Origin of the sequence: uncultured Brachyspira sp. (assembly GCF_944390845.1) — a bacterium.
GTDB lineage: Bacteria > Spirochaetota > Brachyspiria > Brachyspirales > Brachyspiraceae > Brachyspira > Brachyspira pulli.
In genome coordinates, this window is sequence record NZ_CALXRM010000017.1 from 1 (window position 1) to 50,952 (window position 50,952).

At 27.6% G+C, this 50,952-nt stretch carries 39 protein-coding genes and 1 pseudogene; 16 read left to right on the forward strand and 24 right to left on the reverse strand.

The genetic code is table 11. The annotated features are described in order from the left end of the window. Window positions 1–190: 190 nt before the first annotated feature. The 10 genes and pseudogenes from Q0K52_RS05145 to Q0K52_RS05190 all read right to left on the reverse strand — a co-directional run bounded on the left by Q0K52_RS05145 (window position 191) and on the right by Q0K52_RS05190 (window position 14,950). Window positions 191–1,402: an OmpA family protein gene (locus Q0K52_RS05145; RefSeq protein ID WP_297297163.1), complete on the reverse strand. Its 1,212-nt coding sequence runs from the start codon at window positions 1,400–1,402 to the stop codon at window positions 191–193. A 15-nt stretch (window positions 1,403–1,417) separates the two neighbouring features. Beyond that, a complete protein-coding gene (locus tag Q0K52_RS05150; RefSeq protein WP_297297165.1) occupies window positions 1,418–4,267 on the reverse strand; it encodes a methyl-accepting chemotaxis protein in 2,850 nt (949 codons plus the stop codon). A gap of 222 nt (window positions 4,268–4,489) precedes the next feature. Then, entirely contained in the window at window positions 4,490–7,327 is a 2,838-nt protein-coding gene (locus Q0K52_RS05155) for a methyl-accepting chemotaxis protein (RefSeq protein ID WP_297297167.1), read from the reverse strand. Between the two features lie 73 nt (window positions 7,328–7,400). Then, window positions 7,401–8,813, reverse strand: a complete 1,413-nt coding sequence (gene atpD, locus Q0K52_RS05160; RefSeq protein WP_297297169.1) for a F0F1 ATP synthase subunit beta — start codon at window positions 8,811–8,813, stop codon at window positions 7,401–7,403. Between the two features lie 60 nt (window positions 8,814–8,873). Then, window positions 8,874–9,794: an inositol monophosphatase family protein gene (locus Q0K52_RS05165; RefSeq protein WP_297297171.1), complete on the reverse strand. Its 921-nt coding sequence runs from the start codon at window positions 9,792–9,794 to the stop codon at window positions 8,874–8,876. Between the two features lie 29 nt (window positions 9,795–9,823). After that, window positions 9,824–10,600 (reverse strand): MlaD family protein, encoded by a 777-nt coding sequence (locus Q0K52_RS05170; protein WP_297297173.1) that lies wholly within the window; start codon window positions 10,598–10,600, stop codon window positions 9,824–9,826. A gap of 38 nt (window positions 10,601–10,638) precedes the next feature. Continuing rightward, on the reverse strand, window positions 10,639–11,418 hold the full coding sequence (locus Q0K52_RS05175) for an ABC transporter ATP-binding protein (protein ID WP_297297175.1): 780 nt from the start codon (window positions 11,416–11,418) through the stop codon (window positions 10,639–10,641). Window positions 11,419–11,421: 3 nt separating this feature from the next. Further along, window positions 11,422–12,393, reverse strand: a complete 972-nt coding sequence (locus Q0K52_RS05180) for a type I phosphomannose isomerase catalytic subunit (protein ID WP_297297177.1) — start codon at window positions 12,391–12,393, stop codon at window positions 11,422–11,424. Between the two features lie 38 nt (window positions 12,394–12,431). Continuing rightward, window positions 12,432–12,794, reverse strand: a pseudogene (locus tag Q0K52_RS05185) (DUF523 domain-containing protein). A 173-nt stretch (window positions 12,795–12,967) separates the two neighbouring features. Beyond that, entirely contained in the window at window positions 12,968–14,950 is a 1,983-nt protein-coding gene (locus Q0K52_RS05190; protein WP_297297179.1) for a tetratricopeptide repeat protein, read from the reverse strand. Window positions 14,951–15,142: 192 nt separating this feature from the next. On the opposite strand from Q0K52_RS05190, the gene frr reads away from it, so the two are divergent. The 10 genes from frr (at window position 15,143) to Q0K52_RS05240 (ending at window position 25,053) form a co-directional block, all read left to right on the forward strand. Beyond that, complete coding sequence (gene frr, locus Q0K52_RS05195; RefSeq protein WP_297297181.1) at window positions 15,143–15,691, forward strand: ribosome recycling factor; 549 nt, start codon at window positions 15,143–15,145, stop codon at window positions 15,689–15,691. Beyond that, window positions 15,688–16,410 carry an isoprenyl transferase gene (locus Q0K52_RS05200; RefSeq protein WP_297297183.1) on the forward strand — a complete coding sequence of 241 codons (723 nt, stop codon included), beginning with the start codon at window positions 15,688–15,690 and terminating at the stop codon, window positions 16,408–16,410. The genes frr and Q0K52_RS05200 overlap by 4 nt, the downstream gene beginning before the upstream one ends. Window positions 16,411–16,417: 7 nt before the next feature. Next, entirely contained in the window at window positions 16,418–17,323 is a 906-nt protein-coding gene (locus tag Q0K52_RS05205; protein WP_297297185.1) for a phosphatidate cytidylyltransferase, read from the forward strand. A 292-nt stretch (window positions 17,324–17,615) separates the two neighbouring features. Then, window positions 17,616–17,816: a hypothetical protein gene (locus Q0K52_RS05210; RefSeq protein WP_297297239.1), complete on the forward strand. Its 201-nt coding sequence runs from the start codon at window positions 17,616–17,618 to the stop codon at window positions 17,814–17,816. Window positions 17,817–17,856: 40 nt separating this feature from the next. Continuing rightward, the gene (locus tag Q0K52_RS05215) at window positions 17,857–18,729 is read left to right on the forward strand and encodes an extracellular solute-binding protein (protein WP_297297241.1); all 873 of its coding nucleotides are present in this window, start codon (window positions 17,857–17,859) and stop codon (window positions 18,727–18,729) included. Window positions 18,730–18,898: 169 nt separating this feature from the next. Beyond that, window positions 18,899–20,218 carry an ABC transporter substrate-binding protein gene (locus Q0K52_RS05220; protein WP_297297187.1) on the forward strand — a complete coding sequence of 440 codons (1,320 nt, stop codon included), beginning with the start codon at window positions 18,899–18,901 and terminating at the stop codon, window positions 20,216–20,218. Window positions 20,219–20,388: 170 nt separating this feature from the next. Further along, window positions 20,389–21,711: a sugar ABC transporter substrate-binding protein gene (locus Q0K52_RS05225; protein WP_297297189.1), complete on the forward strand. Its 1,323-nt coding sequence runs from the start codon at window positions 20,389–20,391 to the stop codon at window positions 21,709–21,711. A gap of 210 nt (window positions 21,712–21,921) precedes the next feature. After that, on the forward strand, window positions 21,922–23,256 hold the full coding sequence (locus Q0K52_RS05230; protein ID WP_297297190.1) for an ABC transporter substrate-binding protein: 1,335 nt from the start codon (window positions 21,922–21,924) through the stop codon (window positions 23,254–23,256). A 109-nt stretch (window positions 23,257–23,365) separates the two neighbouring features. Continuing rightward, on the forward strand, window positions 23,366–24,223 hold the full coding sequence (locus tag Q0K52_RS05235) for a carbohydrate ABC transporter permease (RefSeq protein WP_297297192.1): 858 nt from the start codon (window positions 23,366–23,368) through the stop codon (window positions 24,221–24,223). Further along, on the forward strand, window positions 24,220–25,053 hold the full coding sequence (locus tag Q0K52_RS05240; RefSeq protein WP_297297195.1) for a carbohydrate ABC transporter permease: 834 nt from the start codon (window positions 24,220–24,222) through the stop codon (window positions 25,051–25,053). The genes Q0K52_RS05235 and Q0K52_RS05240 overlap by 4 nt, the downstream gene beginning before the upstream one ends. Before the next feature lie 106 nt (window positions 25,054–25,159). Here the strand turns inward: Q0K52_RS05240 and Q0K52_RS05245 are convergent, their stop codons facing one another. The 4 genes from Q0K52_RS05245 to Q0K52_RS05260 all read right to left on the reverse strand — a co-directional run bounded on the left by Q0K52_RS05245 (window position 25,160) and on the right by Q0K52_RS05260 (window position 31,716). Continuing rightward, complete coding sequence (locus Q0K52_RS05245; RefSeq protein ID WP_297297197.1) at window positions 25,160–26,740, reverse strand: amidohydrolase; 1,581 nt, start codon at window positions 26,738–26,740, stop codon at window positions 25,160–25,162. 16 nt (window positions 26,741–26,756) lie between these two features. Beyond that, a complete protein-coding gene (locus tag Q0K52_RS05250; RefSeq protein WP_297297199.1) occupies window positions 26,757–28,574 on the reverse strand; it encodes an ABC-F family ATP-binding cassette domain-containing protein in 1,818 nt (605 codons plus the stop codon). A 97-nt stretch (window positions 28,575–28,671) separates the two neighbouring features. Beyond that, a complete protein-coding gene (gene murD, locus Q0K52_RS05255) occupies window positions 28,672–30,087 on the reverse strand; it encodes a UDP-N-acetylmuramoyl-L-alanine--D-glutamate ligase (protein ID WP_297297201.1) in 1,416 nt (471 codons plus the stop codon). A gap of 750 nt (window positions 30,088–30,837) precedes the next feature. Further along, complete coding sequence (locus Q0K52_RS05260) at window positions 30,838–31,716, reverse strand: cation diffusion facilitator family transporter (RefSeq protein WP_297297203.1); 879 nt, start codon at window positions 31,714–31,716, stop codon at window positions 30,838–30,840. A 241-nt stretch (window positions 31,717–31,957) separates the two neighbouring features. Here Q0K52_RS05260 and fabD point away from each other — a divergent pair, with 241 nt between their 5' ends. Continuing rightward, window positions 31,958–32,869, forward strand: a complete 912-nt coding sequence (gene fabD, locus Q0K52_RS05265) for an ACP S-malonyltransferase (RefSeq protein ID WP_297297205.1) — start codon at window positions 31,958–31,960, stop codon at window positions 32,867–32,869. Window positions 32,870–33,294: 425 nt separating this feature from the next. After that, window positions 33,295–33,936, forward strand: coding sequence for an ankyrin repeat domain-containing protein (locus Q0K52_RS05270; protein WP_297297207.1), 642 nt, complete (start codon window positions 33,295–33,297; stop codon window positions 33,934–33,936). A 71-nt stretch (window positions 33,937–34,007) separates the two neighbouring features. Here Q0K52_RS05270 and ahpC read toward each other — a convergent pair whose 3' ends face one another. Further along, window positions 34,008–34,571 (reverse strand): alkyl hydroperoxide reductase subunit C, encoded by a 564-nt coding sequence (gene ahpC / locus Q0K52_RS05275; RefSeq protein ID WP_297297210.1) that lies wholly within the window; start codon window positions 34,569–34,571, stop codon window positions 34,008–34,010. Window positions 34,572–34,788: 217 nt separating this feature from the next. Here ahpC and yqeK point away from each other — a divergent pair, with 217 nt between their 5' ends. Then, entirely contained in the window at window positions 34,789–35,358 is a 570-nt protein-coding gene (yqeK, locus tag Q0K52_RS05280) for a bis(5'-nucleosyl)-tetraphosphatase (symmetrical) YqeK (protein WP_297297212.1), read from the forward strand. Window positions 35,359–35,367: 9 nt separating this feature from the next. Further along, window positions 35,368–36,483 (forward strand): GTPase HflX, encoded by a 1,116-nt coding sequence (gene hflX / locus Q0K52_RS05285; RefSeq protein WP_297297214.1) that lies wholly within the window; start codon window positions 35,368–35,370, stop codon window positions 36,481–36,483. Window positions 36,484–36,489: 6 nt separating this feature from the next. Here the strand turns inward: hflX and Q0K52_RS05290 are convergent, their stop codons facing one another. Then, a complete protein-coding gene (locus Q0K52_RS05290) occupies window positions 36,490–36,948 on the reverse strand; it encodes a CAP domain-containing protein (RefSeq protein ID WP_297297216.1) in 459 nt (152 codons plus the stop codon). Between the two features lie 70 nt (window positions 36,949–37,018). Beyond that, the gene (locus Q0K52_RS05295; RefSeq protein ID WP_297297218.1) at window positions 37,019–38,740 is read right to left on the reverse strand and encodes a DNA adenine methylase; all 1,722 of its coding nucleotides are present in this window, start codon (window positions 38,738–38,740) and stop codon (window positions 37,019–37,021) included. 178 nt (window positions 38,741–38,918) lie between these two features. On the opposite strand from Q0K52_RS05295, the gene Q0K52_RS05300 reads away from it, so the two are divergent. Beyond that, entirely contained in the window at window positions 38,919–40,751 is a 1,833-nt protein-coding gene (locus Q0K52_RS05300; protein ID WP_297297221.1) for a methyl-accepting chemotaxis protein, read from the forward strand. A 133-nt stretch (window positions 40,752–40,884) separates the two neighbouring features. Here the strand turns inward: Q0K52_RS05300 and Q0K52_RS05305 are convergent, their stop codons facing one another. The 7 genes from Q0K52_RS05305 to Q0K52_RS05335 form a co-directional block, all read right to left on the reverse strand. Then, window positions 40,885–42,258, reverse strand: coding sequence for an MATE family efflux transporter (locus Q0K52_RS05305; RefSeq protein ID WP_297297223.1), 1,374 nt, complete (start codon window positions 42,256–42,258; stop codon window positions 40,885–40,887). A 36-nt stretch (window positions 42,259–42,294) separates the two neighbouring features. Further along, entirely contained in the window at window positions 42,295–42,834 is a 540-nt protein-coding gene (locus tag Q0K52_RS05310; protein ID WP_297297225.1) for a flavodoxin family protein, read from the reverse strand. 931 nt (window positions 42,835–43,765) lie between these two features. Next, window positions 43,766–44,224 carry a cyclic pyranopterin monophosphate synthase MoaC gene (gene moaC / locus Q0K52_RS05315; RefSeq protein ID WP_297297227.1) on the reverse strand — a complete coding sequence of 153 codons (459 nt, stop codon included), beginning with the start codon at window positions 44,222–44,224 and terminating at the stop codon, window positions 43,766–43,768. Between the two features lie 32 nt (window positions 44,225–44,256). Further along, a complete protein-coding gene (locus Q0K52_RS05320) occupies window positions 44,257–45,054 on the reverse strand; it encodes a GTP 3',8-cyclase MoaA (protein WP_297297229.1) in 798 nt (265 codons plus the stop codon). Next, entirely contained in the window at window positions 45,038–46,249 is a 1,212-nt protein-coding gene (locus tag Q0K52_RS05325) for a molybdopterin molybdotransferase MoeA (RefSeq protein ID WP_297297231.1), read from the reverse strand. The genes Q0K52_RS05320 and Q0K52_RS05325 overlap by 17 nt, the downstream gene beginning before the upstream one ends. A 2,158-nt stretch (window positions 46,250–48,407) precedes the next feature. Further along, window positions 48,408–48,581 (reverse strand): hypothetical protein, encoded by a 174-nt coding sequence (locus Q0K52_RS05330; protein WP_297297233.1) that lies wholly within the window; start codon window positions 48,579–48,581, stop codon window positions 48,408–48,410. Between the two features lie 189 nt (window positions 48,582–48,770). Then, window positions 48,771–49,925 carry a site-specific integrase gene (locus Q0K52_RS05335; RefSeq protein WP_297297235.1) on the reverse strand — a complete coding sequence of 385 codons (1,155 nt, stop codon included), beginning with the start codon at window positions 49,923–49,925 and terminating at the stop codon, window positions 48,771–48,773. Window positions 49,926–50,338: 413 nt separating this feature from the next. On the opposite strand from Q0K52_RS05335, the gene Q0K52_RS05340 reads away from it, so the two are divergent. After that, entirely contained in the window at window positions 50,339–50,524 is a 186-nt protein-coding gene (locus tag Q0K52_RS05340) for a ligand-binding protein SH3 (RefSeq protein ID WP_297297237.1), read from the forward strand. Window positions 50,525–50,952 lie beyond the last annotated feature (428 nt).

A 50,952-nucleotide genomic window follows, 5' to 3' on the forward strand; every position in this document is an offset into this window, starting at 1 on the left:
GAGTGCCTTTTAGGTATGGCGTGCGGCGGGAAAAAGAACAACAAAAAATTGACAAACTTAAAAATTTTCAGTATATACTGAAATAATTTTAGTTTATAAAAAATGATTTTTTTAATATTGTAAGACTATTACAAACAATCTATATCACAAAACTGTTTATACATATATTTGATTAAAAAATATAAATGCATTATCTTAATTTTATTATAATATCAACTCTTCTGTTTTTGCTTCTGCCATCTGAAGTTTCATTTGAAGCTATAGGTTCTTCGTCAGCTAATCCTTTATAAGATAATTTGTCATGCTCTAAATTAGGAAGCATATAATCAGCAACTGATTTTGCTCTTTTTTCAGATAATTCCTGATTGTATTCTTTTCTTCCTGTATTATCAGTATGACCTTCTACTATAATTTCTCTATCTGGATAAGTTTCTTTTATCGCTTTAACTATATTATCTATTGTATTTTTAGCCTCTGGTTTTAAAGTATATGAATCAGTATCAAAAAGTATTTCACCAAGTCTTACAACCAAACCTTCCGGAACTGTGTCTACGGTAACACTATCATCATTATAAAGATTATCTTCTAATTTTTTTCTATTATACTCTTCTTCTTCTCTTGTAATAGTATCATATATTTTATATGTACTTATAATGTTCATCTTATACTGTAAACTGGCATAAGACAATTCTCTGCCGTAACCAAATAATATTTGATATCTTTCCTGCTGAGATACTGGAATATTTTTCTCCATATCCCATAAAAAAGTACCATAATTAAAACCATAAATTCTTTCCGGATATCCTTTCCTTGAAAGTCCAGCTTGAAGTAAATCTTTATCTGTCATAATATGATATTGTATAACAGCATTTCTGCTTCCATCATCATTAGTTTCAACATTTGCAAATAAATAATCTGAAGACAAAGCCATTGTTAAATTAGGAGCATTATTTACTTTAACAATTTCTATAGACTCTCTATTCCAAGATTCAGTAAGTTTTACTTCATTATCTGGGAATGTAGGTACATGTCTGACATTAGGCATAAAATAATTATAAGGAACTTCAAATTTACCATTAGTATGAATAATAAAGTCGCTTGTATATTCTTCATCAAGATGAAAAACTTTTTCACCTTTCATCATTCTAAAGATTTTGAATACTCCGCTTACTCTATATCCGCCTTTAGGGGCAATAGCAATAACAGTTAAATCAACAATATTTCTCTCTTTATATGTGCTTGTTAATATACCATTTTCATAATATTCAACATCTGCAGTTTTTACAGATTCTATTCTTTTTCCCTGCTCTAAATTCCAATAGAATTTATGAGATATCTCTGAATGTACTATACTAAATAGTAATAGCTGAAATAATAAAATAAAAATACTAACTCTTTTCATAATAAAATCAAAATATTATTTTTTTTCTCTATTACTCTCTCTTCTTAACTCTTTTAATCTCTTCTTCTCATCTTTCATTCTTTGTTTTTCGGCTTTTCTCTCTAATTTCAATTTAGCTTTATCTATAACAGTAATTTTAGCTTTTTCTCTAGCAATATCCTCTTCTGTTTTTTCTGTTTTGAAAGAAATAACCAATTTATATAATTGCAAGAATATATATTGCAGCTCTTTTATTCTTTTATCCATTGTCTGCATATTGTTACTGCTTGTTGTGGATAAATTAGAAACATTTTGTATAGAAGTAACGAGGTCTTTCATCTCACTTTCTGTAGCATTAACTACATTAACTACATCTTCTGCCAATTTATCAACACTTGCAATATTCTGACTAACTGCTGAACTCATCTGCATTTGTTTAAGAGAAAGTTCCTGAACATCTTCTGTAATATTATTTAAGTTAGTAATATTCATTAATATTTCTCTTCTTCCTACATCAAGTTCATCATTAGCACCGGATATTGTAGCTATTAAATCTGCAAGAGTGCTAGAACCTTCCAAAATCTTTTCCATAGATTCTGAACTTCTAAATGCTAAAGATACTGTATGATCTATTGCCTGAGTTGTTTCATTAATAATTTCATTAATGATTTTTGAGTTCTCTCCAGTATCTTCTGCCAATTTTCTAATCTTATCAGCAACTACTGTAAATCCGCGTCCATGTTCTCCAGCATGGGCAGCTTCTATAGCAGCGTTCATTGCTAAAAGGTTAGTTTGTTCAGCAATATTATGTATAACTTGAGTAATATTTGTTATCTGTTTAGAATACTCTTTAATATTTTGTATAGAACTTACCACAGATGCACCAAGTGTACTTCCATCTTGAGATTCTGTATAAAGTATTTTAGCATAATCATTAGCTTTAGTAGCACCATGGCTTACTGTAACAATATTAGCCATCATCTGCTGAACTGAACTGCTTGTTTTAGAAACAGACTCTGACTGCAATTTCATTTTATTATTAATATCATTAATATTTTCTAATAATAATTGAACTGTTTCATTCACTGCTGTAAATCTAGTTCTTTGCATAAAACTTACCCTAGCAGCATTTGATGAAGATTCAGCAATTTTACTAGAATTTTCAAGTTCTGTTTCAAATTCTTTATATATAGTACTAAAATCGCTTATACTTATACTAATAGAAGCCCTCATGTTTTGAATGTTTCCTGTCAAAGTATAAGCATTGTTTTTTACACTAACAATAATATTCTTTATCTTATCTAAGAATTTATTGAATGAATGAACCAATTCTCCAGATTCATTATTACTAATAACCGGAAGCCTTATAGTTAAATCTCCTGCACCTTCACTCAAAGACTCTGAAACGTTTTTAGCAAATACTAAAGTCTTTCTCAAAGAAAATATTAAAAGAAGAATTACAAATAAGAATGCTGTCAACCCTAAGTATATTGTTATAGAAGATTTAATAATAGTTTCTCTGAATAATTTATTATCATAAGCATTAACATGTTCCCATACATTAATCATATATAAATTAAATATGGAATACTTTATAACAAATCTATTTAAGTCTTTCAAGTAAATAACCTTCACATCACTAATATTATTCCTGTAGCTATTATTTCTCACATCTTTTATTTCTTTAGCAAAATCAGCCTCATCCAAGTTTTTTTGCGTAGCTGCCAACAATGCAGGATTATTTGAAGCTTTTATAGAATATAAATCATCTACTAAGAAAATGTCTAAAACATTTTTGAAAACTGCATCATTTATTATATCCTGATATACTGAACTTCTAACTTCTAAAGTAACAAATCCAACATTTTTGCTGTTTATAATAATAGGATTATATATATAAAATGTTTCAGCATTTTGAGGTATCTCTATCAAAAAATTAGTATCTTGAGATAATCTTGTAAGGTTATTTCCAGAAATATTAGGTCTGAAATTAGTATTTATTGTAACTAAATTGTTAATATCATATCTCCAATTTAGAAGCAAATTATTCATATCTGTTTTATCAAGAGCTATATTAACAGTATCTAAATCATTAATAAATATTGATAAGGTAGAAATGTTGTGGTTATTGGCATATCTTGTACTCAAATATAATGATATATTTTCAATATAATCATTTAATGTATAAGTACTTCCATTTAATATATTCATATAAGTAGATACATTTTCAGTAATATTTGCGTATCTTCCAACACCATTATAAAAGTTATTTATAAAATCATTAGCATAACCTTTTCTGGATATAACACTATATTCTCTGTCATAAATTATTTCAGCTCTATAATGCATACCATTAATCAATGTAACAATGAATATCATAGTAGCCATAGAAACAGGCAAAAAACTGTACACCATAGGCAAATAATATTCTTTTCTTCCGCTACTTTTATATAAAGGCTTTACTAAAACATTGAAAAATATAGATGCAACCGTCATGGCAATAGTAATCAAAAATATTACCATTATAAGACGTATATTGATTATTTCAAATAAAGTAACACTGCCGTCTAATATATAGATTGTATATGATAAAATAGCAACTAAAACTACAGCAATACCAGATTTAATTACATATATTCTTCCTAATGGTATTGATTTTCCTTTTTCTACCTTTAATCCATCAAAAAACATACTCAATGCAGTAAATAAAGCTAAAAAAAGTATAAATATATATACATAACCTCTTAATGAACTTGCCTGTCTATAAATTGTTTTAAGCAAAAGTGAATAAGAACCAACAGAAACAGAAGCTACAATAAGAAAACCTATTGGTATATAAAATTTTAACTTTCTTTTTAATTTATCTTCATTTACTTGAAAAATCATATAATACAACCTATTAAATATTTTGGTTATTAATTTAATTTTCGGTATAATAATCTCAATATTTAGAAAAATAGAATATTAATATAAATATGCTATTTTTCATATAATCATTAAATACCATTAATATTCAGCTATATAGCTTATAAATTACAATAAAAAATTATGAATTATTTCAAAAATATAATAATTCAAATATATTACTAAATATTTTTATTTCTTTTTTTATTGCTTTCTTTTTTTAATTCTTTTAATCTTCTTTTTTTCTTCTTTCAATCTTCTTTTTTCTTCTTTTCTTTCCAATCTCAATTTAGCTTTATCTGCAGCTCTAGTTCTGCTTCTTTCTATATCAATATCTTCTTCTGTTTTTTCTGTTTTGAAAGAAATAACCAATTTATATAATTGCAAGAATATATATTGCAGCTCTTTTATTCTTTTATCCATTGTCTGCATATTGTTACTGCTTGTTGTGGATAAATTAGAAACATTTTGTATAGAAGTAACGAGGTCTTTCATCTCACTTTCTGTAGCATTAACTACATTAACTACATCTTCTGCCAATTTATCAACACTTGCAATATTCTGACTAACTGCTGAACTCATCTGCATTTGTTTAAGAGAAAGTTCCTGAACATCTTCTGTAATATTATTTAAGTTAGTAATATTCATTAATATTTCTCTTCTTCCTACATCAAGTTCATCATTAGCACCGGATATTGTAGCTATTAAATCTGCAAGAGTGCTAGAACCTTCCAAAATCTTTTCCATAGATTCTGAACTTCTAAATGCTAAAGATACTGTATGATCTATTGCCTGAGTTGTTTCATTAATAATTTCATTAATGATTTTTGAGTTCTCTCCAGTATCTTCTGCCAATTTTCTAATCTTATCAGCAACTACTGTAAATCCGCGTCCATGTTCTCCAGCATGGGCAGCTTCTATAGCAGCGTTCATTGCTAAAAGGTTAGTTTGTTCAGCAATATTATGTATAACTTGAGTAATATTTGTTATCTGTTTAGAATACTCTTTAATATTTTGTATAGAACTTACCACAGATGCACCAAGTGTACTTCCATCTTGAGATTCTGTATAAAGTATTTTAGCATAATCATTAGCTTTAGTAGCACCATGGCTTACTGTAACAATATTAGCCATCATCTGCTGAACTGAACTGCTTGTTTTAGAAACAGACTCTGACTGCAATTTCATTTTATTATTAATATCATTAATATTTTCTAATAATAATTGAACTGTTTCATTCACTGCTGTAAATCTAGTTCTTTGCATAAAACTTACCCTAGCAGCATTTGATGAAGATTCAGCAATTTTATTAGAATTTTCAAGTTCTGTTTCAAATTCTTTATATATAGTACTAAAATCACTTATACTTATACTAATAGAAGCCCTCATGTTTTGAATGTTTCCTGTCAAAGTATAAGCATTATTTTTTACACTAACAATAATATTTCTTACCTTATCTAAGAATTTATTGAATGAATGAACCAATTCTCCAGATTCATTATTACTAATAACTGGAAGCCTTATAGTTAAATCTCCCTCTCCTTCACTCAAAGACTCTGAAACAGCTTTAGCAAACACTAAAGTTTTTCTTAAAGAAAGAATCAAAATAAATGTTACTATCAAAAATGATAATAATCCCAAATATATTGTTATAGATGAATTTATGATTGTATTTCTAAATAATTGATTTCTATAAACATCATTATGACTCCAAGTATTTATAACATATAAATTATTAAATAAGAAATATTTAATAAGATACCTATTGGAATCTTTAATCTTAATAACTTTCAAATCAGTTATTTTATTCAAATAGTTATTATTTAATGGATCTTTTATTTCTGATCCTGTAACAAGATTATTCAAATCTTTTTGCATACCAGCTATTAAATCAGGATTATTTGAAGCTTTTATAGCATATAAACTATCTGCTATAAAAACATTTAAATTAGTTTTAATAACAGAATTATTTAATGCTTCAAGATAAACAGAATTTTTAACATCTATACTGACAAAACCTATATTTCTATTGTTTAACAAAATAGGAGTATAAATTGAAAATGCATCAGAATTAATATCCATGTTTATTATACTATTTGTTTCTGTTGCAAGTTTATAAATATTATCTCCGGAAACACTAGGATTGGCATTAGTATTAACAGTTATATCATTATTAATATCATATCTCCAATTTAATAATAATTTATTAATGCCATTAGTATTAATATTAAAATTTTCTACATCATTAAAAAATAACTGCAATGATACCACATTATAATCATTATCAGCATACATTATATTTAAGTATTTTGATAAAGTATTTAAATAATCATTAAAGTTATAATTACGAGATGAAATAAAAGTAACATACTCTGATACATTTTGAGATAATTTAACATATTTTGAAATAGAATCTGATATATTATTAACTAAGTCATTAGCATAACCTTTTTTTACGTTTATATCATATTCTCTGTCATATACTATCTCAGATCTATAATGCAAACCATTAACAAGAGTAACAACAAATATTACAGTAGCCATAGAAATAGGCAGGAAATTATATGCTATAGGAAGATAATATTCCACTTTTCCTGTTTTTTTATACAATGGTCCAACCAATAAGTTAAAAAATATAGAGGAAATAGACATAGCTATACTTATCAAAAATATAACCATTATAAGACGTATATTAAGCATTTCAAATACAGATATTCGGCCAAGATATATGTGAACACTATATGAGAAAATAGCTACTAAAACTACAGCTATTCCAGCTTTTACTACGAATACCTTACCTATAGCAAAAGATTTTCCTTTCTCTAATTTAACACAATCAAAATAAATACTTACACAAAAAACAACTACCAAAACAAAGATAAATAAATATAAATAACTTACCAATGAACTTGATAATTGATAAACTGTTCTCAATAAAATAGAAAAAGTAGCTACCGAAAGAATTCCTGTCACAAGAAAAAGTGCAGGCATATAAAATTTTAATCTTCTTTTTAGTGTTTCCTCGTTCACCTTAAAATTCATATCATACAACCTATAAAAATTATATACTCTTTAAATCGTCGGTAAATACTCTTAATTATTTAGCAGTAATATATCAATTAGTCATAGTTTTAGCTTTAGAAACAGCTTCTTCTATAGAACCAACAAATCTGAAAGCCTGGTCTGGCAAATCATCATAATCGCCGTTACAAATACCTTTGAAACTTCTTATAGTATCTTCTAGTTTTACATATCTTCCTTGAAGTCCTGTAAATTGCTCGCCTACAAAGAAAGGCTGACTCAAGAATTGTTCTATTTTTCTAGCACGTGATGCTACTAATTTATCATCTTCAGAAAGCTCATCAGCACCTAATATAGCAATAATATCCTGTAAATCTTTATATCTTTGTAATATATGCTGTACTTTTCTTGCAACCTCATAATGCTCTTCGCCTAAAATATTAGGGTCTAATATTCTACTTGTTGAAGCAAGAGGATCTACTGCAGGATATATACCTTTTTCACTAACATCTCTTGATAATACTGTAGTAGCATCAAGGTGAGTAAATGCTGTAGCAGGAGCTGGGTCTGTAAGGTCGTCTGCAGGTACATAAACGGCCTGTATTGAAGTAATAGAACCGTTTTTAGTAGATGTAATTCTTTCCTGTAAAGCACCCATTTCTGTTGCCAATGTAGGCTGATATCCTACTGCTGAAGGCATACGTCCAAGTAATGCTGATACTTCACTTCCTGCCTGAGTAAATCTGAATATATTATCTATAAATAAAAGTACATCTAATCCAGCTGAATCTCTGAAATATTCTGCCATAGTTAATGCTGTTAAAGCTACTCTTAATCTAGCTCCAGGAGGCTCATTCATCTGTCCGTAAACAAGACAAGTTTTATTAATAACTCCTGATTCCTTCATCTCACACCATAAGTCATTACCTTCTCTTGTTCTCTCACCTACTCCGGCAAATACAGAATAACCGCCATGCTCGCTTGCTATGTTATGTATAAGTTCCATTATAAGAACTGTTTTACCTACTCCGGCACCTCCAAATAATCCTGTTTTACCGCCTTTAATATATGGTGCTAATAAATCTATTACTTTTATTCCTGTTTCAAAAATTTCCAATTTAGGCTCTAAATTTTCAAATTTAGGAGGAGCAGCATGTATAGATCTATGCTCTTTTGCTTCTATAGGCTCACCTTTATCAACTGTCTGACCTAATACATTAAATATTCTTCCAATAGTTTCTGTTCCAACCGGCACCATTATATGATTGCCGCTGTCAAATATATCATCACCTCTTGATATACCATCAGTAGATTCTAATGCTATGGCTCTAACTCTGCCGCCGCCTAAATGCTGCTGAACTTCACAAATTATATGTCTTTGAACACCTTCTATTTCTTTATCTATATAAAGTGCATTTAATATAGCAGGAAGATGTCCTTCTTCAAACTCAGCATCTAGGGTAGAACCTACAACCTGAACAACTTTACCTCTTTTTCCTTCCACCATAAAATATTCCTTATATTCTTGATTAAATTTAATTGCTTTTATTTTATATCTATTAAAAACTTATTCAAGTACCTTTATCATTTCTTTGTGAATTTTTTTATTACTTGCAATATACTGTTTTTTAGAGAAAATATCATATTCTTTCATATTTATATTGCTTACTGTACCGCCTGCACGTTTTAATATTACCGTACCTGCACATACGTCCCAAGGAGAAAGACCATATTCAAAGAATCCGTCTGCTAACCCCTCCGCAACCATACAAATATCAAGAGCTGCTGAACCATCGCGTCTTAATGCTAAAGTTCTTTTTACCATATTAGCAAAATCTACCATTCTATCATGCAAAAAGTCATCATCTGTGCTTGCATTGTAATAAAAACCAGTTATTATCATAGATTCTATTAATTTATTTGTATCACTTACTCTAATAACTTTTTTATTCTTAAATGCTTTTGATTTTACATGTGCCTTATAAACAGTATCTGTTAAAGGAGCATATACAACTCCAAGTATAGGAATACCTTTATAAGCAAGACCTATAGAAACACAATAAAAAGGATAACCATGTATAAAATTACTAGTACCGTCTATAGGATCAACAACCCAAGTAAATCTTTTCTCATCTGATTTATCTGAAGCACTTGATTCTTCGCCATAAAATCCAAATTTAGGATAACATTTTAACAAATATTCTCTAATTATTCTTTCATTTTCCACATCAACTTCTGTAAATAAATCTGTTTTTCCTTTTTTAGATATTTTTCTAGGGCATCCGAAATATTTCAACGAATATTTACCAGCTTTTATAGCTATATGCTCTGCTGCCTTCAAACATTTATCAAGTTTTGCTTTAGGAAGCTCTTTTATTTCTCTTTGTATATTCATATACTCAATTTCTTTTTCTGATAAAGGCTTTTTAACATCTTCTTTTTTTGAAGAAAAAGACTTCATGAATAATGTTACGATATCATCTATCATAATATATTATACTCCATTAAATACAGATATTATTTCTTGGTTTCTCTAAATAGCAAAATTGATGGATTTTCTTTCAACTTTTCACTAAATATCTTAAAATTATTTACTATTTCTGTTAAATTGGTTTGTAAAGTTGGATCTTTCATAACAGAACCTATAGCACCTTTTCCGCTTTCAATATCATTTATAACATAAGATAAATCTCTAGTTATATTGTTAATATGAGATAAACTGTCATTAACATTTGAAATAGCTTTTGTAATTGTTGTTTCATTTGTTCCTATAACATCAGCTATTATATCTATAGTCTGTGCCAAATTTGTTATTACTGAAGAAAACTGCTCAAAATTAAGGTCTTTTCCTATATCACCAATAGAACCCAAAGTAGTTTCTATACTAAATGGCTCAACACCTTTTAATACCGTTCCAGCTGGAATACTAGCCATACCTGTAGTAGTAGTTGAAGGAGGTGAAACCATTATATATTTTTCTCCCAATCCTAAACCAACTGTTTGTATTGAAAATTTTGTTCCTTCCGGTATTATAACTGTCTTATCTGTTATAAATAATGTTACTCTTATTGTTCCATCAGGATTAATACTTATTTTTTCAATAAAACCTATTTGTATTCCGCCGCCTCTATATGAAACTTTACCATTTTCCTGCAAATCGCCAATGAAAACATAATCTACATATAGTCTGTAACCATCACCTTTCAATTTTATTTTACCTAATAATATTATAGCACCTACAAATATTATTAATGTAATAATAAAGAATATACCTAATTTAACTTTATTTTTCATAATAGTTTCCTTATCCTAAAAATTATATATAAACAACTTTAATCTTTTGGTCTAATACTTTCTATATCTTCACCTTTTTTAGCAATACTGCTCATGAAGAAGAATTTCAAATGAGGATTTTCTGTTTCATGTAAATGATCCGGATCTCCCCCCTCAATAATTTGTCCTTTATAAAGCATAACAACCCTATCAGACATTCTAAATACACTTGTCATATCATGAGTTATAACTATACTTGTAACATTAAGGAGTTCCTGCATTTTTACTATTAAATCATCTATAACCCTAGACATAACTGGATCAAGCCCTGTTGTAGGTTCATCATAAAGCAATATTTCTGGGTCCATAGCAATAGCTCTTGCCAAACCAACACGTTTTTTCATACCTCCCGAAAGCTCTGAAGGCATTTTATGTTCTATATTAGGCATACCAACCATTTCAAGAACCTCAGCTACTTTTACTTTAATCCTATCTTCTGGCATATCTTTTTTTATTCTTCTAAGCCCAAAGCTGACATTCTCATATACATTTAATGAGTCAAATAAAGCAGCTCCTTGAAACACCATAGCAAATTTCTTACGCACTTCTGTAAGTTCATTATCAGATATTTTATTAATATCATGTCCGTCTACTACTATAGTTCCGGAATCGGGCTGAAGTAAACCTATTAAATGTTTTATAAGTACACTTTTTCCGCAGCCTGAATTACCTATAACAGATAAGGTTTCTCCTCTATTAACCCTCAAATTAACACCATTAAGTACTTTTTGCGGTCCAAATGTTTTATAAACATCTTTTAATTCTATAATTGTATCCATTTTTTATATAGTTACCCTCAAAAATTTCATACCTTTACTGCTTTTTATTGTATAATCCCCTAAGCTAGCAGGTACCAACACAGTTTTTCCTATCTTTAAATCTATACTATTAACACTAGATTCTATTGTTCCGTCACCCTCTAAAACAATTATTATTTCAAAACTTTCTTCATTAGTTTTTGAAGTATAATCTCCGCTAATAATATATTCTTCTGTTGTAAAATAATCATTAGTAAAGACTGTATTAATTTCTAGTGTATTAGTTTTTATTTTATTATTTTTACTAGATTTTAAGCTGAAAGCGTTAATATTTTTTATAACATTAAATGAATCTTCAATATGAAGTTCTCTTGATTTTCCATTTTTATCAACTCTATTCCAGTCATAAAGTCTGTAAGTAACATCGCTAGGAGTTTGAATTTCAGCTATAATAACATTTCCCAATATAGCATGTATACAACCGCTTGGTATATAAAAAGCATCGCCTTTTTTAATATCAAAGTAATTGAACATATCTTCTATATTTTCTTTATTATCTATAGCCTTTTTTAAATCTTCCTTAGTTACATTTTCTTTAAGACCTATAAGAAGCTTAGCATCGCCGTAAGTATCCATTACATACCACATTTCATTTTTGCCATGCTTATTATGTCTTTTATTGGCATATTCTTCATCTGGGTGAACTTGTATTGATAATTTATCCTTTGCATCTATCAATTTTATAAGCAATGGAAAATAATTTTCTTTATATTTAGTTCCTAACAATTTAGAACCATATTCTTTTACTAAATAAGATAAAGTTTTTCCTTTTAGTTCGCCATTAGATACAACATTATTATCATTAGGCAAATCACAAATTTCCCAACTTTCACCTATAGTTTTATCTTTATCAAATGGTTTTGAATATACTGTGGATAAAGAATTTCCACCCCAAATAACTTCTTTTGATATTTCATCAAATTCTATTAAATACATAGTCTAATTATATAAGATAAAATAAATAATTCAATATACTATAATTTAAAATATTCTCTTATCTTACTTTCTCCTATAATTTTTATTTTATTATTAAAAAGCAAATCAGCACAAATGCCGTTGCCATTTATAAGCCTTTTACTAAAAGTTCCATCATATATTTCCCCAAAACCGCATGAAGGACTTCTTTCTTTTAAGATAGCATATTCAGCATTATATATTTTTGCTAATTTTAATGCTTCTTCAGCTCCTTTTATAAATTCATTAGTAACATCTTCACCTCATTTATTAATAACTTTACCTTCAATAATTTCTGACGGCTCTCTTGGAGTTGCAAGTCCTCCTAATTGTTCAGGACATATCGGTATAATATTATATCCTTTAGATATGAGTTTATGCAAATAACAATCTCCATTATCCTTTCCATCATATCAGCATTTAACATCAAGCAAACATGCACTAACCAATATATTCATAAAACATACTCTATTTTTAATTGTAACATTATATATCAAAATAATTTTATTTGTATAGAATATAAAAAATAATTTATCTATTATAAAAATAAATTGCATTAATGCTTAATAAATTTAACATTATTCTCAAGATGTACTTTTTTTGATTCTTTAACAGGCAAAAAACGGTTATAATATTCTATTCCTGCCTTAATTTGATTTATTATTTTATAGTATTTTTTTGATTCATCATATCTGCCAATTTTTTTATATAAATCTACTAAACGCTCTAATACATCTTTATATTTAGGATATATTTTTTTAATTTCTAAAAATACATCAATAGCTTTCTGATATTCATTATTATCAGTATAAACAATACCAATACAATATAAAATAGAAATATCATTAGGAAATAATTCTAAAGCTTTTTTCAAAGTTTCCAAAGCCTTTTGATATTCTCCATTATTATTATATGAAAGTCCTAACAAATACCATACAGAAATATTATCTGCATCTAATTTTATACATTTTTTTAATGCATTAATAGCATCATTATATTTTTTCTTGCTACAAAAAGAAATACCAAGCCAATAATAACTATTAGAATAACAATCATTTAAATCTACCGCTTTTTTTAATGCTTCTATTGCTTCATCATATTGTTTATTATTATAATAAGAAGCACCAACCCAATTCCAAATAAGATAATCATCAAACTTTAAATCAGCAGTTTTTTTAAATGCCTCTATAGCTTTATCATAATCTTTATTATTGTAATAAGAACAGCCAAGCCAGTACAAATTTTCAATATCAGAAGAATCTAATACTATTGTTTTTTCAAATGCATTTACAGATTTACCATATTGTTTTTTACTATAAAAAGAAATTCCTAACCAATGCCAAGCAAGTTTATCATCAGCATTTAATTCAACTAGTTTTAATAATACAGCTATCGCTTCATCATAACATTCCTTTTTACTATAAGATACACCAAGAAAATATAGTGATTTTAAATCATTTATATTGAATTCCAAATATTTTTTTAATGCATCTATTGCCTCATCATAATACTTAAGATTATGATAATAAACACCTATCCAATAATAATTTTCTATTTCATTAGGAAATAAACTCATAGCTTTCTTTATAATATTTAAAGCTTCTTCAAATTTACCAATTTCATTATATGAGCTTCCTAGCCATATCCAGCTTTGATAATAATTGAAATCCAATTCTATAGATTTTTTCAATGCATTAATAGCAAGTTCATAATCTTTATTTTTATGATAATTACGTCCAAGATGAAACCAAATAAACACATTATTTGGTTCTAATTCTGATAATCTTTTTAATATTTCTGCTGCTTTATCAAATTCATTTTTCTCAGAATAAGAAAGTCCTAGCCAATACATATTATCTAAATAATTTGGATTTAACTCCATAGCTTTTTGAAATGCATTTACAGCTTCATCATATTTATGTTTCTCATAATAAGCATTTCCTAGCCAATACCAATTATTCATATTATGAGGCTTTAACGAAACAGACTTTTGAAATAATTCTATAGATTTATCATATAAGCCTTTTTGATAAAAAGCATATCCAAGCCAATAATATATACCTGCATTATTTAAATCCAATTCTTCTGCTTTTTCTAAAGATAATATAGCGTCATCATATTGACCATTCTTTGCATAAGAACTTCCAAGCCAGTACAAATTATCAATATCATCAGGCAATAATTCACATGATTTTTTTAATGCATTTATTGATTCCTCATACTCAAAATTTATATGATAAGAACAGCCAAGCCAATACCAATTAATACCATTATTTGGATCTAAATCTGCAGATTTCAAAAAAGCTTTTATAGATTCTTTATATTGATTATCTTTATAATAAGAAAAACCAAGCATAAATATATAAAATGATTCATCAGTATATAAATCTTTTAATTTAATAAAAACTTCTATTGCTTTTTTATAATTATAATTAAGTAAATATTTCTTTCCTAAATGTAGTAATTTTCCGTTCTTTAACTTATCAAACAAACTCATTTTGTCTTCAAATTCTTTATAAATATTAAATATATCTTTCATTTATACTCATTTACAATAAAAATTAATAATTTTAATAATGACTGAGTGTATATATTTTACAATCTTTGTCAATTATAAAACTGAACAAATACTGTTTAAATTTATAAATAAAGAATTAACTTGACAATAGTATTATATTAAATTATAATCTATAGAAATAAATATATTAAAAATTAAAGAGGTTTTTTATCTATGTCAAAAGAATCATATAAAGATAGAATGGAAAAAGCTGTTTCAAGTTTACAGAATGATTTAAAAGGTATAAGAACAGGAAGAGCAAATGCATCTATATTAGACGGAGTAAAAGTAGAAGCTTATGGCAGCAATATGCCATTAAAACAAGTTGGAAACGTTTCAACACCAGATTCAAGAACTATTATGATACAGCCATTTGATAAAGGATTGGTTAGCGACATAGAAAAAGCAATATTAAAAGCAGATTTAGGTTTTAACCCTTTCAATGATGGCGGAAATATTAGAATAGTAGTACCAGAATTAACTAAAGACAGAAGAGAAGAATTAAAAAAAGGTGTTAGACATAGAGGCGAAGAAGCTAAAATTGCTATACGTAATATAAGAAGAGATGAAAACGACAGAATAAAAAAAGAATTAAAAGATAAAGTTATCACAGAAGACGAATCAAAATCACAAGAGAAAAAAATTCAAAATGAAACTGATTCATATATAAAAAAGATTGACGATTTAATTACTACTAAAGAGAAAGAACTAGATACTATATGATTACTGAAAAGTCTCAAATACCCGTTCATGTAGCAATAATCATGGACGGTAATGGAAGATGGGCCAAAGCTCATAATAAAAGCAGAAGTTACGGACACAGAGCTGGAAGCGAAAATGTTATTAACATAGTAGAAGCATGCTGTGAACTTAATATAAAGTACTTAACATTATATGCTTTTTCTACAGAGAATTGGAAAAGACCGGAAGAAGAAAAAAAAGCCCTATTTCAGTTATTGAAAGAATTCTATAAAAAAGAAATTAAAAGACTTATTTCTAATAATATTCTAGTAAAACATATAGGCGATATATCTGCTTTTCCGAAAGATACTATAAATACTATAGTAGAAACAGAAAAAGAAACTTTAGAAAAATGTAAAAATCCGATATTAACAGTAGTATTGGCTTTAAATTATGGTTTTAGAGATGAATTAAAAAATGCCATAAGAAATATATGCAATGATGCTAAAAATAATTCTATAGATATAGAAAATATTGATGAAAATACAATCAAAGATTATCTATATACAAAAGAAATGCCGGATCCTGATCTTATAATAAGAACTTCAGGGGAAGCAAGATTAAGCAATTTTTTAATGTATCAAGCATCATACAGTGAATTATATTTTACAGATGTATTATGGCCTGATTTTTCTAAAGATAATTTTAAGCAAGCTATAGAAGAATATTCAAACAGAAACAGAAGATATGGAGGTCTGTAGTTATAGTATGAAGAAAAGACTAATCTCTGTAGCGCTTACTCTGCCGCTATTCACTATTATACTGCTTTATGATAAAGTTATTTATTTATTTCATTTACTTATATTATCCATATCAATTTTCAGTGCTTTAGAAATATTCTATATGGCTAAAGTACATAGACAAAAGAATTTAAGAACAGTTATTGCCACTATGATAGCTATGGTTTTAGGATATGTAATCACCATTTGCGGTATTAATATATTTAAAGGCGATTTTTCTGCTCTTTATAAAATAATAGAAACAAAAAATCCTTCTATGGATTTATCATTAGTAATGGTTTTCGCTTTAATAGCTACCCTATTTATCATCAATATGTTCAAAGTACATGTATCAACTTTTGAAGAAAGAGGAAGAGCTATATTAACCGCTGTTTTTTGTTTCATATATGTGGGATTAGGTGTTTGGCATATGTCGCTTATGCGTTTTATGCCTAGCGGAAAATATTATATAGTATTTATTTTATTATGTGCTTGGATGAGTGATACAGGCGGATATGTTGTAGGAAGAAAATTAGGAAAACATAAACTTTCAAATAGTGCCTCACCAAATAAAAGTTATGAGGGATTGGTAGGAATGTTCTTATTCACTATACCAATAGGTCTATTATTTTATTATTTATCAGTTAAAGGATATTTAGCACCTGTACTTGGAAAAAATATACCAAATTTAACATTGCCTCAAATGATGTTATTAACTTCAATATTTACAATAACAGGTTTCCTTGGAGATATGGGAGAAAGTCTTATAAAAAGAATGTATGACACTAAAGACTCAAGTAAATTATTCCCAGGACATGGAGGAGTATTTGATATATTTGATAGTGTAATATTAACAACTCCTATATCATATTATATATTCCTTCTTCTACAATAATATATAATAACTTTATATAAAAATTGATTTTTTATAGTAAATGTTTATAATATATAAAAAATTAAGGAGTTATTATATGAGACATTATCTAAATGTTTTTATAGTTCTTTTATTATCTGTATTTCTTTTTTCATGTGGCGGCGGTAATAAATAAGCAGAAACTAAAGCTGTTGAATTACCTACAATAGATGAAAATACAGAAACAGAACTTATCGTTTGGGGTTGGAATGTTGCTGCTAAAGCTTTAGAAGAAACAGCAAAAACATTTAATGAAAAATATCCAAAAATAAAAATTACAGTACAAGAATTCGGCGGTGCCGGTCAATTATATGAAAAAGCTGGTGTTGTACTTTCTTCTGGTCAAGGTGTTCCAGACATAATGCAATTAGAAAGCGACTATGTACAAACTTATGCTGAAAATTATCCTCAGCATTTCTTAGATTTAAAATCATTAGCACCTGCTGATATAGATACTAAAGTGGATCCCATCTAAAGTATCAACTAGCTATGATACTACAGGAAAATTAGTTGCTATAGCTTGGGATTCCGGTCCTGTAGTTATGTTCTATAGAGCTGATTTATTTAAAGAAGCTGGTATAGATCCTAATTCTATAGAAACTTATGATGACTATATTGCTGCTGGTAAAAAATTCCAAGAAAAATTCCCTAACATGAAATTCTTTGGTAATATGTATGTACAAGATGACGGAGTTTGGAGAAATATGATGGTTCAAAATGACACTTATTATCTAAACAAAAATGGTGAAATAACTATAGCATCTCCAAAAACAATAGAAGCTACAAAAGTATTAAGAAGTTTTGCTGATGAAGGTATAATGATAAATACTGTTAACTGGGACGGATCAATAAGAGCTAATAAAAGCGGAGAAGTAGCTACTTATATGTCTGGTGCTTGGTGGGCTGGTACTATAAAAGACCAAATGCCTGAAATGAAAGGTAAATGGGGAATTATGCCTATGCCTGCTTATACTAAAGGCGGTATTAGAGCTTCTTCTCATGGCGGTTCTACTTTAACTATAACTGCTTCTGATCCTGTTAAACAAGCTGCTGCTTGGGCTTTTGTAGAACATTCATTATTAAATGTTGACAATCAAATATTAATGTATAAAAACTATGGATTATTCCCATCTTATTTACCTGTTTATGACGATCCTAGATTCCAAGAAGCTGATGAGTATTTTGGAGAAGGATTTAATCAAATGTTAGGTCAAATAACTAAAGAAATACCTGCTGCAATATATACTTCTTCTGATTATTCTGAAGTTAGAAACATTTGTGTAGGTGCTTATGAAGCTATTTTAAATAATAATGCTGATATAGAAAAAACTTTACAAGATTCAGCTCAGCAAATAAGCAGTGCTACTGGAAGAAAAATAGCTAAATAATAATAGCTAAAAAATATAAAGAAAGTGTCTGATATCTATATATTGGGCACTTTTTTTATTGCATTAAAAAATTATAAAATAATATTATATTTTTTCATATTTGAAATTGATTTTTTTATAAATGCTATTAATATGTGTATAAAGTTATAAAAATAAAAAAGGAGTTCTTATGGTAAAGAATTTTTTTACTAGAACATTATTAGTATTAACTGCAATAGTTATGTTATCATGTTCCGGAAACAAAGTTGAACAGCAGCAAAACGTTGAGCTTCCTACAATAGATGCCAACACAGAAACTGAATTAGAGATATGGGGCTGGAATGTTGCTGCTAGAGCATTAAAAGAAATGGCAGATATTTTTATGCAAAAGTACCCAAAAATAAAAGTTAATGTTCAAGAATTTGGCGGCGTACAAGCTTATGAAAAATATGGTGTTGTATTAGCATCTGGAAAAGAAATACCTGATATAATGCAAATGGAAAGCGATTATGTTCAAACATATACAGAAACTTATCCTCAAAGATTCTTTGATTTCAAAAACTATATAGATATTGAAGGTAAAGTAGATCCATCTAAAATTTCAACAAGTTATGACAGTGAAGGAAGATTAGTATCTATACCTTGGGATTCTGGTCCTGTAGCTATGTTTTATAGAACAGATTTATTTAAAGAAGCTGGAATAGATCCTAATTCTATAGAAACTTATGATGACTATATTGCTGCTGGTAAAAAATTACAAGAAAAATTCCCTGAAGTAAAAATGACTGGTTTCCCTTATAGTAAAGATGATAATTTATGGAGATGTCTTTTAGTACAAAATGAAGTATACTTTTTGAACTCTAATGGAGAAATTACAATTTCAACTAAAAAAGCAAATGAAAGTATTTCTATGTTAAAAAGATTTATAGATGAAGGCATAGCAATGAATACTGTTAATTGGGATAGCTCTATTATGGCAAATAAAAATGGAAATATAGCTTCTTATATAATAGGAGGCTGGTGGGGCGGTACTATAAAAGACCAAATGCCTGAAATGAAAGGCAAATGGGCTATTATGCCTATGCCTGCGTATACTAAAGGCGGTATTAGAGCTTCTTCTTTAGGAGGTTCTGATTTAACAGTTACTGCTACAGACCCTTTAAAACAAGCTGCTGCTATAGAATTCATAAAACAAACATTAATGGATGTTGATAATCAAATATTAATGTATGAAAAATATGGTTTATTCCCTTCATACCTTCCAGTTTATGATGATCCAAGATTCTTAAAGTCTGATGATTACTTTGGTGATGAATATAATAAAATTTTAGCAGATATAACAAAAGAAATACCACAAGTAATATATACAACAAAAGACTATGCTGAAATTAGAAGCATATCTATGAGCACTTATGAAGAAATTCTTAATAATAATGCCGACATAGAAAAAACTTTACAAAATGCTGCCGATCAAATAAGCAGTTCTACTGGAAGAAAAATAGCAAAATAATATAAATAAAAAATATAATGAAAGCGTCTGATATTAAAATATTGGACGCTTTTTTATTATTCTAAAAAAATAATAAAAATAACCTACATTTTTTTCATATTTAAAATTGATTTTTTTTATAAATATCATTAATATGTAGTCATAAACTTATCAAATAAAAAGGAGTTCTTATGGTAAAGAATTTTTTTACTAGAGCATTGTTAGTATTAATTGCAGTAGTTATGTTATCATGTTCTGGAAACAAAGCTTCAGAAGAAAAAAGTGTTGCTCTTCCTACAATAGATGCTAACACTGAAACTGAAATTACAGTATGGGCTTGGAATGTTGCTGCTAAAGCTTTAATGGAAACAGCAAAAACATTTAGCGAAAAATATCCAAAAATCAAAGTAAATGTACAAGAATTTGGTTTAGCTCAAAATGTATATGAAAGATATGGAGTAATATTATCTTCTGGAAATGGCGTACCTGATGTTATACAAATAGAAAGTGATTATATACAAACTTACGCAGAAAATTATCCGCAATACTTCTTTGATATGAAAGATTATATAAAAATTGATGGTGTTGTAGACCCTTCAAAAATCGCTTCAAGCTATGACAGTACAGGAAAATTAGTATCTATACCTTGGGATTCTGGTCCTGTAGTTATGTTCTATAGAGTTGATTTATTTAAAGAAGCTGGAATAGACCCTAATGCAATAGTAACTTTTGATGACTACATTGCTGCTGGTAAAAAATTACAAGAAAAATTCCCTAATGTATATATGACTGGCTTACCTTTCACTCAAGATGAAAATTTATATAGAGCATTATTAATAGCAAATAAATCATATTATTTAAATAGCAAAGGTGAAATAACAGTTGCTTCTCCAAAAGCAATAGAAACTCTTCAAATGGTAAAAAGACTTATAGATGAAGGAGTTGCTAAAAACGTTGTTAACTGGGACGGTTCTATAGTTGCCAACAAAAATGGAGAAGTTGCTTCATATATAATTGGCGGATGGTGGGGCGGTACTATAAAAGACCAAATGCCTGAAATGAAAGGTAAATGGGGAATTATGCCTATACCTGCTCTTAATAAAGATGCTGCTAGAGCTTCTTCATCTGGCGGTGCTGGATTATCAATAACTGCTACTGACCCTGTTAAACAAGCTGCTGCTTTAGAATTCATAAAATATAGTTTAATGAATGTAGATAATCAGCTTATGATGTATGAACAATTCAGTTTATTCCCATCTTATTTGCCTGCTTATGATGATCCTAGATTCTTGAAAGCTGATGAATATTTTGGAGATAATTTCAATAAAATATTGGCAGATGTAACTAAACAAATACCTAATGTTATATACAATTCTGATGACTTTGCTGAAGTTAGAAATACAGTTGTAAGTACTTATGAAGATGTATTAAACAATAATAAAGATATAGCTGCTGCATTAAATGATGCTGCTAATCAAATAAGCAGTTCTACTGGAAGAAGCATAGCTAAATAAAAACAGCTAAAATATAATAAATGCGTCTAATAATATATATACTATATTGTTAGACGCTTTTTTATACTGAATAATTTCTATAAAAATCACAAAAATATAACACATATCAAACATTATAGATCATTTTAGTCATATTTTTCATATTTAAAATTGATTTTTCTTCAATTATTACTATAATATACTGTATAAATAATAAATAGGAGAATTTTTATGATTAAGAAACTTTCAATTTTCCTATTGTTGGTATCGGTTACAATCATGATATCTGCTTGTTCAGGCGGTAACAAAACAGAACAAACAGTTGTTGATTTACCAACAATAGATGCAAACACTGAAACAGAACTTAATGTTTGGGGTTGGAATGTTGCAGCTAAAGCTTTAATGGAAACTGCAAAAACATTCAATAAAAAATACCCTAAAATCAAAATTAATGTACAAGAATTCGGCGGACCACCTCAATTATATGAAAAAGCTGGCGTTGTACTTTCTTCTGGTCAAGGAATACCTGATGTAATGCAAATCGAAAGCGATTTCATTCAAACTTATGTAGAAACTTATCCGCAAAGATTTTTAGATTTAAAAACTCTAGCTCCTGCTGATATAGATTCTAAAGTTGACCCTTCAAAAGTACCTACAAGTTATGATACTGAAGGAAGATTAACTTCAATACCTTGGGATTCAGGTCCTGTTGTAGTATATTATAGAGAAGATTTATTCAAACAAGCTGGAATAGATGTAAATACTATTGAAACTTATGATGATTTAATAAAAGTTGGTAAAGATTTACAAGCTAAATTACCTAATGTTAAATTAACAGGTTTCAGCTTTACTCAAGATGATGGTATATGGAGAACTTTAATGGTTCAAAATAACACTTATTATCTCGACACAAATGGAAATATTACTTTATCTTCACCAAGAGCTATAGAAAGTATGCAAATGGTTAAAAGACTTATAGATGAAGGTTTAGTATTAAATACTGTAAACTGGGATACTGGAATAAGAGCTCATAAAAATGGAGAAATAGCTATAAGCTTCAACGGCGGATGGTGGGGCGGTACTATGAAAGACCAAATGCCTGAAATGAAAGGAAAATGGAGAGCTATGGAAATGCCTGCTTATACTAAAGGCGGCGTTAGAGCTTCTTCTCTAGGCGGTTCTACTTTAACTGTAACTGCTACTGATCCTATAAAACAAGCTGCTGCATGGGCTTTCGTAGAACATTCTTTACTTAACACAGACAGTCAGCTTTTAATGTATGAAAAATATGGTTTATTCCCTTCATATCTTCCTGCTTATGAAGATGAAAGATTTAAACAGCCTGATCCTTATTTCGGCAATCAAAATTATAACGAATTATTAGGTAAGGTAACTAAAAATATACCTCCTGCTTTATATAACTCAGATGACTATTCTGATTTAAGAAACGTAGCAGTAAGTGCTTATGAAGAAATCATTAATAATAACTCTGATATAAAAGAAACTTTAGATGCTGCTGCTCAACAAGCAAATAGTATAACTGGAAGAACTATTATAGATAAATAAAATCTATAATTCACAATTCATGCGGTATTAAATACATAATTTTAATACCGTATGAAATACAAATTATTATATTAATTTATATTTTTCATAATATAAGGATGGTAGCATTATGAAAATAAAAAAAAATATTACTCCTTGGCTGTTTATTGCTCCAGCTTTAATATTCATAATATGTTTTAGTATATATCCTCTTATAGAGACTATATTCTTAAGCTTTATGACTCAAACAAGAGGACATTTAGTTTTTAATGGTATTGATAATTTTAAAAGACTTTTATCCGACCAATATTTTTATGTATCTCTAAAAAATTCACTTATATATTTACTTATACAAGTTCCAATAATGACAATACTAGCTATACTATTATCTATAGCTTTACATAAAGGAATTACTAAATTAAAAGGTTTATTTAGAACTGTTTTCTTTATACCATTTATTGTAGAATCAGTTGCTTATAGTTTAATGTTCGTATTATTATTCCAAGAAAGAGGTGTAGTGAACTATATACTATCTTTATTCCATCTTGGACCTGTTATGTGGTTAACTCAGACTTGGCCTGCAAGAATAGTAATAATGCTTATAATGACTTGGAGATGGACTGGATATAATATGATAATAATATTGGCAGGGCTTCAGGGAATACCAGATGATTATTATGAAGCTGCTAGAATAGATGGTGCTAATGCTATACAGCAGTTTGTACATATAACAATACCAATGCTTAAACCTGTTATATTATTCTCAACAATATTATCAACTATAGGTACTCTAAACTTATTCACTGAACCTTACTTGTTGACTAATGGAGGCCCTAACAACTCTACTATAAGTTTAGGATTATACATATACAGACAGGCATTCCAATCAGTTAATTTGACTTATGCCGCAACAATATCTGTAGCAATACTTGTAATAGTTGGACTTCTTTCTAGATTACAATTAAAATTTGGAGGGGATAAAAAATGACAAATGCAAAACAGCAAAAAATAACTAGAATAATATTATACATAGTACTATCAATAGGAATGATAGCTTGTGTTTATCCGCTATTTTTCATGTTGATAGCTTCTACAAGGGTATCTGGTGATATATTCCTATTTCCGCCTCCTATAACTTTTGGTGACAATTTCTTTGAAAACCTTAAAAATTTACAAGAAAGAATACCTATTTGGAATGCATTATTTAATTCATTTAAAATAGCTGCTGTATACACATTAATCAATTTACTTGTATGTTCTATGGCTGCATACTCAATTTCTAAATTTAACTACAAAGGAAGAAATATAGTATTTATAATCATAATGCTTACTATGATGCTGCCAGCTCATGCTAAATTAGTTCCTTTATACAGAATGATGACTACTTTAAATATACAAGATACTCATTTAGCTATAATATTACCTGATATAGCTGGTGCTTTCGGTATATTCTTAATGAGACAAAATTTCCATTCTGTACCAGATACATTAATAGAAGCAGCTAGAATAGACGGAGCTAATGAATGGACTATATTCTTAAAAATAGTTATGCCTTTAATGGTTCCTGCTTTAACTGCTTTAGGCATATATATGTTTGTTGCTCAATGGACTAACTTCACTTGGCCATTGATTATATTAAATACTCCAGAAAAATTCACTTTGCCTGTAGCATTGGCTCAATTAAAATCTGATACTAGAATAGACTACGGACAAATAATGGTAGGTGCAATATTTGCTGTTGTTCCTATAATGGCTGTATTCTTGGCATTACAAAAACACTTTATATCTGGTTTGACTGGCGGTGCTGTAAAAGAATAATTAATTAAAGAATAATTTTAATCAATTAATTTAGTTTGATGTATAAAATAAAAGGATTTAGTAAATTGCTTACTAAATCCTTTTTAATTATGAAATATAATCAAAATCAAGCACTATAAACTATATCACCATCAACTATAGTTTTTAATACTTTTATATCTTTTATTTCTTGTGTATCTACTTCAAATATATCTCTGTCTAATACTATAAAGTCAGCTAATTTATCTTCTTCTATGCTTCCTTTAACATTATCTTCAGAAGACATATAAGCACTTCCCATAGTATACAAATAAACTGCTTCTTTAACAGTAAGTTTTTCTTGAGGCATCCAACCGCCTTCAGGCCAGCCATTCAAGTCTTGTCTATTAACCGCACAGTATATACCTTCCATAACACTTATGCCATCAACGAAACCTGCAGAACCAAATGCCACATTAACTCCCATATCCATAGCTGTCTTATAAGCGTAACTTGTAGAAGCTTTCTCCTTACCTACTCTCTCCTCGGCAATATGCATATCATTATGAAGGAATATAGGCTGATAATATACACCTACATTTAATTCTTTCATTCTTTCAAATAAATCTTTATCTGTTATTTGACAATAAACTAATCCGTTTCTTCTATATTTGAAATTTTTAGTATCTTTTATTTTTTCTATAGAATTTAATGCCATTTCTATAGCACCATCACCTGTAGCCTGTATAGCAAGAGAGTAATCCAAACTATTAGCATAGCTTACTAAATCATCAAGTTCTTCCTGATTATACTGAGTAACACCTCTAAATCCTGAAAGATCATTATAATCATCTCTTAAAAATGCTGTTCTTGAACCTATACCTCCGTCTATAACAAGTTTAATACGTGATACTTTAAATCTATCATCATTTATATATTGATAATAGTAGTATTGTCTAAAATCATCTATATCTTTTTTATTTATAAATTGAGCATGTTCACAAACTCTTATTTTTAGTTTTTTCTCTCTATGTAATTTTTGATAAGCATCTATAATCTTTCTATAATCAAAATCCGGCAAACTTCTTAAATCATCTGTTTGTATTGAAGTAATACCCATTTTGAAGAATCTTTCCTGAGCATCTAATATTATTGATTTTAAAGTATCTATTTCCAATGATTTAATCTTTGATAAAATCAAAAACATATCTTTAGAACTGATTAAACCATTTTCAAAATCTATACTATCTGATGACATTTCATCTGTAATGCCGCATATTTCAAGAGCCTTACTATTAGCAACTATCATTTCACCGCAGCATCTTCTAAAAGCAACTGGAATTTCACTGGATATCTCATCTAAATCTTTTTTATTAAGCATTCTTTGTTCTTCAAAATAATCCTGATTCCAGCCCCAGCCTATAATCCAGCCTTCATATTGTTCAGCTTTTTGAGCAAGTTCTATTACTTGTCTTATAGATTCGCATTCACTTAAATCAAGCATAGTATTAAAACGTGCATAACCAACTAAATTAACACTGCTGTCATTAAAACCCGGTATTACTGTCTTTCCCTCTAAATCAATTACTTCTTCAGCATTTGGATATTTTTTTAATACTTCTTCATTAGTTCCGGCAAAAGAAATTCTTCCATTCTCAACTGCAAGAGCTTCATAAATACTATCTTTTTTATCCATAGAATAAATTTTAGCATTCTTAAAAATTCTCATTCAGTACTCCTTTTATTTATTGTAACATAGATTTTATATTATCTATATCTTCATTGACTAAGAGCCATTCATTCTCTGTTTCTTCTATTAATTTTTTTACTTCCAATAAACGTTTGCTTTTTTCATCATCATAGCTGGAAGAAGTTTCAAAAAATTTCAATATTTCAGCTTCTTCTTTTTTATAATCTTCTATTTGCTTTTCATGTTTTTTTAACAATGATTCGCATTTAGAAAGTTTATTTCTGATTTTTTTTCTTTCTTCATAGCTATTATTGTTTTTATCTTCATTACTTACATTTTCTTTATTATTATTTGCCTGATATTCAAGTTCTTTTTCTTCTTCTTCTAAAGCATCAAGTCTTACTCTATAAACATAAGCCTCATAATCTCCAGAATAAAGCGAAAGTTTTTTATCTTTAACTTCTATTATTGTATCAGCAAGCAAACTAGCAAATGTTCTATCATGCGATGTAAAGAATATTGTTCCGCCGTAATCTCTCAAAGAATTAGCAAGTGCCTCAACTGTTTCAAAATCCAAATGGTTTGTGGGTTCGTCTAATATAAGAACATCAGCACATTGTGTAATAGCAGCCAAAAGAGATAATCTTGCCATCTCTCCTCCGCTTAGCACCTTAACATCTTTATTAACATCATCACCAGAAAATAAAAAACTTCCTAAAAGTGTTAAAAGTTCCTGTGTTAATAATCCTTGTTTAGCATTCTTTTTTAGATATGATAATACCGTATCATTAGAAGTTACATTTTTATAAGTATCTTCACCAAAATATGCTATTTTTATACCATAAGAATAATTATAAGTACCTGATACTGGATTAAGTCTTCCTGCTATAGTTCTTAAAAAAGTAGTTTTACCTTCTCCGTTTTGACCAAGTACAGCTACCCTGCTTCCTCTTGTTATTTCTATACGTCCGCTTTTAGCAACTATCTTATCACCATACCCAACAGCTAAATCATCTGAAATAAGAGCAAAACCTTTCTTTTCCGGAACCTCTGGAAGTTTTATTCTAACATTCTTTGCCGGGTGAGTTATTTCTATAGTTTTTAATTTCTCTATTTGTTTTATACGTGATTGTACTGCTTTTGCCTTTGTAGCTTTATATCTGAATCTTTCTACAAATCTCTCTAAATGAGCCTTTCTTTCCTCAACATTCTTATTATACTTTTTTATTGTATATTCTTTTTCTTCTTTATATTCAAAATAATCTTCTATATTTCCAGGAAAATATGTTAACTTTCCGTTTTCCATTTCCACAGTTTTATCACAAGTAGTTTTCAAGAACTCCCTATCGTGAGAAACAATTAAAAAGCCTCCATTATAATCCATTAAAAAATTTTCTAAATCTATTAATGTGTTCAAATCCAAAAAGTTTGAAGGTTCGTCCAATATTAAGAAATTTGGTTCATAAAGCATCATTTCTGAAAGTTTTACTCTCATTCTATAACCGCTTGATAAACTTCCCAAATTATAATTTATTTTAATATGGTCTATACCAAATCGGCTGGCTATTTTAGAACATTTCCAAGATTCTTTTGATGTAACTCTTGTAAGATAATCTATTACTTTTTCATTATCATCAAAATCACCCTGCTGACGCAAATAACCAATTCTTACATCATCTGAAAATACTATTTCTCCGTCGTCAGGTTCTTCAATTCCCATAAGAATTTTTAAAAGAGTAGTTTTACCTGCCCCATTGCGTCCTATCATACCTATTTTGGATTTTTCCTCTATAAGTAAATTTACGCCGTCAAGCAAAACTTTATGAACAAATCTTTTAGATATATTTACTATATTTATTATACTTCTAGCCATAATATTTTCAAATCTTCTTTATAATTAGTGAATAATTCTATAATAATTTTAAAAAATATTCAAATATAATAATGAATTATTTTTGATTAATTTTTAATTATTCTTTTGTAATGGTATCAAGTTTATAAACTAAACTCTTGAAATATTTTCCCCTTTCCTCGTAATTTTTAAACATATCAAAACTAGTACATCCAGGAGATAATAAAACTGTATCACCATTGATTGATATAGCAGAAGCATAATTAAATGCATCTGTAATATCTTTAATAATTATTTTATTCTCAAAACGAATCATATCATTGAGTGCCTCAGCTGCCTCTCCAATAAGAATAAGTTTTTTAACCCTGCTTTCTATAAGATTATTTAATGATGAAAAATCTATATTCTTATTGCGTCCGCCCATTATAAGTATGATATTATTATCAAAAGATTTCAAAGCACTCATAACAGCATTCATTGATGTGGCTTTAGAATCATTAATATATTTTACTCCATTTATAGTGGCAACAAGTTCAACTCTATGCTCTATGCCGTTAAAATTATTAACAACATGTTCTATATGCTCTGCTGGTATATCATTTTTTAAACATACCAAAACTGCTGCCAATATATTTGCTACATTATGTTTACCTATTACTTTTCTGTCTTTTATAGAAAATAATTTTTCATTTTCATAATATATATATTCATCTTCTTCATTATAATATATAGTAGCAAATTTACTTTTTAAAGAAAATGTTAAAAGCTTCATTTTGCAATTGTTATTAAGTTCATTATAATAAATATTTGTATATATATTATCATAATTTAATATAAGAAAATCATTTTTATTCTGATTAATACTTATATTCTTTTTAGCATTAAAATATTCATCTATGTTTGCATATCTGTCAAGATGATCCTCTGCTATATTAAGTATTGCTGCTATATGAGCATGAAATTTCTCAAGAGTTTCTAATTGAAAACTAGATAACTCTAATACTATATCCTCATCTTCCTCTATGCTTTCAATTTCTTTAGAAAAAGTATTTCCAACATTGCCTACAAGTCTTGCTTTTTTATATGAACTTATTATTTTATGAATAAGTGTAACTGTTGTTGTTTTTCCATCTGTACCAGTTACTGCAATATAGTTTCTATTAGGCAATAAATTATAAGCAAATTCAATTTCACCTATAATTTTTATGCCTCTCCTTTTTGCCTCAACTACTAATGGTATACTTTGAGGAACACCAGGAGATATTATAATAAGTGTAATATCATCTAAAATAGATAATTCCTGATTACCAAAAAAAAGTTTAGCATCTTTATCTTTCAATGCTTGTATACTTTCTTGAAGTTCTTCCTCTGTTTTACTGTCGCTTAAAGCATATTTTATATTAACATCCATATTAGTATTAATGTCATATAAAACATTTGCTATACTCACTCCGCTTCTAACTGTTGCACCTAATATCAAAATATTCTGTTTTTTTAATACTTTTATATATGTCTTATTTAAATCTAAAATCATCTTTTACACCAAAAAAATTATGTTACTTCTATTATAACAAAAGAACAATAAATTTAAATGCTTTTTTATCATATTAATATACTTAATATAGCAAAACATATATATTTTGATGCAAAACTGTAATATTTCTATTAATATACCTAAATAACTATATTTTATAAATTTCTATATTTTTATAAATGCATTATCAACTTTTTTGACGCATACACTCTGCGGGCTTCGCCAAAGTTGCTGCCATACATACACCTACGGTGGACTTCATCAGGTACTCCCTTCGGTCGCTGCAAACGCAAATACTACAGATTAATATTTTAAGAATATGCATCAAATATGGTATAATACCCTAGTTTTAAGTAAAAAATGCACTCTTTCACAAAGCCTATAAAAGTTTATGAAGTATTATAATACTCTTTTGGCTGCAAAAAAAACCTTATATCCTCAACAGGCTCGGATACGCTTCGCGAAAGTGCAAGGATAGAATTAGTACTAAATCATACTAATTTTATTTTACATGTAATATAAACTATTAATTTAAGCACACCTAAAGGTGTACTTCGTCAAGTCAAATATAGCCTTTTTGCTTCTCTCCGTAGGCTGGCTTCGTCTGTGGCATACCACAGGGACTCCATGCAGTCGCAAAGAAGTTGGGTCTTGCGTAAGCACACAGAGTGGTAGGCAAAGCCCCATATATAAAAAAGAAAATATAATTTTATTTTTGACAAAATATAGTTGTTTAGGTATATATTAAAATTATTTATAAGCTTCTATATGTATAGTAGGCTCTATATTTAACTTTTCTCTAATAGCATTCTCAAAAGTACTAGCATTCTTATGTGCTTCAAGTACAGTCATATCTTGAGGAAAACGCATATGGAAAGTAATTTCTGTATGTGCCCCATAAGTATGTATATGAAAATGGTGCAAATTAGTAGAATCGCTGTTTATATTAAGTTCATTGGCAATATTATTTATTTCTTTTATAATATCCTCTGAAGGACTTTCACCTATTAATGGTTTTACACTGGATCTAATAACATCATAAGCAGCATAAAATATTACAAGTGAAACTAATATACTTAAAACACTGTCTATCCACCAGAAACTTTTACCGAATACAATACCAACCAATATAATTATAGATGTAATACTGTCGCTTCTATGGTGCCAAGCATCAGCATATAATGATTTAGAACCAGATTTTCTATATCCCCAAAAAGAATATTGAGCCAACAATTCTTTTATAAGTATAGAAACTACCATAGCAATTATAGCCATAGTTGTAAATGAAGCTGTTTTTTTATTCATAATATTTTTTATAGCTTCAGAAAAGAAACTATAACCTATAAATACAAGCATTATTCCAACTATAAAACTTGTTATAAGTTCTATTCTTCCATGTCCGAATGGATGTTCTTCATCAGGCGGTCTTTTAGAGAATATTCCGCCTATAATAACAATAACACTGCTTATACAGTCACTCAATGAATGCCATGCATCTGCCATAATAGAAAGAGATCCAGTCAAAACCCCTACTGCATATTTAAAAACAAACAATACTATGTTAACGATAACAGATACAATACCTTCAATTATCATATATTTAGATTTTTTCTCATCACTCATATTCATACCAATACTCCGAACATTTTAATTGTTTATCATTTAAAGATAATCAATTTAATATAAAATGTCAATTGTAGAAATATAAATTGTTGTTTACAGATTAGAATGTTGTAACTTTAATTAAAATCATATAACTAATATAAGAATCATCAAAATCAAATTAATATCTTGATAAAAGTGCAGTTTTTTGTTAATATTTTATAAAACAATTATGTTAATAAAAAATATATTAAAAAGGAGAATAAATATGTCTAATATAGCTTTTCTATTTCCTGGTCAAGGTTCTCAAAGTGTAGGTATGGGAAAATCTTTATATGATAATATTGCTGAATCTAAAGCAATATTTGATAAGGCTGCTAATATTTTAGATGATGTAGATATTAAAGCATTATGTTTTGAAGGAACTGAAGAAGACCTTAAAAAGACTGAAAATACTCAGCCTGCTTTAGTTACTGTTGGTATGGCTGCTTATGAAGCTTTAAAAGCTAAAGGTGTTAAAGGTAATTTATTTGCAGGACACAGTTTAGGAGAAATCACTGCTCTTTCAGCTGCTGGTTATATATCATTTGAAGATGCAGTAAAAATTGCTAGAACAAGAGGTTTATTAATGGCTAAAGCTGGTGCTGATGCTCCTTATGGTATGGCTGCTGTATTAGGATTAACTTATGATGATGTAGCAAAATGCATGCCTGAAAATAAAGAAGTTGTTGCAGCTAATTATAACTTAAAAGATCAAATAGTTATATCCGGATTATTAAGTGCTATTGAAGCAGTTACTCCAAAACTTCAGGAAGCTGGTGCTAAAAGAGTACTTCCTTTAAAAGTATCTGGTGCTTTCCATTCACCATTTATGAAACCTGCTGCTGACAGTTTAAAAGAATTCTTAGAAAAAATAGAATTCCATAATAATGAAAATAAAGTTTTATCAAATGTTACAGCTGAAGTTCATGAATTTGACTCTATTAAAGAAAATTTATATAAACAAATGTTCTCTACTGTTAGATGGTATGACAGTATGATCAATATGCAGAAATTAGGAATTACTAAAGTATTTGAATGCGGTCCTGGAAAAGTATTGATTGGTATGAGTAAAAAAATTACTCCTGATATTGAAGCATTACCTGTATTTGATATTGATTCTTTAAATGCTGCTTTATAATTTTATAATATAGTTAAATAAAAATAAAAGCTGATAATTGATATAAAGTTGATTATCAGCTTATTTATATATACCTAAACAACTATATTTTGTCCAAAATAAATTTATATTTTTGTTTTTATATCTGGGGCTTTGCCCACCACTCTGTGTGCTTCTCAAGTACCCCAGTTCTTTTGTTGGCACAAAGAACCAAAAAGACTGCATTTTTATGGTATATCCTACATTTAATCGGCATGTTTTTTTAGTATAAAGTTATAGCGATTGCGTTTTCGCAAAGCGTATCCGAGCTTGCCGAGGATATAGCTACTTTGACGAAGTCCGCAGAGCGTATGCGGCAAAAAAGTAGATAAAATTTACATAAAGTGCATCATTTGACAAACTTAAAAATTTTTAGTATATAATAATAAAATAAATAGGAAAAAACAATGATAAAAATTATAAATTATTCTGCAATTATAATATTATTTATATCAGCAAATCTTTTTGGAAATACAGATTTTTTTAATGCTGTACACCGAGGTGACATTAATGCAGTATCTAAATATATAAAAAATGGAATTGATATAAATATTCAAGACAATAGAAAAAGAACTGCTTTAATGATAGCCGTTTATAAAAATGATATAAATATGGTGAAACTTTTAGTGAATAATAATGCTGATGTTAATATACAAGATGAAAATCTGAACTCTCCTTTTTTATATGCAGGTGCCAGAGGCTTGCTTGATATATTAAAATTATTATATAAAAAAGCTGATAGTATAAATGTTCTTAATATTTATGGAGGAAATGCCTTAATACCAGCATGCGAAAAAGGACATTTAGAAACTGTTAGATTTTTACTTGAAAATACTGATATAAATGTTAATCATATAAATAAATTATCTTGGACAGCCTTACTTGAAGTTGTAATATTAGGTAATGACAGTAAAAATTATGTTGAGATAGTGAAATTACTTTTAAAGCATGGTGCCGATAAAAATATAAAAGATAATAATGGTAATGATGCCTTATATTATGCTAAAACTAAAGGATTCAAAAATATAGAAAAATTATTAACAAATTAAAGTTATTATAAAAAATAAGGGCATATAAAATTAATTATATGCCCTTTTCATTTATGGTATATTTACAATAATTATAGTTTACCAACTAAATCAATTCCTGGTTTCAAAGTGCTAGCACCTGGTTTCCATTTAGCAGGACAAACTTCTCCGCCATGTTCAGCTACATATTGAGCAGCCTGAACTTTACGTAATAATTCATTAGCATCTCTACCGATTCCCATGTCATGTACTTCATAAGCTTTGATTTCACCTTGTGGGTTTACAATAAAGCTTCCGCGTAATGCTTTACCTTCTTCTTCTACATATACTTCAAAGAATTTTGCTAATACTCCTGTTGGATCTCCTAGCATTGTATATTTAAGATTTTTAATAGTTGGTGTAGCATCTGCCCAAGCTTTGTGTACAAAATGTGTATCTTCAGAAACTGAATATACTTCACAATTAATTTTCTTTAATTCATCATATACTGTTCCTAAATCAGCTAATTCTGTAGGACATACAAAAGTAAAGTCTGCTGGATAAAAGAAGAATACACTCCATTTTCCCAAAACATCTTTAGTTTCAACTGTTTTGAATTCTCCGTCTTGATAAGCTTCTACTTTAAAATCTATAAGTTTTTTATTTATTAAACTCATTTATAACTCCTTTTACTAATGTTCGTATACTCTAACAATACATTAAATAATAGTTTTTGTCAAGTAAAAAATAATACAAATTGAGAAAAATTACTAAAAAATTAAAATATATTTTTATAATTCATATAAAATAAAAACTTAAGCAAAATAAATTGACAAAATAATTTCAGTATAATAAAATAATTCAATAAAAATAATTAATAATCAGAGTGCGATAATGAAAGAATTTACTAATCAAGAATTAGAAATAAAAAATTATATAGAAAAATATTTACCATTTAGAGAAAAACATATACTTTCAACTAGGGAGCTTTCTATTGAAATAGCTGAAAAATATAATGCAGATACAAATAAAGCTTCACTTGCCGCATTATGTCATGATTTAGGAAAAAGATACAAAGATGATGAAATGCGTAAAATAATACTTGAAAATGATAAAATGGAATATCCTAATTATATAACAGGAGCTTTATTGCATGCCAGAGTAAGTGCTATAATAACAGAAAAAGAATTTAATATAACAGATAAAGAAATTATAGATGCTATAGAAAGTCATACTGTAGGACATGGAAATATGACTATGCTTGAAAAAATAATATATGCATCTGATTATCTTGAACCTACACGCAAACTTGAAGCTGCTGATAGAATTAGAGAAAAAATATTCATAGATTTTGACGGGGCATTCTTAGATGTTGTGTTAGAATCTATACAGTTTGTATTGAGCAAAAAGCAATATTTATCTGATAAAACAATAGAACTTTATAATTCATTAGTAATTAGGTAACGATTTTTTATGAACGAAGAATTAAACAAACCAAAAAAAGCATATATAATATTTGTAGCAGACAGTAAACAGTATAGAAACAGTAAAATAAATATAAATAATATACTTAATGAGCTTTCTATGTTATGTGATACTGCTGGTTATGAAGTCGTTAATAGATACTCTTTTATACAGCAAAAAATAACTGCCGGAACATATATAGGTACTGGTAAATTAGAAAGTCTTAAAGAAAGTGCTGTAACTGACGGTGTAGAATATTTCATATTTGATAATGAATTAAGCGGTTCACAGGTTAATGCTATAGAAGAAGGTTCTAATATAACTGCATTAACAAGAACTGAAATAATATTAGAAATATTCGCTATGCGTGCCAAAACCATGACTGCTAAAATGCAGGTAGAATTGGCATTCTTGGAATTTGAATACCCTAGATTAAAAGGTAAAAGAACTAATTTAAGCCAAATAAAAGGCGGTATCGGTTTAAGAGGCGGTGCTGGTGAAAAGCAATTGGAATATGACAGAAGACGAGCAAGAGAAAGAATACATAAATTAAAATCACAATTAAGCAGAGTGGAAAAATCAGCAAGCACTGGAAGAAAAGGCAGAGGAAGTACATTCAGAATAGCAATAGTAGGTTATACAAATGCTGGTAAAAGCACCTTATTTAATTTACTTTGTAAAGAAAGTGTATATGTTGAAGATAAATTATTTGCTACTTTAGACACACATACAAGAAAATTATATATAAGCGATGATACCCCTGTAGAAGTTATAATAAGCGATACAGTTGGTTTTATAGACAGACTTCCTCATACTTTGGTAGCTTCATTTAAATCTACTCTATCAGAAGTTGTTGAGGCTGATTTACTTCTTCATTTGGTTGATTCAAGCGATGAAAATATAGAAGAAAAAATGATTCAAGTTGAAAGCATTATTAAAGAAATAGATGCCTCACATATAAAACGTATTGTTGTATTTAATAAAGTTGATGATATAGATGAAATACAAAAAAATAAAATATCAACTTCTTATGATGATTCAATGTTTATAAGTGCCAGAAACAATATTAATATAGAATTGCTTAGAAAGAAAATACTTGACACTATATTAGAATTAAATAATTAAAATAAATTAATTCAATCTTCTTAGCTGGGCGAATATAATTACCCAAAAGTCTTCACCATTAATAGCATAATGTGATATTCCAAGATGTGTAAATTTATCACTCAGTATATTCAGTTTATATTGATGCGAATTCATCCAGTAACTTACAACAGTTTCAGCATTTTTAAACCTATATGCAATATTCTCATCTGATGAAAATACTCTTATTCTATTTTCATAAAGAAGCTCATCATACCTAGTATTATTGGGCCTTACATGAGAAAAACTAATAGCAAGCTCTTTTGCCCTTATATTAGCTATATTATTTAATTCTTCACTTATTTCTAAAGGATATAACCCATCATTTTCTCTTATTTCATTAATAGATTTTAAAGCCAATTCTACATCTGAATTATTTTGAGAATATAACAGTACTGCATTTAAGCAGCAAAATATAAATAAAATCTTAATTACTATATTATACATATTTTACTTTTCAATTTATAATGAATTTTATATTTATTTATTCAACGGATAATAATATAATATGTTTTAATTATTTTTCAAGTCTCACCAGTAATTTATTTTTGTTATTTTCCGGTATATTAGAATGCGTTATATTATATATTATTCTTTTTCTTATCTTATCAATTATGCTTATTTCTTTATTTTGACAATATGACATAATATCTAAAATATTATTTGTTATATCAACTAAATACTCATTAGATTTTTTAGAACATAATCTAGTGTAAACTTTTAATATATATTCACCAAAATACTTTATAAGCTTTACATTATTAGCCAATATAGCAGCATTAAAATGATAGGCATATACTTGTAATGCACTAATATTATCTTCTTTTATATATCTATCCAAAAATAAAGAAAACATTTTTATATATTCTAAACTTTTATTCTGAAGTTTTCTGCATATTTCTTCTTTATTTATTATATGAGTTGAATACTGTAAATCTAATACTAGAATATCATTTCTATCATAATCAAATACAATACTATCCTTAGAACAATCTAAAGGACTTTCTAATTTCAATCTTATATTTTCTATATATTTTAAATTTTTATTTATATTATTTGAATGAGATTTTTTCTTTCTAGTATTAACAACGAATAAATATTCAACATTTTTAGTTTTATTGACTACAGACCTTTTAGCACCTCTATACTTAGTATACTCAGAAGTAACAATATCCAGCTTACCCACACTTTCAAGCATAGAAATTAAATCATCATATTCTATTATGCCGTCAGTAGAATAACTCATAATAATATGATTAGCATCTATATTATTTATCAAATTCATTAAAGCATCTTTTGCAGTTTTTTTATAACAATACAATGATTTAGTTTTTATCCAATCCTTTCTAATTCCGCCTTTATTAGTTTTCTTTCCATCAATATAAATATCTTTATTAATAGCAGGCTTATCCCATAAAGCTATTGTATTTAATAAATGATAATTACTTCCATATTGATGCTGATTATAAGGCGGGTCTAAATATACTAAATCAAAATGCTTATTCTTATTTTGCTTCACAAATTCATTAGCATCTAACATACTTGCATGACATTTCTTTCCTTGAAATAAAGGAATCTGCTTTAATGATATATGAGATAATATTCTATTTAAAGCATCTTTATTTCTTCCTCCGAAACCAGCATGAAAAGCTTTAAAAACACCAGATGTATTTGTATGAGTTGCTGATTCATATATGATAGAAGCTATCAAATAATAATACTCTTTTTGATTTATAACTTTATTTTTGTAAAGTTCTTCTACATTATGTCTTATAATATCTATTCTTGAAGCATTATACTGAGTATAAAAAAGTCTTTCATTCAATAAATCAGGATTATCATCATCTAAAGGAGCATAGTATTTGGATATATATCTGTCTTCATCATTAATAAAATCAATATTATTAATCATATCTATAGTATTATTTACCCCTCCGGTATGAATAAACATATTATTTAAATCTTTAATATTAATTGTAAGGTGAGCATAGTTTAAAACATAAGAATAATATTCCCAATCATTTGAATAAACTTCCAAATTCATAGTTTTTAAAAGTCTTGACACACTGCCGCTTCCTGCAAATAAATCAAGTGCAGTATTAATAGTATTATCTTCTTCTAGAATACTGAAAATAGTTCTTTCTATGAAAGGAAGAAGTCTTCTTTTATTACCAATATATGCTATTAAATTTTCTTTTAAATAATTATCTTTTATATTATTTTCCGTATTAGTTATCATAATCTTATTATCATAATATAGTTTACATAACATATTAACATAATATCATCAAAATATCAATATTATATAATTAATTATTTTAGATAATAGTATTTACTATTTTTTATAATAGTTTATAGTATTTGCATTATTCTTTTATAAAAGAATTGATAGTAGATTAAATGAAGGGGTTGAGTTAATGTCAAAAGGAAGTTTAAAAAAATCTAAAGGAAATAGTTTAATATTAAAATTTTTGATACCGTATACAATATCACTTGGAATTATTTGTATTGCAGTATATATGGCATATTTTCCGCAATATAAAATAAGGTTTTTAAATTCAAACAGATATAATGTAGCTAATATATCAAATGAATTAGAAAATAATATATCTTCATTATACGGCAGAATAAATATATTTTGTTCTTATGTAGAAAAAGAAACTGATCTGAACAAGTTGGCATCGGTATTTGCAAATGTATTGGATGAAGAAAAGGATTTAATGAATATATATTATGCTGATGATGTTCCTTTTAAAAATGGAGGGACTGTATTAAATATTGTTGGACAATTACCAAGCGACTATGACCAAACAGTTAAAGAATGGTATAAAAAAGCATTAGCAGAAAATAAAATAGTTATATCAGAACCTTATATTGATGCTATTACAAAAAAGGTGGTCATAACTTTTTCAAGAGCAATATATATAGACGGACAATTATATGGTGTAGTTGGAATAGATGTGGATTTCTTCAAATTAATATCAAATACTTTAGAAGAATCAAAAAAATACAATTATGATATAAGTATTGTAAATGAAAATGGTCTATACATATTCAGTAATAATGAAAGTTATATACTAAAAGAAAATATATTCAATAACAGTATAGTAGCTCCTCATAAAAATGATATGTTAAATAATGCTTCTTATGAATGGATAGGAAACAAAAATTCTTATATATCAATGAATATAAAAAACAGTACTTGGTATTTATTTGCTATTATTCAAAACAGTGATTTAAACAGTTCTCTTTTTAAATTAGGCTTACTTGTTGTATTTGTATTTATATTACTATCTTCTATTGAAACCATATTGGTTATTATGATAGCTACACCAATATCAAATACATTAGATAATACAATATCAATAATACAGTCAATGTCAAAAGGTAATTTCAATACTTCTTTCAATGAAATAGAATTACATAAGAAAGATCAAACTGGAGATGTTATAAGAGCATTAAATGAAATGCAAAAACAGCTTGGAAATATAATTCATGGCATGAAAGATGAAATTAATGGAATAAATAATTCTGTAAATATAATTACAAATGGAAATATAAATTTATCTGACAGAGCAACATCTCAGGCAAGTTCATTAGAAGAATTAACAAGATCCATAGAATTTGTATTTTCATCTCTTAGAGAAACAGCAGAAAATGCCGGTAATGCAAAAAGCATGAGTGAAAAAGTATCTAATGCAACAAGAAACGGAGTTAATGCTATAAATGCTACTTCTCATAATATGGAAGAAATATCTGAATACAGTAAAAAGATATCTGATATAACTAAAATAATAGAGTCTATTGCTTTTCAAACTAATATATTAGCATTAAATGCCTCTGTAGAAGCTGCACGTGCTGGTGATCAAGGAAAAGGATTTGCTGTTGTAGCAAGTGAAGTAAGAAACTTAGCAATCAATGTTGGAAATGCAGCTAAGGATATCACAAATATAGCAAATGAAACTATAGAGAAAATACAAATGGGAAGTACTTCTGTTCAGGCCTCATCATATATATTGAATCAAATAGAAGCATCGGTTAATGAAGTGCTTACATTATTAACAGAAATATCAAGTGCGATAATAAAAGAAGAAAACAGTGTATCTGAAATAAATACTGCTGTTATAGAAATAAACAGAATAACTCAAGATACATCTAAAATTGCCCATGAAGGTGCTGATGCCAGCAGAGATGTATTAGAAAAATCAAATAATATAGTTGATCAGGTTTCATATTTCCGTTTTAATTAAAAATAAAGTTTGTTTAATAAACTAATTATGTTTTGTCAAAATAAAAAATAAATTTTGACAAAACATAAAAATATATAGATAACTTTATAAGACTTTAATAAAAATTGAATGAATATAAAATTATATACATAAATTAATCATGTACAAACTTTATCCATTTATTACTAAAATATCTATAAGTAAATATAATAGCCTTTAATATCCAATCTACAAACATAGCTATCCAAGTTCCAATCATACCCATTTTAAAGTATAATGCAAATACATAAGCTAATACTATTCTGCATAATACCATTGAAACCGAAGCAACTATCATAGGAAATTTTGCATCTCCTGATGCTCTAAATACCACAGGCAAAGAATATCCCAAAGGCCATATAATCATCATAATAGCATGATACCATGATAATTTATAAGTATATGAAGTAGCCTCTGCTGATAAATGATAAATATTAAGTATAAAAGGCAAAAGAGCCAATATTATAATACTCGTTATAGTTTGAGATACATAAATAATAGCTATAATTTTTTTAGCATAATATTTAGTTTGATTATAGTCATTAGCACCTACACATTGTGATATAACAGTAGTAAGTCCTAAACCTATAGCCATTCCGGGTAAAACTTCAAAACTAGCTATTAATGTAGAAACAGAATTAGCAGCTATTGAAGCAGTTCCAAATGTAGATATTAAACTCAATATAAGAAGTCTTCCCAAATAAAACATTCCATTTTCTATACCATAAGGAATGCCTACTGATAATATTCTTTTTATTGTATTTAAATCCATCTTATACATTATTTTATTTTTTATATATATAAGATTTTTTTCATTAAGTCCCAATATTATAATTATTAATGCCGAACCTACCCTGCTTACTAATGTAGATATTGCTGCTCCTGCTATACCCATTTTAAATACATAAATTAAAACAGCATTTCCTATCACATTAAGAATATTCATAGATATCATAATTTTCATTGATATTTTTGAATTCCCTATAGTTCTAAACATAGAAGCTCCGCCGTTATAAATAGCCAGAAATGGTATTGAAGCTGCCACTATTAGCATATAAATATTTGCATCGTTTCTAACTTCGTCTGTAATGCTTCCGAATAATGTACTTAATATAGCATCTCTAAACAAATATATAAATATTGTTATAACTACAGAAAATAATATTAAAAATCTTATTAACTGATTAATAGAATCATCTGCTTTTTCTATATTTTTAGCTCCTATATATTGACCGCTTGCAACAGCTCCTCCTGTAGCAATAGCAGCAAATATGCTAATAAGAAATGCTATAACAAAATCAACCAAAAATACTGCAGATACAGCTGATTCTCCGACATTAGCAACCATTATAGAATCTATTAATCCTACTAAATATTCCAAAAAAACTTCTATAATAAGAGGAATGAATAATTTAATAAGATATTTATTAGAAAACATATAATTAGTTTTTATGTTATTATTTAAATCCGAGTAACTTATGTCGCTCACTTTCCACCCCATCAATACAATTTATTAAACATTTTATTAAACATTTAATCCCAAATTATAAGCGTCCTGCATATATTTTTTATCTTTAACTTCTTCTTTATTCCAAACACTATGTGCTAATATAACACCTTTTTCTCTTACATCTTCTAAACAATCCAAGAAGCCTCTAAATCCGTCAATAGTTCTAACCATTTCTTTTTCATCTTCTGTAGCAGCTGTTGCAATGAAATAAAAATCTTTATTTTTAATTTCTAAATATTTTGTAACGCATCTGTCTATAAAAGTTTTCATTTGAGCATTCATAGTATAGAAGTACACAGGTGTAGCCATTACTATTACATCAGCTTCAAGCATTTTATCTAATATTTCTTTCATATCATCTTTTTGTACGCAAGGTTTATTATTCTTATAGCAAGTACCGCAGTCTTCACAGTAATTTATTTTCTTATCTTTTAGAAATATTTTTTCTGCATCATGTCCTGCTTCCTTTGCTCCTTTTAAAAACTCATCGCATAGTAAATCTGAATTTCCTCCTCTCCTAGGACTAGATGATATTATTAATACTTTCTTACTCATTTTAAAACCTCTTTTAATTTGTATTTTTTAATTGAGGGTATTATAGCATTGGAGTGCACTCTAATGTCAAATGATTTTTAAGATTTTTTTATTAGTTTTTTGATTTAATTTTTATTATATACTGAAACGATTTCATTTTGCCGACTACTGCACATTATGTAATATTATCAACTTTTTTGCCGCACAAAAAAGTTGCAAAAAACGCAATTGCTAGAACTTTATATTAAAAAATATATGTATTAAATGTATGGTATAACCTAGATTTAAACTAAAAATGCAGTCTTTTTGGTTCTTTGTGCCAACAAAAGAACTGGGGGTGTGGGGGCAAAGCCACCACAAACAATAAAATTGAAAAAACAAAAATTGACAAAATATAGTTGTTTAGCTATATACTAAGAATTTTTAAGTTTGTCAATTTGTTTATTGTTCTTTTTCCCACCGCATACGTTCTGCGGACTTCGTCAAAGTTGCTTATATCCTCGACAAGCTCGGATACGCTTCGCGAAAGTGAAAGTATAAAATTAGTACTAAATCATACTAAAATTGTTTTATATATAATATAAATTATTAATTTAAGCAAAAATATAGTCCTTCGCCGTAGGCGGGCTGTGCCTGCTTCTTTGGGTCACCACCGAGTAGGTGCCTTGCCTACGGCACGCAGAGCGTCGGCAAAAGAAGTGGGGTGCTGCGTAAGCACACAGCGTGGTGGGCAAAGCCATGCAGATATTTAAAATTAAAAAAATTATTTTTGACAAAATATAGTTGTTTAAGTATATGTTAAAAATATAGGAAGCGTATTAATTATTATAAAATTGATTTTTTATTATTTTTTATTTACTCAACAATTATAAAATACTGCTATAAAAAACATATTTCTATAGCAGTATTATTTTGTAATCTTTAACAATATTTAAAAAGTTATAATAAAAAATTATATAATTTCTTCTTTAGTTTTTGATAAAAGAGTTATATCAGATATTTTCATATTTTTATCAACTGCCTTACACATATCCCATATAGTAAGTGCCGCAACACTAACTGCTGTTAATGCTTCCATTTCTATACCAGTTTTATAACTGCATCTGCAATAAGACTTTATTCTTATTCCATCTTCTTCCAAAGAAAAATCTAAACTAACCTTTTCTATATTAATATTATGACATAAAGGAATTAAATCGGAAGTATGTTTAGCACCCATTATTCCTGCAATTCTAGCAACTGATATAACATCGCCTTTTTTTATATTATTTTCTTCTATTAACTTGAGAGTTTCTTTTGATAAATATATTTTTCCTGAAGCCTCTGCAGTTCTTTTCACAATATCTTTATTACCTACATCAACCATATTAGCATTGCCGCTTTCATCTATATGTGTTAATTTATCACTCATATTTTTTCACTCCAATAATTATATAAAAATTATTATCCGCCTATCATACTAACAGACTCTACATCACTATAAGCACCATTCTCTGGTTTTCCTTCAATACATTTTATAATAGAACCTCTTATATCATCAAAATCTACTTTAAATTTTATATTACTATGCAAACAGCTTAATAAATAACCATCTGATAATAATCTTATTCTATTACAATATTTGCATTTTGCTGGTCTGTCATATTCTATTGCATCTTGTTTTTGCTTGTTAATATTATAATACTGTATTGTCTGAAGTTTAGCATTCACACTATCAGCATATTTTTGAATAATAGGAAGTTCTTCTTTAGATTTTTCATCGTATATAACAACATTAATTTTTAATTGAAAACCTAATTCCGATGCTTTTTTTATTCCTTCCATAGCATCATAAAGATTTCCGCCTCTTGTAATATATTTATATCTTTCACTATCTAAAGTATCAAGAGATATATTTATTGAATCAAGACCTGATATTTTTAATTTTTCTGCAATTTTAGAAAGTAAAATAGCATTTGTTGTCATAGCAATAGTTTCTATTTTTTTTATTGATCTAATCATAGAAACAAGCTCATCAATATTTTTTCTGACTAAAGGCTCCCCTCCTGTTATTCTAACCTTTTTAATTCCTAATTCAGAAGCTTCTTTTACTATATTATATATATTTTCATAACTTATAATGTCATTATGTTCTTTTTTAATTACTCCGTCTTTCGGCATACAATAAATACATCTTAAATTGCATCTATCCGTTACCGAAACACGCATATAATTAATTTCTCTATCAAAGGAATCTAACATCAACTATGCTCCCTTTTGAAATCTCTGATACTCCAATATCTATTTTGAGTATTCCGTTAGCCTCAGAAAAAGATGATATCATAGAAGAATTATTATATTTTATAAGTTTAACTGATAATTTAGTTTCATCAAAAAATAAATTAACAGGAACGAATTCAAGTCTTTCAATATCTTTTCTCTTGAAATCATCTGCAAGTACAGCTTTAATATAATTATTTTTAGGATTCAAACCCAAACAATTCAATATATATGATTTAACCATTATTTCAAAAGTCATAAAAGAAGAAACAGTATTTCCAGGTAAGGCAAACACAGCCTTTTTATCTAATTTACCAAAAAATAAAGGTTTTCCTGGCTTCATAGCAACACCATGGAATATTTGATTAACACCAAGTTCCAATAATTCTTTATGAACATAATCAAAATCTCCCATAGATACTCCGCCGCTTATAAGAACAATATCATTTTCTTTTATTGCTTTTGATAGCATATCTTTTATTTCTTTTTCATCATCATTTACTTTACCATAAAATTTACTATTGCATGATAATGCTGATGTTCTTGAAACAAGCATAGGAGCATTAGCATCGTATATTTGTCCTTCTTTTAAACTATCTCCTATATTTGCTATTTCATTTCCTGTAGATATCACAGCAACATTAATTTTCTTTTTTACTTCAACATCGCTATATCCAAAACCTGCAAGTATAGCAATATCTTTTGGAAGAAGAAATTTCTTATCTAATATTTTATCGCCTGATTTTTTATTATTTCCTTTTTTTATAACATTATTAGTCATTTCTTTTTTTGTAAAGTTAATAATAGTTCTTCCATTCTCTTTTTTTTCTTCTGTCCATTCCACTCTTTGAACGAAATCGCAATTATCCGGAATCATAGCACCAGTCATTATTTTTACACATTCACCGCTTTTTACTTCAATCTTTTCAAAAAGCCCAGCATATATAATTTTATCCTCAATCAATACATAACTATTTTTATTTTCATCTTCTTTTTTATAAGCATACCCGTCCATAGAAGATTTACTGAAAGGAGGATCATCATTAATGGCATAGATATCATCAACTAAAACTCTGTCATAACAATTTAACACTGATATTTTCTCATTGCCGTAATCTTCAGAATTTTTTAATACTAACTCTAATGCTTCATCAGGATGTAAAAAAGTTCTAGACATAATAAACTCCTATTATTGCTAATAAAATTACTTATTTAAAAATAAAAATTATTCGCTAAAAGTTTCTAGTAACTAAAGTTACTAGAAGCTCATAATTTTTATACTCAAAGTATATGGCAAATAAATTTGCCAGATGCTCGTAATTTTATAAGTTATTGCTAATAAAATTATTTATAATAAATAAAAATTGTTCGCTACTATGTTCTAGCAACTAAAGTTACTAGAAGCTCATAATTTTTATACTCAAAAGTATCTAACAAATAAATTTGCCAGATGCTCGTAATTTTATAAATTATTGCTAATAAAATTATTTATAATAAATAAAAATTGTACTATACCTAAACAACTATACTTTGTCAAAATTAAAATTATATTTTCTTTTTTATATCTAGGGCTTTGCCCCAGACCCCACTTCTTTTCTTGCCACAAAGAAGCTTATATCCTCGACAGGCTCGAATACGCTTCGCGAAGAACTGCATTTTATAGGTTATACCCTATATTTAATAGGCATGTTTTTAATATAAAGTTATAGAGATTGCGTTTTTTGCTACTTTTTTGTGCGGCAAAAAAGTAGATAAAATTTATATAAAGTGCATCAGTTGACAAACTTAAAAGTTTAACGAATTTTTTAAAATCTATAAGAAAGCGGTACAAGGCTTTATTTTTATTGCAAACCAAAATACAAGCAGGACATAAACTATTTGAGAGATAGTTTTTCACACTTGTACCGCATTTCTAGCTATTAAATTAAAAGAACTATTATTAACCTTACTCAAAGTATACAATATACCAGAGCATAATACAACTATATTATACATGTTTTTCCTTCAATGCTAAAAGGTTTCTCACGCCTTTTTTTGATAGCATTTAATAATTTTATCCGCATTAACTAATATACACAAAATAATTTTAAAGTCAACAAAATACAAAAAATTTTTAAAACTAATTTTTTAATAAAATAAATTTGAGTAAGTCAATCTGTCAGTATGTTTGTTTTGGCACATTTTTTGCAAAGTTAGTTAACTGACTAACTGACTTTAAAAACTTTCTTTTTGATTTAAAGATTTTAAAAATAAAAAACTAAAAAACATAGTTATCTAGTATTTATAAAAAAGCCGTGTTTTTGAAGTTTTTTAATTGGGCATACATAAATCTATATTAAACCTAAAAAAGCCCTAAAAACAAGCCTCTACGCTTCAAATAAAGCCCTTCAAATCAAAAATCAAAACTCAATTTTTGATAATGTTATCGCAATAGCATAAATTAAAAATTAAAATAGCTCCTAAATAGAAAAAACGCAGTAAATAAAATCATAATTTTTTATAGTAAAGTGTACAAAGCGTGCATGTTCACTTCGTGCATCTTACCAGTAAAGTGTACAAAGCGTGCATGTTCACTTCGTGCATCTTACCAGTAAAGTGTACAAAGTGTGCATGTTCATTTCGTGCATCTTACCAGTAAAGTGTACAAAGTGTGCATGTGCATTTCGTGCATCTTATAAAAAGTCACCAAATTAATGATAAAAGTTACATCAAAAAGTTTTGAGTTAATTTTTAATGAGCTTATATTCTCTAATGATTTTTGATATTGATATATGTTTTGATTTTTTAATCATAATTGATTATTTTGATGAAAAAAGTTAAAATGTACTTTACTATTTTTAAAAACAGTAATATAATTTTGATGTTAATATAGGACATTGTTTTATATCTCCATTTAAAATGATGTTTTCAAGGGTAAGGTTTGGCAGAACCTTAGCCTGTATATTGCTTATTTTTTTATTTCTTGTATAAGCAAGATTAATAAAACTAAAAACAATATAGTGTCTTGCATATTAGACCTCCTAATATGTTGGATTCAGGGCTGGAACTTTGCAGAGTTTCAGCCTTTATTATTTATTTTTTATAAAAAAATATTTCATAATAAAATATTGGTTTGTTTTTAATATTTAATTTCATTTCAATACTGCAGTTATTAATAACTATTAAAAAGATTATTATACTTGCTATTAAACATATTAATGATATAATAATACTGTTTACTATTTTTAAAAATAGTATTATATTATTTATGTTAAACATTTTGTTACTCCCATAGTAATTGATGTTTTTTAGGGTAAGGTTCTAGGAAAACCTTACCCTTTTTTTATTTAGGCTGATTACTTTTTATATATTTCATTCACATACATTTTATGCAGTTCTAATAAATACTTGCTTACTCTCATATTCAAACTGTCAGCCTCTTTCTTCATTTCTTGAAATGCTGTTTTTGTAACTCTCAAAGTTATCCCTATATTTTTTTCTTCTTTGACAACAGGTTTTAATTTTTGCATACCGCACTCCTTATAATTTATTTTTTGTATACTCTTAGTAAAAAAATATAAGGAAATATAAGCCGCTCTTTATTTATTTTTTAAAAAAATTCATACCAACATCATTTTTTTTAAAAAAGCGTCCGCAAATATAAATTTATTTATATTTTATTATACGGTATTACGGTATGGTATTAATATATAGCCTAGCTATCCATTTTTTATACTCAGTTTATCAATCCTATTATTAAGCTCATTCATTTTTAGAACTATTGTATTAAGTGTATTTGTTATATTTTCCTGAAAATCATTTTTTATATTTTTGATTTCATTATCTCTATTTATTTTTTCTGTATTTGCTTTATTAAATGGGTGATTACTCATTGCATTTTTTATCATATTCATAAGCACATAAATATATCTGCTTGTTGTTGTGTTAATATTTGAATGTCCCATCATCTTGCTTATTAAATAAGTTTCTGTTCCGCTCTCTGCCATGTCAGTTGCAAAACCACGTCTGAAAGAATGGCAGGTGATTTTTACTTTATTTCTTTTTGATATTATTCTCATAATCATAGTCATAGTTTCTATTGCTAAATCATGACCATTGTTTTTTATAAAAAGATTATTCTGTCCTTTAATTTTATTTTTTCTTAATATCTCATCACGTTCTGCTATATAATCAATTAATACATCTTTAATCATATCAGAAAAAACAACTATGCGGGGCTTGCTTCCTTTAGTTTTATAAATAGTTATAGTTTTGTTTTCAAGATTTATATTTCTAATATCTATGCCTGCAGTTTCTTTTCTGCGAATGCCTGTGTTTGACATTAAAAGCATCATTAAAATATTTCTTTGATTTGTGAAACTTTCTTTTGAAGTTCTTTCTATTTTTTTTATAATATCTAAAGTTTGATTTGCTTTTACTACCAACTGTTCTTTAATTATTGGCTTAGGTCTTTTTATATCATCAAAAGTATCTATTAATATTTTAGCTTCTATTATTTTTTTCTTATGTAAAAACTTTAAATAACTTTTAACAACATTTATTCTGCAGTTAATAATATCAGATGATAATTGATGTTCTGTTTGATATGATATATATTTTTCTAATAGTTCTTTATTTATATTTTTGTATAAAACTTCAGTACTGCAAATATAGAGATAATCTTTTTCAGACGCCGCAGCGATAGAATAATCATTATCTTGTTTAATTATGAACTTGAAAAAATATATAATATTATTTTTATATGTTTTTACAGTTGATGGGCTTTTATCTATAGAAAGATAATCAGCAAATTGAAGAATAAAATTGACATCTTTGGAATAATCATAAAGATTATATTTTTCAGCATTAAGCATAAAAAAACAACTCCATTTTTATTCTAAAAAATTTGCTTGACTTTTGAAAAAGAATAGAGTTGTTTTCTTAGATATAATTATTATCGGCTTAAATAATTTTTCATTAAATATTTTTTCTATTTCATTTTATCCCTCCATCGATATTTCCTTATATTTTTTTATATATGTATGGGATACAAAATATTTTTTAATCTGATAAAAAAATATTTTTACTAAATAAAAAAGGAGGTAAATTATGACTTTTAATTTAGAAAAAGCTATTAGAGCAATATTTGTTATAGTTAATACCGTAATTGCTCTAATAGACATATTCAAAGATTAAGGTTAATACCTTATTAAAAGCACCAAATATAGAGCAATATATTTGGTGTTAAAATTATAATATTAAAATAAATAATATCAAGGAGTTGTATATGGCTAATGAATTAGAAAAAAAAGAAGAGTTAAAAAAAGCACCCAAAAAACTGCACTGGGCTTTTACAGCCCCAGAAGAATGTATTAATGAAATGAAAGACTATGCAAGAAAGTACAATATGTCTTTAGGCGAATATATAGAGGCTATTCATAAAAGATATGTAGAAAGCATACAAAAAAAATAATTTAATAAAAAAAGAGGGTAAAGTCCCCAAAACTTTACCCTCAAAAATCAAAATATCACTTGCGAGGTAATAAAATGATTACTACAAATATAATACTACTGTTTTTAAAAATAGTAAAGTATATTTTAACATTTTCTATAAAAATAATTAATAAAGATAAATACAAAAAACTTCATTATATATTAGATAAAGCAGATTCTTTTTTAACTCTTATTGTAAATATTTTATCAATAATTTATTTATGAATATTTATAAAATATTAAAGTCAATTACAGTTATTGCGGACGCCGTCTTCAAAGGATAAAAAATCCTAAAAAATATGTCAGGTATATTGTTATAAAAGAAAAAATATTTTTTTGCACAGGAGCCAGACATATTGCATTAAGTATTCCTTAGTTTTTTAAAGTATAACATAGGTGTATCATAAT

Coding starts and splice junctions, on each gene's coding strand:
- Q0K52_RS05225 (WP_297297189.1), top strand. CDS start 20,389: ATGGTAAAGAATTTTTTTACTAGAGCATTGTTAGTATTAATTGCAGTA.
- Q0K52_RS05180 (WP_297297177.1), bottom strand. CDS start 12,393: ATGTATTTAATAGAATTTGATGAAATATCAAAAGAAGTTATTTGGGGT.
- Q0K52_RS05230 (WP_297297190.1), top strand. CDS start 21,922: ATGATTAAGAAACTTTCAATTTTCCTATTGTTGGTATCGGTTACAATC.
- Q0K52_RS05340 (WP_297297237.1), top strand. CDS start 50,339: ATGGCTAATGAATTAGAAAAAAAAGAAGAGTTAAAAAAAGCACCCAAA.
- murD (WP_297297201.1), bottom strand. CDS start 30,087: ATGATTTTAGATTTAAATAAGACATATATAAAAGTATTAAAAAAACAG.
- Q0K52_RS05150 (WP_297297165.1), bottom strand. CDS start 4,267: ATGATTTTTCAAGTAAATGAAGATAAATTAAAAAGAAAGTTAAAATTT.
- Q0K52_RS05250 (WP_297297199.1), bottom strand. CDS start 28,574: ATGGCTAGAAGTATAATAAATATAGTAAATATATCTAAAAGATTTGTT.
- Q0K52_RS05235 (WP_297297192.1), top strand. CDS start 23,366: ATGAAAATAAAAAAAAATATTACTCCTTGGCTGTTTATTGCTCCAGCT.
- Q0K52_RS05335 (WP_297297235.1), bottom strand. CDS start 49,925: ATGCTTAATGCTGAAAAATATAATCTTTATGATTATTCCAAAGATGTC.
- Q0K52_RS05245 (WP_297297197.1), bottom strand. CDS start 26,740: ATGAGAATTTTTAAGAATGCTAAAATTTATTCTATGGATAAAAAAGAT.
- ahpC (WP_297297210.1), bottom strand. CDS start 34,571: ATGAGTTTAATAAATAAAAAACTTATAGATTTTAAAGTAGAAGCTTAT.
- Q0K52_RS05205 (WP_297297185.1), top strand. CDS start 16,418: ATGAAGAAAAGACTAATCTCTGTAGCGCTTACTCTGCCGCTATTCACT.
- Q0K52_RS05200 (WP_297297183.1), top strand. CDS start 15,688: ATGATTACTGAAAAGTCTCAAATACCCGTTCATGTAGCAATAATCATG.
- frr (WP_297297181.1), top strand. CDS start 15,143: ATGTCAAAAGAATCATATAAAGATAGAATGGAAAAAGCTGTTTCAAGT.
- Q0K52_RS05320 (WP_297297229.1), bottom strand. CDS start 45,054: ATGTTAGATTCCTTTGATAGAGAAATTAATTATATGCGTGTTTCGGTA.
- Q0K52_RS05295 (WP_297297218.1), bottom strand. CDS start 38,740: ATGATAACTAATACGGAAAATAATATAAAAGATAATTATTTAAAAGAA.
- Q0K52_RS05165 (WP_297297171.1), bottom strand. CDS start 9,794: ATGATAGATGATATCGTAACATTATTCATGAAGTCTTTTTCTTCAAAA.
- Q0K52_RS05290 (WP_297297216.1), bottom strand. CDS start 36,948: ATGTATAATATAGTAATTAAGATTTTATTTATATTTTGCTGCTTAAAT.
- Q0K52_RS05190 (WP_297297179.1), bottom strand. CDS start 14,950: ATGAAAGATATATTTAATATTTATAAAGAATTTGAAGACAAAATGAGT.
- Q0K52_RS05330 (WP_297297233.1), bottom strand. CDS start 48,581: ATGCAAAAATTAAAACCTGTTGTCAAAGAAGAAAAAAATATAGGGATA.
- Q0K52_RS05170 (WP_297297173.1), bottom strand. CDS start 10,600: ATGAAAAATAAAGTTAAATTAGGTATATTCTTTATTATTACATTAATA.
- Q0K52_RS05155 (WP_297297167.1), bottom strand. CDS start 7,327: ATGAATTTTAAGGTGAACGAGGAAACACTAAAAAGAAGATTAAAATTT.
- Q0K52_RS05260 (WP_297297203.1), bottom strand. CDS start 31,716: ATGAATATGAGTGATGAGAAAAAATCTAAATATATGATAATTGAAGGT.
- Q0K52_RS05300 (WP_297297221.1), top strand. CDS start 38,919: ATGTCAAAAGGAAGTTTAAAAAAATCTAAAGGAAATAGTTTAATATTA.
- atpD (WP_297297169.1), bottom strand. CDS start 8,813: ATGGTGGAAGGAAAAAGAGGTAAAGTTGTTCAGGTTGTAGGTTCTACC.
- hflX (WP_297297214.1), top strand. CDS start 35,368: ATGAACGAAGAATTAAACAAACCAAAAAAAGCATATATAATATTTGTA.
- Q0K52_RS05270 (WP_297297207.1), top strand. CDS start 33,295: ATGATAAAAATTATAAATTATTCTGCAATTATAATATTATTTATATCA.
- fabD (WP_297297205.1), top strand. CDS start 31,958: ATGTCTAATATAGCTTTTCTATTTCCTGGTCAAGGTTCTCAAAGTGTA.
- moaC (WP_297297227.1), bottom strand. CDS start 44,224: ATGAGTGATAAATTAACACATATAGATGAAAGCGGCAATGCTAATATG.
- Q0K52_RS05325 (WP_297297231.1), bottom strand. CDS start 46,249: ATGTCTAGAACTTTTTTACATCCTGATGAAGCATTAGAGTTAGTATTA.
- Q0K52_RS05220 (WP_297297187.1), top strand. CDS start 18,899: ATGGTAAAGAATTTTTTTACTAGAACATTATTAGTATTAACTGCAATA.
- Q0K52_RS05240 (WP_297297195.1), top strand. CDS start 24,220: ATGACAAATGCAAAACAGCAAAAAATAACTAGAATAATATTATACATA.
- Q0K52_RS05145 (WP_297297163.1), bottom strand. CDS start 1,402: ATGAAAAGAGTTAGTATTTTTATTTTATTATTTCAGCTATTACTATTT.
- Q0K52_RS05310 (WP_297297225.1), bottom strand. CDS start 42,834: ATGAGTAAGAAAGTATTAATAATATCATCTAGTCCTAGGAGAGGAGGA.
- Q0K52_RS05175 (WP_297297175.1), bottom strand. CDS start 11,418: ATGGATACAATTATAGAATTAAAAGATGTTTATAAAACATTTGGACCG.
- yqeK (WP_297297212.1), top strand. CDS start 34,789: ATGAAAGAATTTACTAATCAAGAATTAGAAATAAAAAATTATATAGAA.